Source organism: Bradyrhizobium canariense (assembly GCF_018130465.1).
Taxonomy (GTDB): domain Bacteria; phylum Pseudomonadota; class Alphaproteobacteria; order Rhizobiales; family Xanthobacteraceae; genus Bradyrhizobium; species Bradyrhizobium canariense_C.
In genome coordinates this window covers 1-57671 of sequence record NZ_JAFCKJ010000001.1, presented here as the reverse complement: position 1 = coordinate 57671, position 57671 = coordinate 1, and the positions used below count along the sequence as shown (strand labels likewise).

45 protein-coding genes (1 of these 45 running past the window's edge) are annotated in these 57671 nt (G+C 64.5%); 16 read left to right on the top strand and 29 right to left on the bottom strand.

Features of this window, described 5'->3' with window-relative positions; translation table 11 throughout:
* The 4 genes from JQ591_RS00225 to JQ591_RS00210 form a co-directional block, all read right to left on the bottom strand.
* A protein-coding gene (locus JQ591_RS00225; RefSeq protein ID WP_211394035.1) for an efflux RND transporter permease subunit crosses the window boundary here: on the bottom strand, positions 1 to 1479 show its 5' portion. 888 nt of this gene lie to the left of the window's left edge; only the first 1479 of its 2367 coding nucleotides appear in the window; its start codon is at positions 1477 to 1479; its stop codon lies off the left edge, out of view.
* A 205-nt stretch (positions 1480 to 1684) separates the two neighbouring features.
* Positions 1685 to 2470, bottom strand: a complete 786-nt coding sequence (gene eutC / locus JQ591_RS00220) for an ethanolamine ammonia-lyase subunit EutC (RefSeq protein WP_211394034.1) — start codon at positions 2468 to 2470, stop codon at positions 1685 to 1687.
* 6 nt (positions 2471 to 2476) lie between these two features.
* Positions 2477 to 4063 (bottom strand): B12-binding domain-containing radical SAM protein, encoded by a 1587-nt coding sequence (locus JQ591_RS00215; RefSeq protein ID WP_211394033.1) that lies wholly within the window; start codon positions 4061 to 4063, stop codon positions 2477 to 2479.
* 152 nt (positions 4064 to 4215) lie between these two features.
* Positions 4216 to 5598: an ethanolamine ammonia-lyase subunit EutB gene (locus tag JQ591_RS00210; RefSeq protein WP_211394032.1), complete on the bottom strand. Its 1383-nt coding sequence runs from the start codon at positions 5596 to 5598 to the stop codon at positions 4216 to 4218.
* Between the two features lie 221 nt (positions 5599 to 5819).
* Between JQ591_RS00210 and JQ591_RS00205 the strand changes: the two genes are divergently transcribed.
* Complete coding sequence (locus tag JQ591_RS00205) at positions 5820 to 7553, top strand: methyl-accepting chemotaxis protein (protein WP_211394031.1); 1734 nt, start codon at positions 5820 to 5822, stop codon at positions 7551 to 7553.
* 296 nt (positions 7554 to 7849) lie between these two features.
* On the opposite strand, the gene JQ591_RS00200 is transcribed toward JQ591_RS00205, so the two are convergent.
* Both JQ591_RS00200 and JQ591_RS00195 read right to left on the bottom strand, forming a co-directional pair.
* The gene (locus JQ591_RS00200; protein WP_211394030.1) at positions 7850 to 8608 is read right to left on the bottom strand and encodes a cupin domain-containing protein; all 759 of its coding nucleotides are present in this window, start codon (positions 8606 to 8608) and stop codon (positions 7850 to 7852) included.
* 309 nt (positions 8609 to 8917) lie between these two features.
* A complete protein-coding gene (locus tag JQ591_RS00195) occupies positions 8918 to 10147 on the bottom strand; it encodes an MFS transporter (protein ID WP_211394029.1) in 1230 nt (409 codons plus the stop codon).
* A gap of 128 nt (positions 10148 to 10275) precedes the next feature.
* On the opposite strand from JQ591_RS00195, the gene JQ591_RS00190 reads away from it, so the two are divergent.
* A complete protein-coding gene (locus JQ591_RS00190) occupies positions 10276 to 11184 on the top strand; it encodes a LysR family transcriptional regulator (RefSeq protein WP_211394780.1) in 909 nt (302 codons plus the stop codon).
* A 56-nt stretch (positions 11185 to 11240) separates the two neighbouring features.
* Here the strand turns inward: JQ591_RS00190 and JQ591_RS00185 are convergent, their stop codons facing one another.
* From JQ591_RS00185 to hpaR, 14 genes are all read right to left on the bottom strand, one after another.
* Positions 11241 to 11732, bottom strand: a complete 492-nt coding sequence (locus JQ591_RS00185) for a septal ring lytic transglycosylase RlpA family protein (RefSeq protein ID WP_211394779.1) — start codon at positions 11730 to 11732, stop codon at positions 11241 to 11243.
* 347 nt (positions 11733 to 12079) lie between these two features.
* On the bottom strand, positions 12080 to 13312 hold the full coding sequence (locus JQ591_RS00180) for an acyl-CoA dehydrogenase family protein (protein WP_211394028.1): 1233 nt from the start codon (positions 13310 to 13312) through the stop codon (positions 12080 to 12082).
* Positions 13313 to 13538: 226 nt separating this feature from the next.
* Positions 13539 to 14747, bottom strand: coding sequence for an ABC transporter substrate-binding protein (locus tag JQ591_RS00175; protein WP_211394027.1), 1209 nt, complete (start codon positions 14745 to 14747; stop codon positions 13539 to 13541).
* A gap of 129 nt (positions 14748 to 14876) precedes the next feature.
* Positions 14877 to 15776: an alpha/beta fold hydrolase gene (locus JQ591_RS00170; RefSeq protein WP_211394026.1), complete on the bottom strand. Its 900-nt coding sequence runs from the start codon at positions 15774 to 15776 to the stop codon at positions 14877 to 14879.
* 12 nt (positions 15777 to 15788) lie between these two features.
* Positions 15789 to 16616 (bottom strand): metal-dependent phosphohydrolase, encoded by an 828-nt coding sequence (locus JQ591_RS00165; protein WP_211394025.1) that lies wholly within the window; start codon positions 16614 to 16616, stop codon positions 15789 to 15791.
* A 216-nt stretch (positions 16617 to 16832) separates the two neighbouring features.
* Entirely contained in the window at positions 16833 to 17711 is an 879-nt protein-coding gene (locus JQ591_RS00160) for a transglutaminase family protein (RefSeq protein ID WP_211394024.1), read from the bottom strand.
* Positions 17708 to 20257, bottom strand: a complete 2550-nt coding sequence (locus tag JQ591_RS00155) for a circularly permuted type 2 ATP-grasp protein (RefSeq protein ID WP_211394023.1) — start codon at positions 20255 to 20257, stop codon at positions 17708 to 17710. The genes JQ591_RS00160 and JQ591_RS00155 overlap by 4 nt, the downstream gene beginning before the upstream one ends.
* Positions 20258 to 20284: 27 nt before the next feature.
* Complete coding sequence (locus JQ591_RS00150) at positions 20285 to 23554, bottom strand: DUF2126 domain-containing protein (protein ID WP_211394022.1); 3270 nt, start codon at positions 23552 to 23554, stop codon at positions 20285 to 20287.
* Positions 23555 to 23689: 135 nt separating this feature from the next.
* A complete protein-coding gene (locus JQ591_RS00145) occupies positions 23690 to 24994 on the bottom strand; it encodes a methyl-accepting chemotaxis protein (protein WP_211394021.1) in 1305 nt (434 codons plus the stop codon).
* The gene (locus JQ591_RS00140) at positions 24972 to 25493 is read right to left on the bottom strand and encodes a PAS domain-containing protein (protein ID WP_211394020.1); all 522 of its coding nucleotides are present in this window, start codon (positions 25491 to 25493) and stop codon (positions 24972 to 24974) included. The genes JQ591_RS00145 and JQ591_RS00140 overlap by 23 nt, the downstream gene beginning before the upstream one ends.
* A gap of 182 nt (positions 25494 to 25675) precedes the next feature.
* Positions 25676 to 27199 (bottom strand): UxaA family hydrolase, encoded by a 1524-nt coding sequence (locus JQ591_RS00135; protein WP_211394019.1) that lies wholly within the window; start codon positions 27197 to 27199, stop codon positions 25676 to 25678.
* A gap of 172 nt (positions 27200 to 27371) precedes the next feature.
* Complete coding sequence (locus JQ591_RS00130; protein ID WP_211394018.1) at positions 27372 to 28148, bottom strand: HpcH/HpaI aldolase family protein; 777 nt, start codon at positions 28146 to 28148, stop codon at positions 27372 to 27374.
* Between the two features lie 160 nt (positions 28149 to 28308).
* A complete protein-coding gene (locus JQ591_RS00125; protein ID WP_211394017.1) occupies positions 28309 to 29394 on the bottom strand; it encodes a malate/lactate/ureidoglycolate dehydrogenase in 1086 nt (361 codons plus the stop codon).
* A gap of 118 nt (positions 29395 to 29512) precedes the next feature.
* A complete protein-coding gene (hpaR, locus tag JQ591_RS00120; protein ID WP_211394016.1) occupies positions 29513 to 30031 on the bottom strand; it encodes a homoprotocatechuate degradation operon regulator HpaR in 519 nt (172 codons plus the stop codon).
* A gap of 111 nt (positions 30032 to 30142) precedes the next feature.
* Here hpaR and hpaH point away from each other — a divergent pair, with 111 nt between their 5' ends.
* The 6 genes from hpaH (at position 30143) to JQ591_RS00090 (ending at position 36640) form a co-directional block, all read left to right on the top strand.
* Entirely contained in the window at positions 30143 to 30949 is an 807-nt protein-coding gene (hpaH, locus tag JQ591_RS00115) for a 2-oxo-hept-4-ene-1,7-dioate hydratase (protein ID WP_211394015.1), read from the top strand.
* Between the two features lie 31 nt (positions 30950 to 30980).
* Entirely contained in the window at positions 30981 to 31379 is a 399-nt protein-coding gene (locus JQ591_RS00110) for a 5-carboxymethyl-2-hydroxymuconate Delta-isomerase (RefSeq protein WP_211394014.1), read from the top strand.
* Positions 31372 to 32910 (top strand): 5-carboxymethyl-2-hydroxymuconate semialdehyde dehydrogenase, encoded by a 1539-nt coding sequence (gene hpaE / locus JQ591_RS00105; protein WP_211394013.1) that lies wholly within the window; start codon positions 31372 to 31374, stop codon positions 32908 to 32910. The genes JQ591_RS00110 and hpaE overlap by 8 nt, the downstream gene beginning before the upstream one ends.
* A gap of 66 nt (positions 32911 to 32976) precedes the next feature.
* Entirely contained in the window at positions 32977 to 33960 is a 984-nt protein-coding gene (gene hpaD, locus JQ591_RS00100) for a 3,4-dihydroxyphenylacetate 2,3-dioxygenase (RefSeq protein ID WP_211394012.1), read from the top strand.
* A gap of 156 nt (positions 33961 to 34116) precedes the next feature.
* Positions 34117 to 34986: a fumarylacetoacetate hydrolase family protein gene (locus tag JQ591_RS00095; protein ID WP_211394011.1), complete on the top strand. Its 870-nt coding sequence runs from the start codon at positions 34117 to 34119 to the stop codon at positions 34984 to 34986.
* Positions 34987 to 35011: 25 nt separating this feature from the next.
* Positions 35012 to 36640 (top strand): thiamine pyrophosphate-dependent enzyme, encoded by a 1629-nt coding sequence (locus JQ591_RS00090; RefSeq protein WP_211394010.1) that lies wholly within the window; start codon positions 35012 to 35014, stop codon positions 36638 to 36640.
* Here JQ591_RS00090 and JQ591_RS00085 read toward each other — a convergent pair.
* The 5 genes from JQ591_RS00085 to JQ591_RS00065 form a co-directional block, all read right to left on the bottom strand.
* Positions 36618 to 37859 carry an MFS transporter gene (locus JQ591_RS00085; RefSeq protein WP_211394009.1) on the bottom strand — a complete coding sequence of 414 codons (1242 nt, stop codon included), beginning with the start codon at positions 37857 to 37859 and terminating at the stop codon, positions 36618 to 36620. The genes JQ591_RS00090 and JQ591_RS00085 overlap by 23 nt on opposite strands.
* A 54-nt stretch (positions 37860 to 37913) precedes the next feature.
* On the bottom strand, positions 37914 to 38567 hold the full coding sequence (alkB, locus tag JQ591_RS00080) for a DNA oxidative demethylase AlkB (protein ID WP_211394008.1): 654 nt from the start codon (positions 38565 to 38567) through the stop codon (positions 37914 to 37916).
* Positions 38568 to 38576: 9 nt separating this feature from the next.
* Entirely contained in the window at positions 38577 to 39320 is a 744-nt protein-coding gene (locus JQ591_RS00075; protein ID WP_211394007.1) for a 2OG-Fe(II) oxygenase, read from the bottom strand.
* Positions 39321 to 39503: 183 nt separating this feature from the next.
* Positions 39504 to 40190 carry a DUF2848 domain-containing protein gene (locus JQ591_RS00070; RefSeq protein WP_211394006.1) on the bottom strand — a complete coding sequence of 229 codons (687 nt, stop codon included), beginning with the start codon at positions 40188 to 40190 and terminating at the stop codon, positions 39504 to 39506.
* Positions 40183 to 41532 (bottom strand): amidase, encoded by a 1350-nt coding sequence (locus JQ591_RS00065; RefSeq protein WP_211394005.1) that lies wholly within the window; start codon positions 41530 to 41532, stop codon positions 40183 to 40185. Before JQ591_RS00065 ends, JQ591_RS00070 begins: the two co-directional genes overlap by 8 nt.
* 191 nt (positions 41533 to 41723) lie before the next feature.
* On the opposite strand from JQ591_RS00065, the gene JQ591_RS00060 reads away from it, so the two are divergent.
* From JQ591_RS00060 to JQ591_RS00045, 4 genes are all read left to right on the top strand, one after another.
* A complete protein-coding gene (locus JQ591_RS00060) occupies positions 41724 to 42137 on the top strand; it encodes a Zn-ribbon domain-containing OB-fold protein (RefSeq protein WP_211394004.1) in 414 nt (137 codons plus the stop codon).
* A gap of 3 nt (positions 42138 to 42140) precedes the next feature.
* Positions 42141 to 43280 (top strand): thiolase C-terminal domain-containing protein, encoded by a 1140-nt coding sequence (locus JQ591_RS00055; RefSeq protein WP_211394003.1) that lies wholly within the window; start codon positions 42141 to 42143, stop codon positions 43278 to 43280.
* 106 nt (positions 43281 to 43386) lie between these two features.
* Entirely contained in the window at positions 43387 to 44301 is a 915-nt protein-coding gene (locus tag JQ591_RS00050) for an SDR family oxidoreductase (RefSeq protein WP_211394002.1), read from the top strand.
* A gap of 129 nt (positions 44302 to 44430) precedes the next feature.
* A complete protein-coding gene (locus JQ591_RS00045; protein ID WP_211394001.1) occupies positions 44431 to 45549 on the top strand; it encodes an SMP-30/gluconolactonase/LRE family protein in 1119 nt (372 codons plus the stop codon).
* Between the two features lie 155 nt (positions 45550 to 45704).
* Here the strand turns inward: JQ591_RS00045 and ppc are convergent, their stop codons facing one another.
* Both ppc and JQ591_RS00035 read right to left on the bottom strand, forming a co-directional pair.
* The gene (ppc, locus tag JQ591_RS00040; RefSeq protein WP_211394000.1) at positions 45705 to 48494 is read right to left on the bottom strand and encodes a phosphoenolpyruvate carboxylase; all 2790 of its coding nucleotides are present in this window, start codon (positions 48492 to 48494) and stop codon (positions 45705 to 45707) included.
* A gap of 831 nt (positions 48495 to 49325) precedes the next feature.
* Positions 49326 to 50216, bottom strand: coding sequence for a LysR family transcriptional regulator (locus tag JQ591_RS00035; protein ID WP_211393999.1), 891 nt, complete (start codon positions 50214 to 50216; stop codon positions 49326 to 49328).
* A gap of 221 nt (positions 50217 to 50437) precedes the next feature.
* Here JQ591_RS00035 and dctA point away from each other — a divergent pair, with 221 nt between their 5' ends.
* Positions 50438 to 51727: a C4-dicarboxylate transporter DctA gene (dctA, locus tag JQ591_RS00030; RefSeq protein WP_211393998.1), complete on the top strand. Its 1290-nt coding sequence runs from the start codon at positions 50438 to 50440 to the stop codon at positions 51725 to 51727.
* A 31-nt stretch (positions 51728 to 51758) separates the two neighbouring features.
* The gene (locus tag JQ591_RS00025) at positions 51759 to 52922 is read left to right on the top strand and encodes a mandelate racemase/muconate lactonizing enzyme family protein (RefSeq protein WP_211393997.1); all 1164 of its coding nucleotides are present in this window, start codon (positions 51759 to 51761) and stop codon (positions 52920 to 52922) included.
* 170 nt (positions 52923 to 53092) lie between these two features.
* Here JQ591_RS00025 and JQ591_RS00020 read toward each other — a convergent pair whose 3' ends face one another.
* Positions 53093 to 53971 carry an SDR family oxidoreductase gene (locus JQ591_RS00020; RefSeq protein WP_211393996.1) on the bottom strand — a complete coding sequence of 293 codons (879 nt, stop codon included), beginning with the start codon at positions 53969 to 53971 and terminating at the stop codon, positions 53093 to 53095.
* Positions 53972 to 54095: 124 nt separating this feature from the next.
* Between JQ591_RS00020 and JQ591_RS00015 the strand changes: the two genes are divergently transcribed.
* Positions 54096 to 54719 (top strand): TetR/AcrR family transcriptional regulator, encoded by a 624-nt coding sequence (locus tag JQ591_RS00015; RefSeq protein ID WP_211393995.1) that lies wholly within the window; start codon positions 54096 to 54098, stop codon positions 54717 to 54719.
* Positions 54720 to 55064: 345 nt separating this feature from the next.
* Entirely contained in the window at positions 55065 to 55982 is a 918-nt protein-coding gene (locus JQ591_RS00010) for an NADP-dependent oxidoreductase (RefSeq protein ID WP_211393994.1), read from the top strand.
* Between the two features lie 784 nt (positions 55983 to 56766).
* On the opposite strand, the gene JQ591_RS00005 is transcribed toward JQ591_RS00010, so the two are convergent.
* Entirely contained in the window at positions 56767 to 57591 is an 825-nt protein-coding gene (locus JQ591_RS00005) for an IS5 family transposase (protein WP_211393993.1), read from the bottom strand.
* Positions 57592 to 57671: the final 80 nt, after the last annotated feature.

Sequence of the window (57671 nt, the reverse complement as noted above, 5' to 3'; positions counted from 1 at the left end):
CGATTCACCCTTGGGGAACTGGATCAGCACGTTGACCGGGTTGGCGCCGGTGAGCTTGGCGTCGAGCCGGTCGCTGGCGGCGACCGCCTGACGCTTGTCCGGCACCTGGTCGGCAAGACGGTAACGGGGCTCCAGATTGGCGTAGATGACGCCGAGGCCGGCGACGAACAGCACAGCGATCAGGCTGAACAGGCCGGGGCGGCCCACCATGCGCACCGCGATCCAGTAGCAGAAATTGCGCAGCGCCTGCACGCCGGCATCCGCGCTCTGGAACTTGGTCGCAAAGACTTTCTCGTTGCGCACAAGCAGCACGCCGAACACCGGCACCAGCGACAACACCGCGACCAGCGCGATGATGGTGGCGGCGAGACCCGCCTCGCCGAACTTGCGGATCAGGTCGGAGTCGGAGAACTGGAGCGCGATGAAGGAAATGCCGGCGGTGCCGTGCGTCAGCACGCAGGCCGGTCCTACCACCAGCACCGCGTTCTTGAACGCGGTGAACTTGTCCTGGCCCGCGATCAGCCGGTCGCGCGCGGCGAAGGTGAGCTGCATCGAGTCCGAGAAGCTGATGACCATGATGAGCGGCGTCATCACGTTCAGGAACATGTTGAGATTGAAATTGGCCCAGCCGAGCGCGCCGAGCGCCAGCAGGATCGCGATCATCGGCGGGAATGCCGCCGCCACCATGAACGAGATCTTGCGGAAGAAGATGATGGCGATGACACAGCCGGCGAGAATGCCGAGGATGTTGTAGGTGAGCCCGTCGCGCTCGACCGCGTTGCGGATTTCGAGCTGCATCACCGGCACGCCGGAGAGCTGCACGTTGAGCCCGGTGTCGCTGAGGTCTTCCTTCATCAAGGCGCGAATGTCGCCGACGGTCTTGGTCAGCTTGCTGGAGGCGACCACCTCCGGATCGAGCGAAAGCACGATCAACGCCAGCGTGCCGTCCTCCGACAGCAGCTTGCCGCGGATGATCTCGTTGGCTTTGACGCCCTCGATGAACTTGTCATAGGCCGCGCCCTCGGGCAGCTCGGCCGGGAACAGCGCGGCGGGAAGCTTGCCCGGCGCCGGCGCCTGGCGCGCGGAGAACAGCGAGACCAGCCCGCGCGTACCCTCGACGAGCTGCATGTCGGTGACGAAGTCGCGCAGTTTCTCGAGGTTGTTGCGCGCCAGCAGGGTCTTGCCCTCGACCACGACGAGGACGTCGAATTCCTCGGCCGGGAACTTCTTGGTCACCGCTTCGTACTGGCGGAATTCCGGCGTGTTGGACCGGAACAGCTGCGACAGCGAATCGTCGATCTTGATCCGGTGGATGCCGAACACGGCGCCGACGATCAGGACGAGCAGGACGATGCAGGAGACGATGGGCGCCCGGACTGCGATCAGCCCGATGCGCTCCAGCCCGAAGGCGATCGAGGACGCAGGTCCCTGCTCGACCTTGTCGACATGAACCTCACTCTCGCTGTGCTTTTCGAGCATGCCTTATCCAGTTCCTAAATCGGCTCGGTCTGTGAGCTTGTTGCGCCCCGCGAACGGCTTGAAAATGCCATACCAATGGGAGGCTTGCCCTTTGAAAATGCGCAGAAAATCGCCGCGAGGGGTTTAGCAGGTCAATCACCCTTCTCGCAAGCAGGCGGAGTGTGGCAGAATCGATCAAGATGTGGCGATTTTGCCGCGCTGCCCTTCATTCGGGCAAAGCCGTGCCAATTCGACGCGGCGCGCGGTCCGCGCTCTCGTCCTTCAGCGCCACGCCGGTCACCTCCCGGGCGAGCCCCTCGCGGACCAGCCAAGCGATCTTGAAGGCAGCCTCGTCATAGCTCAACCCGGCCTTGTGGATGTTCGACACGCAATTGCGCTCGGCATCAGTGCGGCCCGGCTTCGGCGCGAAAGTCAGATAGGCGCCGAGACTGTCGGGCGCCGACAGGCCCGGCCGCTCGCCGATCAGCGTCACGACCATGCGCGCGCCGAGAATGGTGCCGATCTCGTCGCCGAGTGCGACGCGCGCGCCTGAGGCGACGACGACATGGCCGATCGCGACACCATCGTCGGCTGCGAGCAACGGCAGCAGGCGCATCGCCAGGGCGACCGCATGGGCGTGGACCGCCGCCGCCGACAGGCCGTCGCCGATCACGACCGCGAGTTGGCACGGCTCCGAGGCGCTCCGCGCCAGAGCCTCGACTGATCCGGCATCGAGTCGCCTGCCCAGATCGGGCCGCCGCAGATACTCCCTGCGGTCGACCGCCTGGCTCTTCGCCTCGGTCACGACGAGGCCAAGCGCGCGGAGATCCGCGACCAGCCGCGGCGCATCGAAGACGGCATGCACGGCATCGCGGGCGCGGGCATGGTCCAGCGTGAAATCGAGCAGCGCGCGCGTCGGCACACTCGCGCCGCTGCGCCCTAGCGCGACGCGCGCAGGCGTGAGCGACCGCAGATCGAGGGTCGGGCGGCGCGGGACGGCCGGGTCAGACATGTTGCGTCATTCGGCGGGAACGGAAGCCTCGCGCAGCCGCAGCGAATAGTTCGAGGCGTTCTGCTCGCCGCTCGATGCTGCCCGCGCAAAGGTGATGAGATGGTGCGCGATCAGGGTGCAGCCGATCAGGCCTTCGAGATCGCCGCGCTTGATGCGACCCAGCGCGAACTTCCAGAACACGCGCTTGTAGTCGCCGAGCACGCCGACCTTCCAGAAGATGTTTCGCAGCATGATCAGGCCGCGCCTGATGTTGGCCCAGGTCTTCATCTCGTCCGGCGTCGGCATCTTGAGGCGGTGCACGTAAACGTGGTCGCATTGATGCTGGAAGCGCTCGAAAACCTTCTCGGGTTCGTAGGCGACGCCCATGGTGTGCTTCCAGGAGGCAACGACGTCGTCATAGGGTAGCAGGAAGTCGACGTTGGAATCGCGGCCGTCGTCCTCGACCAGGCGCCCTTCCCGCTCCAGCCGGTCCCACAGCGGCGTCTTCGGCAGCGCCTGGAGCAGGTTGATAGTCAACAGCGGAATGCGCGATTCCTCGACAAAGGCGAGCAGCGCCTCGGCGGTGTTCGGCTTGTCGGTGTCGAGCCCCATGATGATGCCGGACACCACCTCCATGCCGTAGGAGTTGATGGTGCGCACGCCCTCCAGGATCGGGACCATCATGTTGTGGTCCTTCTGCATCGCCTTCAGCGCGTCGGGATCGGGCGTCTCGATGCCGCAAAAGATCGTGATGAAGTAGGCATCGCGCATCTTCTCGAGGATCTCAGGCCGCTTGGCGATGTTGAGCGTCGCCTCGCAGGCGAGCCGCACCACATAGCCGGTCCGCTTCTGCCATTCGATCAGATGCGGCAGGAGGTCCATCGCCGCCTTGCGGTTGCCGATGAAATTGTCGTCGACGAAATAGACCGTGTCGGTCATGCCGCATTCCCGCAGGCGGTCGAGCTCGGCGATGATCTGCTCCGGCGACTTGATACGCGGATTGCGGCCGTAGAGGCCGGGGATGTCGCAGAACTCGCACTGATAGGGACAGCCGCTGGAATACTGGATGCTGCCGAGCATATATCTCTTCACGTCGGCGAGCTCGTAGGCCGGGATCGGGAATTCCGTCATCGGCACGCGGTCCTTGGTGGTCAGCACCACCTGCTCCTCGGGACGCGAGATGTCGCGCGACAATATCTCGAGCAGCTCGTTGGTGGCATCGCCGAGCTCGCCGACATGGAGATAGTCGAAGGAGGGGTAGTAGTCCGGGCAGGCGCTGACGGAGGGCCCGCCGAGCGCGACCGGGAGATCGAATTCATGGGCACGGCGGCAGATGTCGTTCATCTGCTGGCGCTGGATGTGCATGCCGCTGACGAAGACCGCCTCGGCCCATTCGAACTCTTCCTTTGTCGTGCGGCGCAGGTTCTCGTCGACGAACTTGACCTGCCATTCCCTGGGCAGATAGGCCGCGAGCAGCAAAAGCCCCTGCGGCGGCATGAAGGCACGGACGCCATCGGTCAGGGGGTAGGAATGCTCGAACGTTCCGAACGACGATGTGTATCGCGGAAACACGCATAGAATCCGCCGGGACGTACCGTTGCTTTCAGCTCGCATCAAAGCTCCCCCGCCACGCTCGACATAGCTGCGGAAATTGCCAGCCAGACATATAGCGTAATGCTGTCGCCGGAATTTCTCAATATTGTGGCATGAGCATAATTCCCGGAGGGACCAATAGTTTCCTCAAGCCGACGGATGCTTTCGCCGCGTCACGCGATCAGCCGGGAGGCAAAATCGGGCAGCAGGCCTGCATCGCCGGCAAGACGGAAATCGGCGCCCGCAATGCCGGACCGCACCAGCCAGTCGTCGAACTCCGGCGCGCGGCGCAAGGAGAAGACGTCGCGAACATAGAGCGCGTCGTGAAATGACGTGGACTGATAGTTCAACATGACGTCGTCGGCGCCGGGGACGCCCATGATGAAGGTGACGCCGGCGGCAGCGAGCAGCGTCAGGAGATTGTCCATGTCGTCCTGGTCCGCCTCGGCGTGGTTGGTGTAGCAGATGTCGATCCCAAGCGGCAGCCCAAGCAACTTGCCGCAAAAATGATCCTCCAGCCCGGCCCGGATGATTTCCTTGCCGTCGTAGAGATATTCCGGGCCGATGAAGCCGACCACGCTGTTGACCAGCAGCGGGGCAAAGGCGCGGGCAACCGCATAGGCGCGCGCCTCGCAGGTCTGCTGGTCGACGCCGTGATGGGCATTGGCCGACAGCGCGGAGCCCTGGCCGGTCTCGAAATACATCACGTTCTGGCCGACCGTACCACGCCTCTGCGACAGCCCGGCCTCTTGCGCCTCCTTCAGAAGCGCAAGGTCGATGCCAAAACTGCGGTTGGCGGCCTCGGTGCCGGCGACCGACTGGAAGACGAGGTCGACCGGCGCCCCCTGCCCGATCAGCGACAGCGTCGTGGTGACATGGGTCAGCACGCAGCCCTGGGTCGGGATCTCCAGCCGCGCGATGATCTCGTCGAGCAGCCGCAGCAATTGGCCGATCACGGCCGGATCGTCGCTCGCCGGGTTGATGCCGATGCAGGCATCGCCGGCGCCGAGCAGGATGCCGTCGAGGATGGAGGCGGTGATTCCCCTGGCATCGTCGAAGGGATGGTTGGGCTGGAGCCGGGTGCTCATCCGGCCCTTCAGGCCGATGGTGTTGCGGAAAGCGGTGGTGACCTCGCATTTCCGTGCCGCCAGGATCAAATCCTGGTTGCGCATCAGCTTCGAGACCGCGGCCGCCATCTCCGGCGTGATGCCGCCCGCCAGCTTGCGCAGGATTTCGGGCGTCGCGGCATCCGACAGCAACCAGTCGCGAAAGGCGCCGACCGTCAGCGAGGCCACCGGCGCGAAGGCCTTGGCGTCGTGGCTGTCGATGACGAGACGGGTGACCTCGTCGGTCTCATAGGGGATGACGGCTTCCTGCAAGAACTGCCCGAGCGGGACGTCGGCCAGCGCCATCCGTGCCGCGATCATCTGTTCGGCGCTGGCGGCGGCGATTCCGGCCAGCCGGTCGCCGGAGCGCGGCGGGGTCGCCTTGGCGAGCAGGTCGCGCAAATCCGGGAACGTGTAGGTCGTGGCGTCGATGGTGTGGCGGTAGACCAAGGGTCTCTCCGGGGTTCGTCGGCCAGAGGCCGACTCCAGGGCGATCCTGAAACTGTACCTTCAGATCAAGACGCTGAAATATCTTACCTTTCTTTCGACCAAGGGCGAAGGGGCCCCACCCCGGCGTTAACGCCACATCCATCTTCGTTCTGCATAGTTTTGCATCAATTTGTACGACCGCGCTCTCCGGCCGCTCCCGGCCATTGGGTCCCTTGAAAACCATGACAACCGAACGCTCTGGGAATGCCCGCCTGGCCGGCCGCTTCACGCTTGCGACCAAGCTGTACGCGATCTTCGCGCTATTCGCGCTGCTCACGGCGGCGATCGCGACGCTGTCCGACTACAACAGCCGCCGCGGCGCCGACCTGACGAGCGCGATCGAGACCGCGAACGCCGCCGCGCTGAACGTCGAGCGGGTCAACTCGCTGGTCTATGCGGTCGTGATGGAATCGCGCGGCGTCTACATGTCGACCGAGCCTGCCGTCGTGAAGAAATACGGCGAGGGCCTCCTCAAGTTCAACGCCCAGATCCTCGACGTCGTGAAGCGCTGGGAGACGATCGTCAAGACTGACGATGCCGAGCAGTTCGCCACCTTCAAGAAGCGCATCGAGCAGTTCGTCGAGTTCCGCAAGGAGCTGGTGCGCCGCGGCGTCGAGATCAATGCGGCCGCGGGCCGCGAATGGGGCGACAACGACGCCAACCGCGCCGTGCGCTCGGCGCTGAACAAGGATCTCGAGGCGCTGTCCAAGGTCTATGCCGAGCGCGCCAGGCAGATCGCGCACGAGACCGAGACCAATCGCACCCTCTCCTTCGTCCTGACCTGCCTCGGCGGCGTGGCGCTCGCGCTCGTGGTGATCGGCATCGTCATCATCGCGCGCTCGATCGCACGCCCCCTCTCCGCCATCACCGCGACCATCAAGCGGGTTGCCGACGGCGCCGAGAACGTCGTGGTGCCGCACTCTGACCGCGCCGACGAGATCGGCGCGCTGGCACGCGCGATCCAGATCTTCCAGGACGCGATGGGGCGCAACCGCAACCTCGCCTCGCAGGTCTCGCAGGACTCCGCCGCGCGCGAGGAGCGCGCCCGCCACATCGAACAATCCGTCGACGCGTTTCGCGAGGCGATCGGCGCGATCATGCGCGGCCTCAGCGACAACGCCTCCGTCATGCGCGAGACGGCGCAGACCATCACCCGCGTCACCGCGGACGCGAGCAGCCGCGCCGGCACGGCGGCGAACGCCACCGAGCAGGCCTCCCACAACGTCACGGCGGTGGCAGGCGCGGCCGAGGAGCTGTCGGCGTCGGTGGTCGAGATCGGCCGGCAGGTGCGGCAATCTGCCAGCGCGGTCGAGCAGACCGGCCAGCGCACCGAGAAATCGATCGCCGAGATCGAGAGCCTGGCGGCTGCGACCCAACGCATCGACGGCGTGCTCAGCCTGATCCAGGCGATCGCCGAGCAGACCAATTTGCTCGCGCTCAATGCCACCATCGAGGCCGCGCGCGCGGGCGATGCCGGCCGCGGCTTTGCCGTCGTCGCACATGAAGTCAAGGCCCTCGCAGGCCAGACCGCGAAGGCGACCGCGGACATCAGCGAGAACGTCTCGATGATCCAGTCCTCCACCCGCAACGCGGTCGACGCCGTCCGCGAGATCGGCGGCGCGGTGCGCGAGATCAACGACGTCACCTCGGCGATCGCCGGCGCCATCGGCCAGCAGGACGCCGCCACGCGCGAGATCTCGTCCAACGCGCAATCGGCTGCCCAAGGCAACGAGACCCTGGTCGCCAACATCACCTCGCTCCGCGACGCCATCGGCGAGACGGATACTGCGGCGTCCTCGGTGCTGACGGCGGCGAGCAGCCTGACCGCGACGGCGGAGACGCTGTCACGGGAAGTGGAAAAGTTCTTCCAGAATCTTCGCTCAGGCGCGGAAGGCCGCATCGCAAAGGCCGGATGACGGGACGTCCACCGCCAGCGGTGGCCGTCGGTTGGGGGGCGCTCCAACAAAAAACGCGAAAACAACCCCATGCACAGTAGCCGGGGTCTGCTTTATCAATGGCTTAGCTAACGCCCGACGATATTCTTATTTTACGAAATGGAGTTTGACTTGTCGGGCAAAACACCGGCATGATCCCATCATGGCGATGGCGCGTTGCCCGGGACTTTGGTCGTCCTCCTGCGGAAGCGTAACGCGCGATTTTTTTCAGCCAACGAGGCGGCGCCCACATACAGCCGTCCTCCGACTCCCAAACGTCAGGCGCGCTTCCCGCCGATCGAGACAAACGCCATGAGACAGGGTTCCGGCAATGGGTTGCGCCAGCGATGGCGCGTGCCGTTTTGCACGACGCAATCACCTTGGCGCAAATGGATCTTCTGCCCGTCGTCCAACTCCAGTGTCATCTCGCCGCGAACCACGACTCCGTAGTCAACGGTGTCCGATGTGTGCATCCCCGGAGCGCCGCGCTCAAAATGGTCTCCCATGCCAGGGATCTTTTCCGACATTTCACGAAGCCCACTCTCGAAAGTGACTCCAGGCGGCGGCTTCCAGCCTTCGGGGCGCTTCGGTGGATATGAAATGAGTCGAAAAATGGTACCCGCGGGGCCCGGAAAGGCCATTGTTCCCCTCGACATCAGATCCGGCTCCAGGCCGGTGAGTTCTGGCACTCCCTCGGTCCTATACAGTTCGTAGAAAGTCAGTCCTGGATTGGCATCAATCTCGACCAGCTTTGGCGTCACGTCAAAAGACTTCAACACCGACTTGCCGGCTTCATCGCGGCCGGTCAACGCACGTCTTGGAGGCGGCAAGTCACTCGAGTCTTTTGCTTGGGCGGGGTTTGACATCTCACCCAACGCACTGCTTGCGGCCAGGACGGAGAGCGCCTGCAACATGTGTCGCCGATCCCTGCCTGCAAATGGTTCGGAAGAAGGCTCCGCCTTGTCCGGAGGAGGCTCTGCATGATCCAGAGATTTGTTCTTGTGCCATTGCCACAAGCGCCAGGGGAAGCGGCTCATCTGCGTTCTCCGTGGTTACCTGCAATCGCGCATCGCTCCAGTGCCACTCGCAACTGCATCGATATTGCCGAGCATGCGTGGACGTAGAACGCAGAAAAAAGTCGTCGGAAAAAGCAGGATGATGAAGACCGCTCGAGCAGCGGCACTTGCATCATGCACTTTCCCCCGCCTGCCCGCCCACAACTTGCCTTTCCGCCTTTCAATCTAGGCGCGCAGATTTCACGACGCTATTCGGCTTTGGTCGAGGATGGAGGCACGTCGGCTGCCTTCATTGGTGGTCTCCTGTTCCGGCGCCTGGGCGCGGCTGCGTCACGAGGCCGGGCTGGCCGATACGCAAGCGTCGCATTGCGGGTCGGCTTTCGCCCTGCGGCGAATGGCTCCGACCAAAATGACGCAAGATGACAGAGCGAGGATGACGGCGCTGAACAGAAAGGTGCTCTGATAGCCGCTGTAGTCGAAGAGAACGCCGCCGCCGGCCGCTCCCGTGGTGATGGCCAGTTGCACCACCGCCACCATCAGGCCGCCGCCGGCTTCCGCATCATCGGGCAACGCCTTGCTGACCCACGTCCACCAGCCCACGGGCGCGGCCGTCCCGATGAAGCCCCACAGGAACATCAGTGCCGCCATTGCAACCGGCGAGGAGCCGAATGCCGTCACCGCGACGGCTATCAGAGCCATCGCGAAGGGCATGACAATGAGGGACGCGTAGAGGCGTTCGCGGATGACGAACCCGATGATCGACGTGCCGATGAGACCAGCAACCCCCATGAGCAGAAGAAACGCCGAGATCGTCGTGACATCGACGCGCGTCACCGTTTCGAGGAACGGCCGCAAATACGTGAAGAGTGCGAACTGTCCGAGGAAGAACAGCGCGGCTGCGAGCATACCGTAAGGCACTTGCGGGCGGCGCAAGACCTTGAACGCTGCCGCCGCACTGGCCCGCTCCTGGCTCGGCATCGTGGGCAGCGTGAGGAACTGCCAGACAAAAGTCAGCGCGGCGACGGGAACAACACAGAAGAACGCGCCGCGCCAGCCGATGTACTGACCGAGAAAGCTGCCAAGCGGCGCAGCAATCGTGGTCGCGAGCGCATTGCCGCCATTCAGAACCGCAAGAGCGCGCGGCACATCGACGGTTGGGACCAGGCGGATCATCGTCGCGGCGGACAGCGACCAGAAACCGCCGATCGTGATCCCGACAAGCGCCCGTCCGGCCATGAAGACAGAATAATTGGGAGCGAAGGCTACGATGATTCCGGACACCAGCATCAGGCTGGTCAGCCACAGCAGGAGCGAGCGACGATCGAAACCAGACGTCGCCGCCGAGATGAACAGACTGGCCAGAACGGCGAACAGCCCGGAGATGGAAATTGCCTGTCCTGCCTGCCCTTCCGTCAGTTGAAGACCGCTGGCGATCGGCGTGAGCAGACTGACGGGCATGAATTCGGACGCGACGAGCGTCGAGGCACAAAGCGACAGCGCGAAAACAGCACTCCACGCGGCGTTTGGCTGCGTTGTCTTTTGGTTGGTCGTGACGTCCATGGGGCATCCATATGTCGAGAAGCGCCCAAAGCGGCGCGGTTCCTGGCAACAGATAGAGCTTCAGGCGACATCTATTAGGCGGTATAATTTGCTTGCATTGATCGATGCGGGCCATGAATAGTGAAGGCATGGCAAGCCAGGATTTCAATGATCTGCTGGCTTTCGTAGCCGTCGCTCGTGAGCGCAGCTTTACGAAGGCCGCCGCGAAACTGGGCGTCGTGCAGTCGACGCTCAGCCATACCATCAAGCGTCTGGAAACGCAGATGGGCCTGCGGCTTCTCACGCGCACGACCCGGAGCGTCGGCCTGACCGAAGCGGGCGAGCGGCTTCAGGCGTCGGTTGCACCTCGGATCGAGGAGATCGAGCGCGATATCGCGGTGCTGATGTCCCTGCGCGACAAACCGTCGGGCACCGTCCGGATTACGCTCTCGGACCATGCGCTCGAAACGGTCGTCTGGCCAAAGCTGTCGCCGGTCCTGAAAAAATACCCCGACCTCAAGGTCGAGTTCAGCCTCGACACGGCCTTTCGCAACATCGTCCAAGACGGTTTCGATGCAGGCATCCGCATCGGGGAAAGCGTTGAGAAAGACATGATCGCCGTGCGCATCGGCCCGGATTGGCGGCTCGTTGCGGTCGCCTCGCCCGGATATCTGAAAGAGCACCCGAAACCAAAGCATCCGCAAGATCTCTTGAATCACATCTGCATCAAACGGCGTGAGGCGGCCGGCGGCCATTATGTATGGGAGTTCGCCAGGAACGGTCCCGACTTGCGGGTACGCGTCGAGGGGCAAGTGACCTTCAACGACTCGCGCGCGATGATCGACGCCGCCGTGAAGGGCTTCGGCATCGCCTATGTGCCTGAAGACATGGTGGCACGGCACATCCGGTCCGGCGAGCTCGCCATCGTGCTCGACGACTGGTCACCGAAATTCGACGGCTACTATGTCTATTATCCGACCTCGCGGCAGAACTCGGCGGCCTTCAAGGTGATCGTCGACGCGCTACGCCATCACGAAGCGCGAAGACGACGCGGTTAGTATGAAGCTTTCCGCCATCCCGGAAGGCTGTGCTGAGCCGCTTTCGGGTCCAGCGTTCAGCCAACAGGCCCAGGAATCCAATCGTCGCCGGACAGTGGCTTGACTGTGACGTCAGGAATGACGCCAAGCTCCATGTTCGGATCGAAATGGCGCATCGTCCGCTCATTGAGGTCAATGATGCGGCCGGGCTTGAGCGGTCCCACGTCATTTATCTTGACGATCACCTTCTTGCCGACGGCCTCGACGAGAGCATATTTCGGTCTCGCCCCGAATTGGACCCCACCAAATTTCCGACGCAGGCTCGTCTTGATGGCAGCCGTCCATACCGAGGGATCATAGCGCTCGCCGGAGGCTGTGCTCGGGCCACCCTCCTCCTTACCGGGCTTGAACGGATTATACGTGGATGCTGCGCCAACGATTGCATCACCAGATGCGGCATCGACGACAGCGCTTGGATGAACCCCACTTGTTTCACTTCGAGCAACGGTAACGGAAACGGCAAGCGCAACCAGGGCGCCGCAAACTGCGGCGCACGAGCGGAACACCATCAGATCTCCTTCGATTTTCTGGATCGTGCGGTTCCCGATGCCGCAGAAATTGGTCAAGCGAACGCGAAGGCGTTTCGAACTTGCGCCAATCCTTTGCGGATTCGAGCCAACCCCTGGCTGCGGAACCGTTGTGGGAACCAGATCGGTCCCGCACAGTGTTTCAGTTGTAGCCGTCTAAGACAGGGATTGCGTCAGCAGCATGGCTCCGAGGGCCACGAGTCTTGGCTTCCGGGGTCTTACGTGCTCAGCGGTAGAAGCGGATTGCGCGACTTCCGTGAAAACCGTAATAGCGCGAGACTGCAGGAGATGTTGCGTATCGTTGTTCGCCAACAGGAGACTCTAGCAGCCTACCCCGCCATCACTCCGCCGCGCTTGATCAGCTCCTTGCCGACCGCGGCCAGATGCACCTGATCCGGTCCGTCGCCGATGCGGATGAAGCGGGCGTAGACATAGGCGCGCGCGAGGAAAGTGTCCTGCGAGACGCCGGCGGCGCCGTGGATCTGGATGGCGCGGTCGATGACGCGGGCGGCCATGCTGGGCACCACGATCTTGGCGGCCGCGATCAGGTCGCGCGCGGCCTTGTTGCCTTCGCGGTCCATCCTGTCGGCGGCTTGCAGCGTGAGCAAGCGCGCCTGTGCGATCTCGCAGAAGGAGTGCGCGATGTCCTCGCGCACCGAGCCCTGCTCGGCGAGCGGCTTGCCGAAGGCTGTGCGGGAGACCGCACGCTGGCACATCAATTCGAGCGCGCGCTGGGCGCAGCCGATCAGCCGCATGCAATGATGGATGCGGCCGGGACCAAGCCTGCCTTGCGCGATCTCGAAGCCGCGCCCCTCGCCCAGCAGGATGTTCTCGGCCGGCACGCGAACGTTCTCGTAGACGATCTCGGGATGGCCGACCGGCGCGTCGTCGTAGCCGTAAGTGAGCATGTCGCGGACGATGCGCACGCCGGGCGTCGCCTTCGGCACCAGGACCATGGATTGCTGGCGGTGGCGGTCGGGATCGTCGGGCGCCGTCTTGCCCATCACGATCAGGATTTCGCAATCCTCGTTCATCGCGCCCGAGGTGAACCATTTGCGGCCGTTGATGACGTAGTCGCCGCCGTCGCGCCTGATCTCGCACTGGATGTTGGTGGCATCGCTGGAGGCGACCTGCGGCTCCGTCATCGAGAAGCCGGAGCGGATGCGCCCCTCCAATAGCGGCTTCAGCCAGCGCTCCTGTTGCGCCGGCGTGCCGTAATTCGCCAGCACCTCCATGTTGCCGACGTCGGGCGCCGAGCAATTGAAGATCTCGGGCGCCCAGAGGATGCGGCCCATGATCTCCTTCACCGGCGCATATTCGAGATTGCTCAGGCTTGGATTAGTAAGATCTGGGCCATGCTCGCCGGAGAGGAACAGGTTCCAGAGCCCCTGCTCGCGCGCCAGCCGCTTCAGGTCCTGAAGGACCTGCGGCGTCTTGTAGCGTGTCGCTTCCGGCTTCACCTGCTCGTAATAGAGCTCCTCGACCGGCTCGACATGCGTCCGCATGAACCGGCGGACGCGCTCCTGCAGCTCCAGCGAACGTTCGGAGTGGTGAAAGTCCATTTTGCTTTCCTGTTCGCCGAGGGTGATCGCACTTTGCCTTCCGTGGTAGGTGGAGCGCACGCCTCGCCCTTCGAGACGACCGCTCCGCGGTCTCCTCAGGGTGAGGCTAAGGGGCTTTCGCGCCTGTTGAACCTGCCGCTGCGCATTCCGCCCTCATCCTGAGGAGCCCGCGAAAGCGGGCGTCTCGAAGGATGCGCCATCATCAACCGCGATAGCCGGCTTGCCATCATGTGCCGCGCAACAGCTCGCTCGCGACGATCCAGTCGTTGCCGTCGAACTGGAGCATATAGCCGTCCTTGATCGGGCGGAAATCCTGCGGCGTGGTGTTGAGCGTGATGCCGGGCATCAGCAGCGACAGAGGCACGTTCTTCAAATCGGCCGCCTGCGCCATGATGTTCTCGCGCGTCAGATTGTCCTTGCACTGCTTCAGCAAGACCACCAATGCCTCAGCGACGGTGTAGCCGTAGAGACCCGCGACATTGTTGACGTCGGCATTGGGCAGGCGCTTCTTCATGAAGTCGATATAGGCCGTCATCGCCGGATCGTCCTTCGGCACCTCGACGAACGGCTTGAGCGAGCCGAGCGAGAGCACGCCCTTGCCGGCGTCGAGGCCGGCCGGGACCATCACGGTCGCCTTGTTGGCGCAGCCGGAGGCCAGGAAGCGCGTCGCCTGCCAGCCGACTTCATGCGCTTTCCGGATCGCCTGGGCGCAGGCGCGCGGCGTCACCGAATAGATCATGAACACGTCGGCCTTGGTGTTGGCGAGCGTCAGCACCTGGGAATCGACGGTGGGGTCGGTGACCTCGAAGCTCGACGCCATCGCGATTGCCTTGTCGGCGTCGGCACCAAGCGCTTCCTTGACGCCGCGCAGATATTCCTTGCCGGCGTCGTCGTTCTGATAGAGCACCGCGAAGCGTGCATTCGGGTTCTTGGCGCGGGCATAAGCGACGTCGATGGCGGCCTCGCTGGTGTAGTTCGGTGCCCACGGCAGCGCCATCGACCAGGGCATGTTGGCGGGGTCGTTCCACTTCGAGGCCGAGCTGATCAGAAACAGCTGCGGCACCTTGTTGCTGTTGAGATATTTCGCGATCGCCGAGCTCGGCGCGGTGCCCATGGTCGCGAAGATGAAGGCGACGCCGTCACCCTCGACCAGCCGCCGCGCCGCTTCCATGGTCTTCGGCGGCGAGAAGGCGTCGTCGAGCGACAAGAGATTGAGCTTGCGGCCGTTGATCCCGCCCTTCTCGTTGACCTCGTCGAAATAGGCCGAGATCACCCTGCCGGTGATGCTGAGCGGCGATGCGGGGCCGCTATAGGGCATGGTGTTGCCGATCTTGATCTCGGTGTCGCTGACGCCGGGACCGTAGGATTTTTGCGCGGAGACGGGCGTGGACAGGCAGGCAGCCAATGCTGCAGCCAGGACCAAAGCGGCTTTCATGGTTTCTCCCCGGTGATGATCGCCGCGCGACTCGGAAGGCGCGGCGTGCTGCTTTTTTGTCAGCACGTCAGATCAGCGGAGTTCCGCAAGGCGGTCTTGCGTCGAGTTGCTGATGGCGCTTGCGGCCTCTCAGCGGGAACGCTCCGCCGCCTCGTGCAGGTCCAGGACGGCCTGCGCCCATTCGGCCGGCCGCTCCTGCGGCAGATTGTGACCGGCCCCGGTGAACACGCGTGGCTCGAAAAAGCCCTCGAACTTGCGCGCGTGATGCGCTGTGCCGAAATTGACGCCGTCGCTGTCGCCGTCGATCGCGATGGTCGGGACACGGATCGGCGGCTGCGCGGCGAGCTTCGCCTCGATCGCGGCATAGGCGGGATCGCCCGCGACCAGCGCGTAACGATGTCGATAGGAGTGGATCACGACATCGACGAAATCAGGATTGTCGAACGACATTGCGCTGGTCTCGAATGTCGCGTCGTCGAAGGCCCATTTCGGCGACCACATCGACCAGAGCTGGCGCGCAAAACCGCGCCGGTTGCGCTCCAGCGCGCGGCGGCCGCGCTCGTTGTGGAAGAGATATTGATACCAGAGCGCCGCCTCCTCCGGTGGCGAAGCCGGCTCCATCGAACGCGCGATGTTCTGGATGTTGTAGGAATTGCCGGAGACGAGCCCGATCACGCGCTCCGGATGCAGCACCGAGACCACGCAGGCCGCGCGCCCGCCCCAGTCGTAACCGCCGACGACCGCGCGCGCGATTCCAAGCGCATCCATGAAGGCCAGGAGATCGGCGCCAAGCGCCGCCTGCTCACCGGATCGCAACGTCACAGCGGAGCGGAATCGCGTCGGCCCGTAGCCGCGCAGCCAGGGCACCAGCACCCGCGCGCCCGCTTGCGCAATGATCGGCGCGGTCTCGGCATAGGCGTTCACATCGTAGGGAAAGCCGTGGCCCATGATGCAGGGCCAGCCGTCCGGCGCGCCGTATTCGCGATAGGCGATGTCGAGGATATCGGTGGTGACCGTTTTTTGTTGCATTACAAAGCGAAGTTATTTCTGCGGCCCGGACAGCGAGATGTCGCGCTCGGCGCGGAACACGTTGCTGTAGAGATTGGCGATCCACTGCCGGCCGATCTCGGTCTTGTTGAGATAACCGATCTCGGTCTGGATGTGCGGTGCGACGCTGTTCCAGTAGAATTGCGGATAGCGGTTCACGACGTCGGCCGGCGAGTCGTAGCCGAGCTGCCGGTTGATGCCGACCTCCTCGAACTCGTAGTAGAGTGCATTGGCCTTGCGCAGATAGTTGGGATCTCCGAGCTGCCCGATGAAGTCGGCGGCGCGCAGGATCGAGGCCTCGTCGTCATAGTCCTGGCCTTCCTGGGCCGGAAACCGCGTGCCTTCGATGGCGCGGGCAATGCGTTCCGGATCCAGCCCGGGAATATGCCGCAGCCGCCGCGTCACATAAAGCTTGGAACGATCGACGTGATACATCATCAGGCTCGCGTCCGAAGCACCGCGCGGCAGCGAGATCTTGGTGTCGGCCGCATCGATCACGAAGCCGTCGGCGTCATCCTCCTCGAACAGGCCGCGCACATAGCCGATGTCGTGGGCGAGGCAGGCGATCAGGACGTGGACGTAGTCCGCGGCCGACAGATGCGTATGAAGACTGCGGCCGCTGAGGATGGAATGGCCGGCCAGCGTCACCAGCATCGTATGCTCGATATTGTGATAGAGCGCATCGCTGTTGCCTATGCATTCCATCGCGGTGCGGGTCGCGCTCTCGACGATACTTGCAGACGTCTCGTCGTACCGGCGACGCATGAACGTACCGAGCAACTTCTCGAGGGATTCAGCCGCCAGTCTCGGTAACGTCATCATGGATGCAGCCCCGCTTGTCGGTGGTGTCCCACATCAACTCCCGACGTCTCATTATTGTCCTCGACGCAAGCGCCAGCATAACCCATCTTGGGCCGACTGACCAAATCCCGGAACGAAAATACGGAAATATGTTGCTGTTGTGCCCCGCGATATCGCGGTTGCGGTGCCGGCCAGATGCACCCAGGCTGGGCGTCGCCGGCACGGCAGAACCCGCAATCATTCCACCAGCAGCACGTCGACGGCCACGTCGAGCTTCTGCTTCCGCGAGCCGACGATGATGCCGTCGACCGGCGAAACGTCGGAAAAGTCGCGGCCGACCGCGAGCACGATATGGTCGCTAGCGACCATAAGATCGTTGGTCGGATCGAAATCGACCCAGCCAAGCTCCTCCCCGCACCACAGCGACACCCAGGCATGGGTGGCGTCGGCGCCCTGCAGGCGCGGCTGGCCCGCCGGCGGAATGGTGCGCAGATATCCGCTGACATAGGCCGCGGGCAGGCCCAGTCCGCGCAAGCCCGCGATCATCACATGGGCAAAATCCTGACAGACGCCATGGCGCTTGGCAAAGACCTCGTTGAGCGGTGTCGAGATCACCGTCGCCTTGGGGTCGTAGCGAAATTCGGTGCGGATCCGATGCATCAGATCGACCGCCCCGGCGAGGATGCCCGCGCCGGCCACAAAGCTTTCCGCCGCATAGGCGCTGACCGGTCCCAGCACCGGCACCAGCGGGCTCGCAAAGACGTAGCCGACCGGCGAGGACGGCCCGAGGCTCGTCGCCTCGAAGGCGATGTCGCGAATGCTCTCCCAGCCCGGGCTGACAGCGGCGCGCGCCCGCGGCTGGCGCGTGACCGAGACGCGCGAGCGCGAGTCGATCCGCAAATTGCGGTGCGCGGCCTCGATCACGACGCTCTCGGTCAGGGTACCGAAGAAGTCGCGCCGGACGCTACGCTCCGCGGGGCGCGGACGGATCTCGACATGGTGCGAGATCAGCTCCTGGCCATTGCCGCTCCTCGGCTCCAGCCGCAGCGTGCAGCGGGCGAAGCTGACAGGGCTCTCGTATTCGTAGGTGGTGACGTGACGGATGTCGTAGATCACGCCAGCCCCGTCAGCTTTTCCGGCCGGCTGGCATTGGGGCCGTGCGGGAAGTAGTGCTGCCCGACCGCCTCGGCGAGGCTGAGCAGATCCTGCTCCAGTGCGAACAGCGTCTTGACCTCGAGCTTCTCGGCCTCCGCGGTCGCGAGCATCGCCTGCATCGCGACTGCAAGCCGCTGCGGCTTCTCGATCAGGCCGTGCTCCTTCAGGCTCGGCAGTGCGGCGATGTGCTCGTTCAGCGTCGTCACCTGGAACGCCACCGAACGCGGATTGTAGCTGTCGAGCACGGCGAGGTCGCGCACCGGCGCCAGGATCGGCGCCAGCAGATAACGCGAGCGGTAGGTGATCTGGCAATCCACCAGCGTCAGCAGGATATCGAGATCCTCGTCGCCGGCCTCGTCATAGGCAAACTGCCGGGCAAAACGCGTGGTGTTGATGGCGCGCTCGGTGCGGCGGCCGATATCGAGGAAGCGCCAGCCGGCGGCGCGGTTCATGTTCTCATGCGCAAGGCCGGCAAAGCTCGCGAGCTCCTGCAAGGTCAGCTCGGCCGCGCTCAGCACGCTGTCGTCGCCCTCGACCTCCCAGGCCAGCCGCTCGGCCATCTCGGTGATGACCTGCCAGGCATCGGGCGACAGCCGCTCGCGCAAGGAGGTCGCCGTGCGCTGGGCCGCGCGGACCAGCGACAATGCCGAGCCGAAACGCTCCGGGCTCTGCAGCGCTTCGGCAACGATGCGGCCGGGCGCCGCGCGCGAGGTCTGTGAGATCGCGCCCCAGGTCACCAGCAGGCGCTGGATGCGCTCGGCCGATTGCAGCGAGGCCGCGGTGCCCTTGTTGGGCCCGCTCGGCGAGCCCAGCGCCCGCACCAGCCGCAGCGTCGCCTCGGCGCGTTCGAGATAGCGGCCGAGCCAGAACAGATTGTCGGCGGCGCGGCTCGGCAGCACGCCGGCGATACGGCGGATGCGCACCTTGTCGATCGCAGGCAGCAGCGTCGCGGTCGAAACCTGCTTGTCCGAGACCACCCAGACGTCGGCGGAGCGCGCGCCGTCGCCCATCGACACCGCGCGCGCATCCGCCTGCTCGGCGATCCGGCAGAAGCCGCCGGGCATGATGGCCCAGCCGTCGGTCGTCGCGGCTGCGAACACGCGCAGCACGAAGGGACGGGGTGTGATCTGCCCCTGCTCCCACACCGGCATGGTCGAAAGCCGCACCACCTCCTGGCCTACATAATCCATGCCGCGCGCGGCGATGGCGTCGATCAGGCGCTGGCGCCCGGCGGCGTCGAGCTCGCTCGCGAGCACCGGACCGTTGCTGTCGAAACCGGGAACGCCGCGCCGATAGGCGCCTTCGATCGCGACCTCGTCGAGCCGCGACAGCACCTCGTCGCGCGCCGAGCGCTGGCCGCACCACCAGGTCGCGATGTGCGGCATCTTCAGCTCTTCGCCGAGCAGGCGGCGGCTCAGTGCCGGCAGGAAGCCGAGCAACGCGCGCGCCTCCAGGACGCCCGAGCCCGGCATGTTGGCGACGACGACGCCGTCCTTGCGCAGCACGTCGATCAGGCCGGCCACGCCGAGCCGCGAGGAGGCATCGAGCTCGAGCGGATCGAGCGAATTGGAATCGACACGGCGCAGCAGCACGTCGAGGCGCTTGAGGCCCGCAACCGTGCGGATGTGGATATGGTCGTCGCTGACGGCGAGATCGTCGCCCTCGACCAGCAGGAAGCCGAGATAGCGCGCCAGCGTCGCGTGCTCGAAATAGGTCTCGCTGAAGCTGCCCGGGGTGAGCACGCCGATCCGCGGCTCGTCGCGGTCGGCGCGCGCTCGAAGACTGTCGCGAAACGCCTCGAAGAACGGAGCGACGCGCGGGACGTTCATCGACTTGTAGAGATCCGAGAAGGCGCGCGACAGCACCAGGCGGTTCTCCAGCGCATAGCCCGCGCCCGACGGCGCCTGCGTGCGGTCGCCGAGCACCCACCAGCGGCCGTCGGGCCCGCGGCCGACATCGGCGGCATAGAGCGAGAGATAGCGCCCGCCCGGCGGCGGCACGCCGCAGACGGGACGGAGATATTCGGGGCTCCCGGCGATCGCGGCGGCCGGCAGCGCGCCTTCGGCGACGAGGCGGCCCTCGCCATAGATGTCGCGCAGCACGAGCTCGAGCAGCTCGGCGCGCTGGGTGATGCCGTCGGACAGCTGCTTCCAGTCGGCCTCGTCGATCAGCAGCGGCAGATGGCTGATCGACCAGGGCCGGTCGGCGCTCTCGCCGGGCGCGCGATAGGTGACGCCGGCCTCGCGGAGATGACGGTCGGCCATGCCGAACCGCCGCTCGACCTCGTCGGGCGCGAGCGCGCCGAAGGCATCGAAGAAGCGGCTCCAGACCGCGCGGGGCTTGCCGTCCGGGCCGAGAAACTCGTCGGGGATGCCGGGCAGGCGCCTGTAGTCGCGGACCCATTGCGCGAACCGGCGCTGGCCTTCGCGTTGGCCTTCGCGCTGGCCTTGGCGCTGACCTTGCGCCTTACCCGCCTTGTCGTCCTCTTCGGCTGCGCCCTCGGCCATGCGCCTCTCCCTGCCCCGCCATCATACTCATTGCAGGAGCGGGGTCCGCAAGTCGAGGGTCAGCGGAAACTCATTTGTGCGTTCCTCGGGCGGCGGCTGCATCGGGCCCGGCGTATGGCCGTGGTCCTGGAAGCGCGCCAGCCGCCGCGCCTCGGCCTCGTAGGTGTTGACGGGCTTTGTGTCGTAGCTCCGACCGCCGGGATGGGCGACATGATAGACGCAGCCGCCGAGCGAGCGGCCGTTCCAGGTGTCGATGAGGTCGAAGGTCAGGGGCGCGTGAACGGGAATGGTCGGGTGCAGGCCGGAGGCCGGCTGCCAGGCCTTGAAGCGGACGCCGGCCACCGCCTCCCCCGAGCGACCGGTGGAGGTCATCGGCAGGCGGCGACCGTTGCAGGTGACGATATGGCGGCCCTCGACGAACCCTTCCGCCTTGACCTGGAGCCGCTCGACCGATGAGTCGACATAGCGCACGGTGCCGCCGGCCGAGCCCTCCTCGCCGAGCACGTGCCAGGGCTCCAGCGCCTGCCGCAGCTCCAGCGTCACGCCGCCATGATGGATGCGGCCGAAGGCGGGGAAGCGGAATTCGAGCTGGGCCAGATACCATTCAGGCTCGAACGGATAGCCGAACTGCTTCAACTCGGTGAGCACTTCGAGGAAATCTTCCCAGATGAAGTGCGGCAGCATGAAGCGATCGTGCAGCGCGGTGCCCCAGCGCACGAACTTGCCCTGTTGCGGCTCGCGCCAGAATTTTGCGATCAGCGCACGGATCAGCAACTGCTGCGCCAGCGACATGCGCGGATCCGGCGGCATTTCGAGCGCGCGGAATTCGACGAGGCCGAGGCGGCCGGTCGTGCCGTCCGGTGAATAGAGCTTGTCGATGCAGATCTCGGCGCGATGGGTGTTGCCGGTGATGTCGACGAGGAGATGCCGGAACAAGCGATCCACCAGCCACAGCGGCGCCTGAGTGCCCGACGGCGGCACGTGCGTGAGCGCGACCTCGAGCTCGTAAATGCTGTCGTGGCGGGCTTCGTCGATGCGTGGTGCCTGGCTGGTCGGGCCGATGAACAGGCCGGAGAAGAAATAGGACAGCGCCGGATGCCGCTGCCAGTGCAGCACCAGGCTCTTCAACAGATCAGGCCGGCGCAGGAACGGCGAGTCCTGCGGGCTCGAGCCGCCGACCACGACGTGATTGCCGCCGCCGGTGCCGGTATGGCGACCGTCGACCAGGAAGCGATTGGCGCCGAGGCGTGTCTTGCCGGCATCTTCATAGAGCCCGGCGGTGATCTCGACCGCCTCGCGCCAGTTCTTTGCCGGCTGGACGTTGACCTCGATCACGCCGGGATCCGGCGTCACCTTGATGACGTCGACGCGCGGATCGAATGGCGGCGGATAACCCTCGACATGGACCTGGAGCTGCATCTCCTCCGCCGTGGCTTCGAGCGCCGCGATCATCTCGAGATAATCCTCGATCTGTTCGACCGGCGGCATGAAGGCACAGAGCACGCCGTCGCGGACCTCGACCGACATCGCGGTGCGGACCGGGACGGAGGTGTTGAGCTGCTCGGGCTCGAGCCGCTCCGGCGAGTCCGGACGCGCCGGAAGGCTGAACACCGGCAGCTTGCCGCGGGCCTCCATCGGATCACGCTCGACGATGTAGGGATATTGATCGGGCGGGACATAGCCGAGCGAGTCCAGCGGCAGGCGCAGGCCGAGCGGCGAATCCCCCGGCATCAGGAACAGATGACTGCGCCGAAGCTGCCAGCGCTCGCTGCGCCAGCGTGGCGGCGCATTCCAGCGCTGCACCGGCAGCACGAAGCCGCGAGGGTTGTTGAGCCCCTGCTCGAACACCCGCGCCATCCGCGCGCGGGCCTCCGGATCGGATAATTTGGAATCGGACGGATCGACGTTGACGGGAAGCTCGGATTCTTTCTGCAGCCAGTACGCGGTGTCCTCATAGGCCGGCATGATGTAGCCGGGATCGAGCCCGAGCCGCAGCGCCGCGCCCTCCACGAACGCCTGGACGTCCTTGGCCTGCGCCGGCCGCGGATTTTCGATGCTGGCGATGAGGTCGGCATTCTTCCAGATCGGCACGCCGTCCTTGCGCCAGTAGAGGCCAAACGCCCAGCGCGGCAGGCTTTCGCCGGGATACCATTTGCCCTGTCCGAAGTGCAGCAGGCCCCCGGGTCCGAAACGCGCGCGCAGGCGGCGGATCAGATCGTCGGCGAGCCCGCGCTTGGTCGGACCGACGGCGTCCGTGTTCCACTCGGCGCCTTCGAGATCGTCGACGGAGACGAAGGTCGGCTCGCCGCCCATGGTCAGACGCACGTCCTGCGCCGCAAGATCGCCGTCGACCTGCTCGCCGAGATCGTTGAGCCGTATCCAGGATTCGTCGGAGAACGGCTTTGTGATGCGCGGCGCCTCGCGAATGCGCTTGACGCTCATGTCGAAGGCGAACTCGACCTCGGCAAAGCCGGCGCCGCCGGAGATCGGGGCCGCCGAGCGGTAGTGCGGCGTCGCGGCGACCGGGATATGCCCCTCGCCCGCAAGCATGCCCGAGGTCGCGTCGAAGCCGATCCAGCCTGCGCCCGGCAGGTAGACCTCGGCCCATGCGTGCAGATCGGTGAAATCATTCTCGACCTCCGGCGGCCCCTCGATCGGATCGATGTCCGGACGGACCTGGATCAGATAGCCGGAGACGAAACGGGCGGCGAGACCGAGATGACGGAAGGTCTGGATCAGGAGCCAGGCGGAGTCGCGGCAGGAGCCGGCGCAGGAGGTGAGCGTCTCCTCGGGCGTCTGCACGCCCGCTTCCATGCGGATGACGTAGCTAATCCTCTGTTGCAGCTCCCTGTTGAGATCGACCAGGAAATTGACGGTGTTCGGGGCTTCGTGGGGGATCGTATCGAGATATTTCGCGAACAGCCGATCGGGCTTGACCGTCTCGAGATAAGGCGCGAGCTCCGTCTTGAGATCTTGCGGATATTCGAACGGAAAGCTGTCGGCATAGGGCTCGACGAAGAAGTCGAACGGATTGACCACGGTCATCTGTGCCGTGAAATCGACCTCGATCTTCAGCTCGGTGGTCTTCTCGGGAAAGACGTAGCGCGCGAGCCAGTTGCCTTGCGGATCCTGCTGCCAGTTCACGAAGTGATTGGAGGGGGTGACCTTCAGCGAATAGCTCAGGACCGGCGTGCGCGTATGCGGCGCCGGCCGCAGACGGATGGTCTGCGGGCCGAGATCGATCGGGCGGTCGTATTTGTAGTGCGTGACGTGGTGTAATGCGACGTAGATCGACACGGGGTACGGTACTCCAGCAGCTTTTTTGAGCAGAACACCGCTGGTGACCTCGATCAAGCACTAACAACGGGCAGACCGTGCCTACGCAAGGTGCGGGCGCCCGCTTGCCCGTCGCTATCCCCTAAGCCGAAGGCCTTACGCGGCCGAGGTCAGCCGTTGCAGGAACTGCGTCACCTCGCGCCGGAGGGTCTCGACCTCGCCGTGGACGCGTTCGGAGGCGCTGTTGACGCGGCTCGCCACACGGCCGGTGTCGGCGGCGGCTTCGCTGATGCCGGTGACGTTGGAGGACATTTGCGAGGTGCCGGCGGACGCTTCCTGGACGTTGCGGGCGATCTCACGGGTGGCGAGACCCTGCTGCTCGATCGAGGTCGCGATCGAGGCGGTGATGCCGTTGATCTCGGTGATGGTCTGCGCGATCGCCTCGACGGCGGCGACCGAATTGGTGGTCGATTGCTGCATCTCGCCGACCTTGGCGCTGATCTCCTCGGTCGCCTTCGCGGTCTGGTTGGCGAGGCTCTTGACCTCGGATGCGACCACGGCGAAGCCGCGGCCGGCCTCGCCTGCCCGCGCAGCCTCGATGGTGGCGTTGAGCGCCAAAAGATTGGTCTGCTCGGCGATCTCGCTGATCAGCTTGACCACGTCGCCGATCCGCATCGCCGCATCCGCAAGCATGCGGATCTCGCTGCCGGCACGATTGGCTTCGTTCACCGCCCGGCCCGTGCTCGTGGTCGAGCCCGCCACCTGGCGGCTGATCTCGGCGATCGATGATGCGAGCTGCTCCGCGGCGCTCGCGACGGTGGCGACGTTGCGCGAGGCCTGGTCGGAGGCGCTGAGCACGCCGGAGGTCTGCCGGCTGGTCTTCTCGGCCGCCGCCGCCATCTGGCCGGCGTCGGATTCAAGATCGGTCGCAGCGCCCATGAGGGTGCCCGCGACCTGGTCGAGATGCGTGCCGAACTGCTTTGCGAGGTCCGCGATCTCGACCACGCGATGGCCGAGGCTGTCGGTGCCGGAATTGATGACGGCGGCTGAACGGCGGAACGAGCCGGGCAGCCCACGCGCGAGGATCTTGCGGAAATACTTGCCCCGGCTGGCATAGTCCATCGACGCCGAAGCTTCCCGCAAATAGGCATCGGTGATGTCGAGCATGTCGTTGACCGACTTCTGGATGGCACCGATCCGTCCGGCCTGGCGGTTGCTCAGGATGCGCGCATCGAGGTCGCCGCGTGCCGCCTTGCGGCACACGTCTGCCACCTCGTCGACGGCCACCGCCGTGCGGTGCTGGCACCAGACGGCGTAGCCGAGCAGCACGACCATCGCGCCAGTCAGCGCGGCGCTGGCGAGTCCGGTCACACCGAGAAGCGAGAGCCCGAGCGCAACAATTGCAAGAACACACGCGAGCGCGGTCGCTCCCTGCGCCTTAGAGAGAGAGCACAAATTCATCGTAACCGACACCCTGTTGCTTCAGCAGTCCGACCATCGCCTCGAAACTCGCATGCATGCCGTCCTTGGCATTGGCATGCCGGGCCTCTTCCGCACACAGCGCCTTGTAGATCGGCTTGATACGCTCGATCTGCGCAGGATCGGGTTTGCGACGGTTGGAGTGATAGCCGACGATATTGCCACGCTCGTCGAACGTCGGCGTGACGTGGGCGAACACCCAGTAATGGCTGCCGTCCTTCGCGAGGTTGACGACGTAGGCGAAGATCTCCTGCTTTGACTGGAGCGTGTCCCACAAGAGCTTGAAGACGGAGCGCGGCATGTCGGGATGGCGGATCATGCTGTGGGGCGCGCCCATCAGCTCCTTCCAAGAGTACTTCGCCATGCGGATGAAGACATCGTTGGCGTAGGTGATGCGGCCCTTGAGATCGGTCTTCGACACGATCAATTCCTCCTCGCCGAGGAGATTTTCCACGCCGGTCGGCCGTATCGCACGCGTCATCGTTGACGAATCCTCACGAAGGGCAGCGCCCTCGAAGGAGTCGCCCGCATCGCTATTGGAATACGGCAAGAACCATTAATCATGCGTGACCGCGGGAATCCGCGCGATCACTTGACGCCTCCGTATCATTACTTAGGAGCGTCCCTTGCAGTGTTCCGCTACCGCCGACGCGCAACGACGGATTACATCGTCGCGCCCAGCACCCAGGGCGCGAACTCGGCGCCGCCGAAATCGAAACTCTCGCTCTTGGTCGGCTGTCCGGACGCGGTCTTGAGGATGAGGTCGAAAATGCGCTGGCCGCACTGCTGGACGCTCTCCTCGCCTTCGAGGATGGTGCCGCAATTGACGTCCATGTCCTCTTCCATGCGCTTGTACATGGCCGAGTTGGTGGCGAGCTTGATCGAGGGCGCCGGCTTGCAGCCGAACACGCTGCCGCGGCCCGTGGTGAAGCAGACGAGATTGGCGCCGCCGGCGACCTGCCCGGTCGCCGCGACCGGGTCGTAACCGGGCGTGTCCATGAAGACGAAACCCTTCTTGGTGATGGGTTCGGCGTAGCGCAGCACCTCGACGAGGTTGGTGGTGCCGGCCTTCGCCATCGCGCCGAGCGACTTCTCCAAAATGGTGGTGAGGCCGCCGGCCTTGTTACCGGGGCTCGGATTGGCGTTCATCTCGGCGCCTTCGCGCTCGGTGTACTCATCCCACCAGCGCATGAGATCGACCAGCTTTTCGCCGACTTCGCGACTGACGGCGCGGCGCGTGAGCAAATGTTCGGCGCCATAGGTCTCCGGCGTCTCCGACAGGATCACGGTGCCGCCATGACGCACGATGAGATCGCTGGCCGCACCCAGCGCCGGATTGGCGGACACGCCGGAATAACCATCCGAGCCGCCGCATTGCAGGGCCACGGTCAATTCGCTCACCGGCACGGATTCGCGCTTGACCTTGTTGGAATCCGCGAGCGCCTCGCGCACGAAGGCGATGCCGGCCTCCACCGTCTTGCGGGTGCCGCCGACCTCCTGGATGTCCATCGCGCGCAGGCGGCCGGCCAGCTTCTGCTCCTCCATCAGGCCGCCGATCTGGTTCACCTCGCAGCCGAGACCGAGCACGATGACGTGGGAAAAATTGACGTGGCGCGCGTAACCGCCGAGCGTGCGGCGGAGCAGCGCCAGCGGCTCGTTCTGCGTCATGCCGCAGCCGGTCTTGTGGGTCAGCGCGACCACGCCGTCGACATTGGGGAAATCGGCCAGCGGATTGTCGCCGGTGAAGGGATTCTTCTTGAAGACGTCGGCGACGAGGCCTGCGACATGCGCACTGCAATTCACCGAGGTGAGGATGCCGATGTAATTGCGCGTGGCGACGCGGCCGTCCGGGCGGCGAATGCCTTCGAAGGTCGCGGGCAAATCGAAGTTCGGCGTCGGCTTGACGTCGGCGCAGTACGCATAATCCTTGGCGAAGTCGCCCATGCCGCAATTCTGCACGTGAACGTGCTGGCCCGGCGCGATCGGAATGGTCGCAAAGCCGATGATCTGGCCGTAGCGTATCACCGGTTCGCCCACTGCGATCGGCTTGATCGCGACCTTGTGGCCGGAAGGAATGCGCTCGACCGTCGTCACGCCGTCGGCCACCAATGTTCCCGGCGGCAGGCTCGCGCGCGCGATCAGCACGCCATCATCGGGATGCAGGCGAATGACGGGGCTGATGGTCATGGGAGGTCTCCTTGGGTCTTCAAGTATCGTGCCCCGGCTCAGCAGCGCGAAGCGGTGCGCTGCTGAGCCGGGGCCTAGTTGTTACGTCATGTACGTCACTAGTGACTAGTGACTGGGTCCCGGCTCTGCGATGCACCGCTTCGCGCTGCATCGCGTCCGGGACACAGAGAGCTCAGGCCTTGCCGCCGGAATCCTTGCGGGTCGCGTTGACCTGCATCTTGGCGTAGGTCGTCATCAGGCCGACCTCGTTCGAGAGCGTCACCAGCTTGAAGCCCATGTTGATGGCGCGCGCGGCACCTTCGGCGCCGCTGCAATGGATGCCCGGGTTGAGGCCGCGCTTGCCGCACTCCTTGATGATCTTCTCGTAGATCGCGAGGATCTCGGGCTCGGTGCGATCGAGCTTCGGCTCGAGGCCGTAGGAGAAGCCGAGATCCGACGGGCCGATATAGACGCCGTCGATGCCTTCGACGTCGAAGATCGCTTCCATGTTCTCGACCGCGGTCCTGGTCTCCATCATCGGCAGCAGCACGATGTCGTCATTGGCCGTCTTCTGGTAGGAGCCCGCGGTGCCGTACATGCCGGCGCGGATCGGGCCGTTGGAGCGCACGCCCTTCGGCGGGTACTTGGAATAGGAGACGAGGTTCCTGGCTTCCTGCGGCGTGTTGACCATCGGGCAGATCACCCCATAGGCGCCGCCATCGAGCACCTTGCCGATGATGCCGGGCTCGTTCCAGGGCACGCGAACCATCGGCGTGACCGGATGCTTGTCCATGGCCTGGAAGCACTGCACCATCGACAGATAATCCTGCACGCCGTGCTGCATGTCGACGGTGACGCTGTCGAAGCCGCATTGCGCGATCATCTCGGCCGAGAAGCCGGAGGGAATCGCGAGCCACGCGTTGACCACGGCCTTGCCCGACTTCCAGATTTCCTTGACCTTGTTCGCCACGTTGCCTTCCTTCTTTGTTGTTTGGGTCGTCATTGTCTGAAACGTCGTTATTTGGACCCGTGTGATTTGGACCATCGTCACCATGACGAGCGTCGCGACAGCACAGCCCCGCTGTTACCGCGAACTGGCGCGCCGCGCTACGCTCGCAATGACGCAAGACCTATGCGGTCGCCCTCTGGATGCTGACTTCGCCGACGCCGACCTCGCGGGCCGTATTCACTATTGCCGCCCAGGTGTCATCCGGCAAGGGGATGCCGTTTTGGGTGCGCTCAGCCCGGGTTTTCCGCTCGGGATCGCCGGGAATCAGCACCTGCTCGACCCCGGTCACCGGCTTGGTGGCACGGATGAAGTCGGCATAGCGCGACACCTCTGCGTCGAAGACATGGGAGGTATCGACCACTTTCGGATCGACGTAGAACGCCAGCATGCCATTGGCGAAGCGCCGACCGCCGGAAGTGGCCCCGGTTCCGGTCAACGCGCCGCCGAGCAGCTCGCACATGAAGGCAAGCCCCGAACCCTTGTGCTCGCCGAACGCGCGGATCGCGCCCGTTCCCTTGGTGTGATCGCGCGGCCCGTCCGGCGTGAAGGGGCCGTAGAGCACGGCCGGCTCCTCGCTCAGGCTGCCGTCGGAATCGACCAGCGCGCCGTTCGGCAGCTTCTTGCCGCCGCGGCTCGCGACCAGCACCTTGCCCTCGGCCACGACCGAGGTCGCAAAGTCCAGCACGATCGGGTCCTGCCCTTCGCGCGGAATGCCGACGCAATAGGGTGCGGTGGAGAGCCGCTTCTCGACGCCGCCGAACGGCGCCACCAGCAGCGAGCCCGCGGCATTGACGAAATGCACCGAGATCAGCCCTTCGGCGGCGGCCATCTCGGCCCAATCGCCGACGCGGCCGATATGGCCGGCATTGCGCAGCGCGACGGCGGCAAGTCCCGCCTTCCTGCACTTCTCGATGCCGATCCGGACGGCCTGCGGCGTCACGGTCTGGCCGTAGCCGAACTTGCCGTCGACCACCGCGAGCGAGGGCGTGTCGAGCACGATTTCGGCGTTCTGGTTGGGCACGACCGCGCCGGTCTTCTGCCAACGGATATAGACGGGGACGCGGATCACGCCGTGGCTGTCATGGCCGGTCAGATTCGCCGTGGTCAGGTAGGTGGCGATGCGCTTTGCTTCGTCCGGCGACGACTGCGCATGCGCGAAGACCTCGGTGACGAAGTCGATCAGCTTCTGAACCTGAATGATGACCATGAGGGTCTGTCTGCCTCTGCCTCGGCGCCGATTTTGCAGCGATCGGCTTGAGCGGCACTTGAGCGAAAAAACGCGGCGATGTCCATGATTGTCGCCGCGCGCTTACGCATATCTGCTTTCACTCCTCAGCACTTGCCTCCTCGCCAGCGCCGAGCCCCGCGAGACTCTGTTCGAGCTCGCCAAGCATCTCCTGCAACTCGACGAGCTTGCGTGCGCCAAAGCGTCGCGTGATCTCCGCATAGATCGCTTCGGAGGACGGCGCCACCGAAGCCATCAGCTTCACGCCCTTTTCCGAGATCGAGACCATGCTGCGGCGCTGGTCCGCCTTCGCGGTCTTGCGCTCGATCAGGCTGCGCGCCTCCAGATCGCGCAGGATGCGCGACAGGCTCGGTCCGAGCAGGAACGCCGTGCGCGCGAGTTCCGTGACCTCGACCGTGTCGATCGCCGCGAGCGCGCGCAGGATGCGCCATTGCTGCTCGGTGAGGCCATGCTCGCGCAGCGAGGGACGGAATTGCCGCATCACCGCCTCCCGTGCCCGCAGCAGCGACATCGGCAGCGAACGCGAGAAGTCGCGCATCGGCACCTGCCGCACGGCGGCGGCGCCGTCGTCCGCTGGATCAGCCGGTCTCTTCGCCATGATGCCCCTTCAATCCGCAAAATGTTTGCAGTGCAGCAAGCCCAAATTGTGTTTGACGCATTAACTTAACATGTTAAGTATATTCGGGCACCACGATTTGTAAGATCACAAATGGCGCTTTCCAACGACGATATCCGAGCTTGCGCGAACCGTCTGCACCAGGCGGAGAAGACCCGTACGCAGATCCGGCAGTTCTCGCAGGACTTTCCCGGCATCAGCATCGCTGACGCCTACGCGATTCAGAAGGCCTGGGTCGACGTCAAGATCGCCGAGGGGCGCATCGTCAGGGGACACAAGATCGGCCTGACCTCGAAGGCGATGCAGAGCGCGCTTGACATCAACGAGCCGGATTCCGGCGTGTTGCTCGACGACATGTTCTTCGCCGATGGTGGCCTCGTCCCGACGGAGCGCTTCATCGCGACGCGCGTGGAAGCCGAGCTCGCCTTCGTCATGAGCAAGCGCCTCGCGGGCCCCGACTGCACGCTATTCGACGTGCTCAACGCCACCGACTTCGTGGTGCCGGCGCTGGAGATTCTGGACACGCGCATCGAGCGCGTCGATCCCCAGACCAAGGCGACGCGAAAGATTTTCGACACCATCGCCGACAACGCGGCCAATGCCGGCATCGTGCTGGGCGGACGGCCGATCCGTCCGCTGGATGCTGATCTGCGCTGGATCGGCGCGCTCTGCTTTCGAAACGGCCAGCTCGAAGAGACCGGCCTTGCCGCCGGCGTGCTCAATCATCCCGCCACCGCCGTTGCCTGGCTCGCCAACAAGATCGCACCACTCGGCCTTGCGCTCGAGCCCGGACAGGTCGTGCTCGCCGGCTCCTTCATCCGTCCGATCGAGACCCGCAAGGGCGACACAATTCAAGCCGATTATGGCGCCTACGGCTCGGTGAGCTGCTACTTCGCCTGACGAATAAAAACATACAGGGAGTGAAACCGCGATGCCGCATTTCACGATCGAATATTCGGTCAATCTCGACGACCGCCTCGACATCGGCGCGGTGTGCGAGGTGGTGCGCAAGGCGGCGGTCGAGACCGGCATCTTCCCGCTCGGCGGCATCCGCGTGCGCGCCATCAGGTGCGAGCATTATGCGATCGCCGATTCGCGGCAAGACTACGGCTTTCTCGACATGGTGCTGCGCATCGGCGAAGGCCGCGACCTCGAGACCCGCAAGAAGGCCGGCGAACACGTCTTCCAGGCGCTCTCCCGGCATCTCGATCCCGTCTTCGCAAACTCGAAATTTGCCCTGTCGTTCGACATGCAGATCAACGACAAGGACACGAGCTGGAAGCGCAACAACATCCACGACGCCCTGAAAGTGGAGGCCGCCCATGGATAAGCCCACGCCGAAAGCCGATGTGTTCCAGGCCAATCGCGACCGCATCGCACCGCTGCTGAAGATGCTGCGCGCCGACGGTATCGGCCACATGATCGACGGCAAGATCGTGCCGTCGATCTCAGGCGAGACGTTCGAGACCAAGTCGCCGGTCGACGGCGCGACGCTCGCGAGCGTCGCCCGCGGCAATGCCGAGGATATCGATCGCGCTGCAACGGCTGCCGCCCTCTCCTTCAAGTCCTGGCGCGACATGGGGCCGACGATGCGGAAGAAGCTGCTGCATCGCGTCGCCGACGCCATCGAGGACAATGCCGAAGACATCGCGGTGCTCGAATGCATCGACACCGGCCAGGCCTATCGCTTCATGGCCAAGGCCGCGATCCGCGCCGCCGAAAATTTCCGCTTCTTCGCCGACAGATGCGGCGAGGCGCGCGACGGCCAGAACACGCCGAGCGACGAACACTGGAACGTCTCGACCCGTGTGCCGATCGGCCCGGTCGGCGTGATCACGCCGTGGAATACGCCGTTCATGCTGTCGACCTGGAAGATCGCCCCTGCTCTCGCAGCCGGGTGCACCGTCGTGCACAAGCCGGCGGAGTGGTCGCCGGTCACGGCCGCCATTCTTGCAAAGCTCGTCAAGCAAGCCGGCGTTCCCGACGGCGTGCTCAACACCGTACACGGCTTTGGCGAAGAGGCCGGCAAGGCATTGACCGAGCATCCCGCCATCAAGGCGATCGGCTTCGTCGGCGAGAGCGCAACGGGCTCGGCGATCATGGTTCAGGGCGCGCCCACGCTGAAGCGCGTGCATTTCGAGCTCGGCGGCAAGAACCCGGTGATCGTGTTCGACGACGCCGATCTCGACCGCGCGCTCGATGCCGTCGTGTTCATGATCTACTCGCTCAACGGCGAGCGCTGCACGTCGTCGAGCCGCCTGCTGATCCAGGCGAGCATTGCGGAGAAATTCGTCGAGAAGCTCACCGCGCGGGTGAAGGCGCTGAAGGTCGGCCATCCCCTCGATCCCGCGACCGAGATCGGGCCGCTGATCCATGAGCGGCATCTGGCGAAGGTCTGCTCCTATTTCGACGTCGCACGCCAGGACGGCGCGACGATCGCCGTGGGCGGCAAGACCTATGACGGCCCGGGCGGCGGACATTATGTCGAGCCGACCCTGGTGACCGGCGCAAACGGCAAGATGCGCGTGGCACAGGAAGAGGTGTTCGGCCCCTTCCTCACCGTGCTGCCCTTCCGCGACGAGGCGGAGGCGATCGAGATCGCCAACGACATCCGCTACGGCCTGACCGGCTATGTCTGGACCAACGACGTCGGCCGCGCTTTGCGCGTTGCTGATGCACTCGAAGCCGGCATGATCTGGCTGAACTCGGAAAACGTCCGCCATCTGCCGACGCCGTTCGGCGGCATGAAGGCATCAGGCATCGGCCGCGACGGCGGCGATTACTCGTTCGACTTCTACATGGAAACCAAGCACGTCTCGCTGGCGCGGGGCACGCACAAGATTCAAAAACTGGGGATCTAACGCTCGCGGTTCCTCGGTGCGCGGAGCGCCAACGGGGAATGACGGGGTCTAGAGAGGGGAAACGCAATGCCCGTACCGCAACACGTCTTCGAGCCGCCGTTCAACATCATCCGCTCGAGTCACGTCGTGCTCGACGTGACCGACCTGAAGCTCAGCCGCGCGTTCTACGAGGGTACCGTCGGCCTGCATGTCGAGGACGCCGACGACGAAGTCGTTTACTTGCGCGCTTCTGAAGAGCATCAGCATCACTCGCTGGTGCTGCGGAAAGCCGCCGGTCCCGCCTGCAACCGTCTCGGCTTCAAGGTCGGCAACGAGAAGGATCTCGACAAGGCTGCCGCGTTCCTATCCGAGAACGGCCTTGGCTACGCCTTCGTCGACCAGCCGTTCCAGGGCCGCACGCTGCAGTTCACCGACCCCTTCGGCTTCCAGATCGAGCTGTATGCGTCGATGGACCGGCGGCCACATCTGCTGCGCCGCTACGACCTCTACAGGGGCTGCCACCCGCAGCGGCTCGACCATTTCAACGTCTTCGCCGCCGAGGTGCAGGACACCGTTGAGTTCTATGCCCGCCTCGGCTTCCGTCTCACCGAATACGCCGAGGAGGACGGGCCGAACGGGCGCATCGCTGCTGCCTGGATGCATCGCAAGGGCAATGTCCACGATTTTGCGATTACCAACGGCAAGGGCCCGCGGCTGCACCACTTCGCCTACTGGACGCCGACGGCGATGAACATCATCCACCTCTGCGACGTCATGGCCTCGCAGGGCTTCGTGAAGAACATCGAGCGTGGTCCGGGCCGCCACGGCATCTCGAATGCGTTCTTCCTCTACGTCCGCGATCCCGATGGACACCGGCTCGAACTCTATACCAGCGACTATTTCACCGGCGATCACGACCACGAGCCGTTGCGCTGGTCGCTGCGCGATCCGCGCCGCCAGACATTGTGGGGCGCGCCTGCCCCGCGCTCCTGGTTCGAGCAGGGCTCGCCGTTCTCAGGGCAAGCCGTGCGTGAGCCGAAGTTCGTGGCCGACGTGCTGGTGGCGGATTGATGCTTGTGGTCGGAAACTCTCAAGCTGTCGTCCCGGCGAAGGCCGGGACCCATAACCACAGGCCTTGGTTGTTGAAGAGATCGTCGACCCACCTGCCCCAAGCAACATTCGGGGGTATGGGTCCCGGCCTTCGCCGGGACGACAAGGAATACTGTCATGAGCCTCCCTCGCCTCGCCACCTATTCCGTCAGGGGTGCAACGAAGTACGGCGCCGTCGTCGACGGCGGCCTTGTCGATCTCTCCGCGCGCCACGCCAAGGACTATCCGACGCTGCGCGAGGTGATCGCGGCAGGAAAGCTCGCGAGTCTCGCCGAAGAGGCCGCCGGCCGCACGCCCGATCACGCACTCGGTGACATCATCTGGCTGCCGCCGGTGCCCGCGCCGGAAAAGATCATCTGCATCGGCGTCAACTATCCCGACCGCAATGCCGAGTACAAGGACGGCCAGGACGCGCCGAAATATCCGAGCATGTTCATGCGCTCGCCGCGCTCCTTCGTCGGCCACGACACGCCGCTGGTGCGCCCGCGCGCCTCCGCGCAGCTCGACTATGAGGGCGAGATCGTGCTGGTGATTGGCAAGGCCGGCCGGCACATTGCCGAAAGCACCGCGCTCGATCACATCGCCGCGCTGACGCTCTGCAACGAAGGCTCGGTGCGCGACTGGCTGCGCCATGCCAAGTTCAACGTCACGCAGGGCAAGAACTTCGATTCCAGCGGCAGCCTCGGCCCGTGGCTGGTGCCCTACGCACAGGAGTCGCAGATCGCCGACATCCGCCTCACCACGCATGTCAACGGCGAGCTGCGGCAGGACGACCGCACAAGCCGATTGATGTTCCCGTTCCGCTATCTCATCAGCTATATCTCGACCTTCGCAACGCTGGTCCCCGGTGACATCATTGTGACGGGCACGCCGACCGGTGCCGGTGCGCGGTTCGACCCGCCGCGTTATCTGAAGCCCGGCGATGTCGTCGAGATCGAAGCCGAGGGCATCGGAAGCTTGCGCAACGGCGTCGTCGACGAAGCCTGAACAACGATTGAAATGGAATAGTGCCATGACCACCCTCACCGGCGGCGAAGCGATCGTAAGCGGCCTTGTCGCCCATGGCGTCGACACCGTATTCGGCCTGCCCGGCGCGCAGGTCTACGGCCTGTTCGACGCCTTCCACCAGGCCCAGCTCAAGGTGATCGGCGCGCGGCACGAGCAGGCCTGCGGCTACATGGCGTTCGGCTATGCGCGCTCCAGCGGCAAGCCCGGCGTGTTCAGCGTGGTGCCCGGTCCCGGCGTGCTCAACGCCAGCGCCGCGCTGCTCACCGCCTTCGGCTGCAACGAGCCGGTGCTATGCGTCACCGGCCAGGTGCCGACGCAATTTCTGGGCAAGGGCCGCGGCCATCTGCACGAGATGCCGGACCAGCTCGCGACGCTGCGCACCTATGTGAAATGGGCAGATCGCATCGAATATCCCGGCAACGCGCCGACCACCGTCGCGCGCGCCTTCCAGGAGATGACGTCCGGACGGCGTGGCCCCGCCTCGGTCGAGATGCCCTGGGACGTCTTCACCCAGCGCGCGGATACGGCCGCCGCAAAAGTGCTGGAGCCTTTGCCGGCGCCGCAGCCCGACCCCGATATGATCAAGCAGGCGGCCGCGCTGACCAGGAACAGCAAGGCGCCGATGATCTTCGTCGGCAGCGGCGCGATCGAAGCGCGCGAGGAGATTCTCGAGCTCGCCGAAATGATCGACGCGCCCGTCGTCGCCTTCCGCAGTGGCCGCGGCATCGTCTCCAACGCGCATGAGCTCGGGCTGACGATGGCGGCGGCCTACAAGCTGTGGCCGACGACCGATCTGATGATCGCAATCGGCACGCGCGCCGAACTGCCGGCATCGGGCTTCCGCTGGCCGTATCAGCCGAAGGGGCTGAAATCCATTCGTATCGATATCGATCCGGCCGAGATGCGCCGGCTCGCCTCCGATGTCGCTATCGTCGCTGACGCCAAGGCCGGCACGGCCGATCTCGTCGCGGCCGTGAAGAAGGCCGGCTATGCCAGGACGAGTGGCCGGCGGGGAGACATCCGCGAGGCCACCGGATCGGCGCAAGCCGAGATCCAGCGCATCCAGCCGCAGATGGCGTATCTCAACATCCTGCGCGAGGTGCTGCCGGCGAACGCGATCGTGACAGATGAATTGTCCCAGTTCGGTTTCGCATCCTGGTACGGCTTTCCGATCTACGAGCCCCGCACCTTCATTACCTCCGGCTATCAGGGTACGCTCGGCTCGGGCTTCCCGACCGCGCTCGGGGCCAAGGTCGCCAATCCCGACAAGCCGGTGGTGGCGATCACCGGCGACGGCGGCTTCATGTTCGGCGTGCAGGAACTCTCCACCGCCGTGCAGTTCAACATCGGCGTGGTGACGCTGGTGTTCAACAACAACGCCTACGGCAATGTCCGCCGCGACCAGCGCGAGCGCTTCGACGGCCGCGTGGTGGCGTCCGATCTGGTCAACCCGGATTTCGTCAAGCTCGCGGAGTCCTTTGGTGTCGCATCCGCGCGCGTCACCGCGCCGGACCAGTTCAAGGCGGCGATGGAGAAGGCGCTGGCCCATGGCGGGCCGTATCTGATCTCGGTGGAAGTGACGCGGGACTCGGAAGTCAGCCCCTGGGCGTTCATTCACCCGCCGAAGCCGTGAGGCGGACACGGCCCTGTAGCCGCGCGGCCGCGATCACAAGCAAGCCGGCGCCTGCGACCGACCAGCAGGCGACCGGTGCCCAGTGCAGCAGCGGCGCGTAGTCCGGCATCTTCTGCAGGCCGCCGGCGACCGCCGCCATTCGCGCGAAGGTGCCAAGCGCCAGCGCAGAGAAGACGAGGCCGGTGACCTTTCCTTCCGCACCGGTCGAGCCTATGGCGAGCGCAGCCGAGATCGCGCTCATCAGCATGCAACCCCACGCGGCTCCGGCGAGAAACTGCGCGGCGATCAGCGTGTTGAGGCTGCCGGCGAATTCGGCCACAGCGATCGCGACCGCTCCAAGCAATCCGGCCGCGCCCATCACAATCAGGCCGCCGCGATGCTTGACGACGAGGCTCGCCGGAAACATCGCGATGTTGAAGCCGATCCAGAACACCGGCATCAGCCATGGCAGCTCGTCGGGCTTGGCAAAGCGCAAATAGAACGGCGCGCTGTTCATGGCAAAGTGCAGCTGATAGCCGAGCGCCAGCGCGACCATCGCGACGATGAAAATAATGGACGTCATGCCGAGCGGCTTTGCCGCCTCGTCGGGCGTGGGCGGCGACGTGTCGCGCGCGACATCGTGCTCGATCCGCGACAGCCCCAGCGCCGTGAGCAGAAGCACGACGCTGGAGATCACGAACGGCAGCCGGGCATCGTGCTCGCGCATCACCACACCGAGATAGGGCGAGACCGCGCCGGCGACGCCATAGCCGAGCATCGCGAGCGCCGCAAGAAACGGCACCTGCGGCCTGGCGCGGTATTTTCCCAGTAGGGTCAGCGGCGGCGCGCGCAATGCGGAGGACGTGATCGACCACACCACGATCAGCGCGATGAACCAGCCTTGCGCGGCAGCACCGGCTCCTGCGACGAAGGGCAGCGCGACGAACGCGCCGCAGGAGACCGCGGCCACGAGCCCGACGAACAGGCCAAGCCTGCCGACATAGGGCGCGACCTTGTCGGCTGCTATCCCCATCGCGGTGTCGGCAACGGTGAAGATCGCCTGATCCAGCATCAGGATGAAGATGACGGCTGACGGCGCGATGCCAACCTCGGCGGCGAGCTTCGGCAGATAGACGACGTAGGTCGTCCAGCCCAGCGTGAACACCAGCTGGAGCACCGCGAGATAAACGCCGGTGCGGTTGGCCGACCCGGTGCCGGCCGAGAGCTGTGTTGTCGTCATGTCGCCGTTTCCCCCGCCGAGAGCTTAGACGAGCGAGGGCTGTGAGGAAACGCGTCAGCGGACCTTTCGGAACGTCAAATTGATCCGTTTCCGGCCCAGCAGCGCATGCTCGCCGTCGGCGAGCGGCGCCACACCGTGATAGGCCAGCCTGCTAGTGCCGCCCCAGACCACGACGTCGCCATGAACCAGCCGGAAGCGCCGCGGCTTGTCGCTGCGCGCCATGCCGCCGAACAGGAAGGTCGCGGGCAGGCCGAGCGAGACCGAGACGATCGGCGCCGAATAATCCAGCTCGTCCTTGTCCTGATGCAGCGACAGCCGCGTGCCGGGCTCGTAGCGATTGACGAGGCATGCATCGGGCGCGAAACCTGTAAAGCCGCCCTGCTCCGCTGCGCGGCGGGCGAGATCGCGGAGCACGGGCGGCATTGCGGGCCACGGCGCGCCGGTCCGCGGATCGATGGGATCATAGCGATAGCCAGTGTGATCGGTGATCCAGCCACGCTCGCCGCAATTGGTCATGGCCACCGACATCAAATGACCGCCGGGCGTGGTCATGCGGCGGAACGGCGACTCCGCCACGATGGCGCGCACCGCTTCGATCAGCTCGCTCTCGATCGGCTTGACGAAGCCGCGCAGCAGCACGGCGCCGTCGGCGATCTCCTCGCGCGACGGCTGGGCTTCGGCGACATTGTCGAACAGATCAGCCGTCAATCGCAGCGCTCATTTGGCATCATGAAAGATCACACCCAGCGTGTGGCGCTGGCCGGACCTGATCCGGCTGACACCATGGCGCAGATTAACGCGGTAAGTGCCGCGCGTCCCCTGCACCGGGCGGTGATGCACAGCGAAGGCGACCGCATCGCCCTGCGCGAGCGGCACCACCTCGGCGCGGGACTGCATGCGCGGGCGCTGCTCCGTCAGCACGAACTCGCCGCCGCTGAAATCGCGACCGGGCTCGGACAGGAGGATCGCGACCTGCAGCGGGAATACGTGCTCGCCATAGAGATCCTGATGCAGGCAATTGAAGTCGCCCGCCTCGTATTGCAGCAACAGCGGCGTCGGCCGCGCCTGCCCAGCCTCGTGGCAGCGCTTCAGGAACGCCGCCTGTTCGGCGGGGTAGCGGATGTCGATCCCCATCGCCTCGTTCCAGCGATTGGCGACGGCCTGGAGATGCGCGTAGAGCGCCGGGCGCAACTGTGCGATCAGATCGGGCAGCGGATAGGAGAAATATTTATACTCGCCGCGGCCAAAGCCGTGGCGGCCCATGACGATGCGGCTGCGGAAGTGCGCGTCGTCGGGATAGAGCGCGGCGACGGCGCGGCATTGATCCGGCGTGAGCAGGCCCTTCAGGACGGCGCAGCCCTGGGTGTCGAGTTCGGCGGTGATTTGGGGCCAGTCGAGGGATTCGACGTGGGCGGCGAGGTTGAGGGCGGGTGGGGCTGATTTCCGTGCTGTTGCTGTCATGGCTCTGACTTTCGCAAGACCGCCCCGCTCTCTGCCACCCGATTTCCGCCTCTCTCCCGTCATTGCGAGCGAAGCGAAGCAATCCAGAGTCTTTCCGCGGAACGAGCCTGGATTGCTTCGTCGCAAGGGCTCCTCGCAATGACGGCGGAGAGAGCTTCGCTCGCAATGACGGTGGGGAGGGAGCTAACCCCTCACCGGCAGCGTCACCACATCGTAGCCGTGCTTGATCGTCCGCTTCAGCACGGGGTCTTCCAGCTCGAATTCGAACCGGTCGGCGGGGCGGATGCCGCCCTTGGCGGCAAAGGTGCCGCCGAACATGGCGCAGCCGTCGGGGAATTTTCCACCCTCAAAGCCGCGCGCGATGAGGTCGGCGACCGGCAGCATCGCGTCCAGCGTGCCCTCCTGGTAGAGCACGCGCTCGCCCTTGATGAGGGCGTAGGAGCGCAGGATTATCCTGTCCCAGTGGCCGATGACGTCCTCAAGCTCCCATAGCGTGGATGCGATCGGCTTGTCGCACATCTGCTTGGAGACGGTGACGTTGTAGGCCTCGACCTTGCGGTCGGTGTGGTCGGAGCCGCAGCCGACGAAAATGCGGCCCTGCCAGCCGATCAGCACGAACTCGACCTCGCCGGAGGAGTCGCCGCCGCAGCATTCGATGCGATCTTCCATGGTCAGCCGCCGGGCCGAGGCGCGATAGTAGATCGGCGTCGAGGCCGGCCGGGCGATGCCCATGGCCTCAAGCTCGTCGATGTGCTTGTCGCGCGCGATCGCGTCGCGGCCGGTCCAGCCGGCGATGACCATCTGGTCGATCGCCAGCGTCAGCGGCGTGGTGGTGTCCTGGGCGTCGACGGTGAAAGTCAGGTCAAACACGAATTACGGCCTCCATGCCGGCAGCAAGTTCAAAGATACGGCGGTCCGATCCGCCCGCGCCCGCCAGCATCAGGCCGACGGGAATCTCACCTTCGCGATGCGCAGGCAGCGAGATGGCGCAGCCGTCGATCATGTTGATCAGGGTGCAATTGCGGAGCGCCCGCAGGTTTTCCCTGGTGAACGCCTTGTCGTCGGCAAGATCCGAAATTGTCGGCGGCGTGTTGGCGGTGGTCGGCAGCACCAGCGCGTCATAGGGCGCGATGCGCGCATTGACGCGGGCGATCAGCGAGCGGCGCTCGTGGAGAAGATCGATGTAGTCCGCCGCGCTCTGCGCCTCGCCGCGCATGATGCGCACGGAGACTCTGGGGTCGTAGACGTCGCCCTTGGACGTGAGGAGGTAGCGATGCCAGGCGTAGCTTTCGGAGGCGGCGAAGCCGCCCTTGGCGTTCATCGGTCCGATGTCGTGGAATTCGGCCATCTCGATGCGCTCGATGATCGCACCGTGATCGGCAAGGCTTTTGAGCGCACGCTCGAACGTCCCGGCCACAGCCGCGTCGAGGTCGTCGAGCGCAATCGTGGTCGGCACCGCAAGCCGCATGCCCTTGACCGGGCGAGGCTTCAGCGGGGCGATCGGCTCGTTCGCGAGCACCGCATCGAGTACGGCACAACAACTGACCGATCGTGCCAGCGGCCCTATGCTGTCGAGCGAGAACGACAGCGGCACAGCCCCGTCGAGCGGCACGCGCCGCTGCGTCGGCTTGTAGCCGACGATGCCGTTATAGGCCGCCGGAATCCGGCAGGAGCCGCCGGTGTCGGTGCCGAGCGCGCCATGCGCCATGCCGTCGAGCACGGAGACCGCGGCGCCCGAGGACGAACCGCCGGGCACGTGGCCCTCGGCCCGGTTCCAGGCGCCCTTCGGCGTGCCGTAATGCGGATTGATGCCGATGCCGGAATAGGCGAACTCGGTCATGTTGGTGCGCCCGATCACGACGAAGCCCGCCTTGCGCAGCCGCGCCACCGTGGGGGCATCCTGTTCGGCCGGCGAGGAATCGTCGAGCGCGCGGGAGCCGGCGCGCGTCACCTGGCCCTTGATGTCGAAGAGATCCTTGATCGAGACCGGGATACCGGCGTAGCGCGACGGCGCAGCCTTCACCTTGCGCAAACCGTCCATCGCATCCGCCGCCGCGAGCGCGGCGTCCTTGTCGACATGGATGAAGGCACGCTGCCCCTCGCCGGCCGGATCGGCGATTTTGGCGATGCAGGCCTCGACCAGCTTGCGGGAGGTGGTGCGGCCACTTTCGAGGTCTTCGGCAAGCTTCGTCAGTGTCGGAAAATCGGGCATGTCTGTCTCACGGAATATTTGCGCGCAATGTATAGCGCTGCCTCAGTTCGACACAAGCATTGTGCGCATGATGGCATGCATGCGCATTGCTGGACCGTTGACGCGCCATGGTCGATTGTCGCATCAAGATCGAAACAGACGGGGGTGAAGCCCCGCCTTATCAAGATTTGCCCTTGGGAGGAGCCGCCGACATGGCCGAACCGCAGCGCGCGCGACCAAAACCGACGCCGGAGACCCAGCATTTCTGGGACGGCACCAAGGCGGGCGAATTGCGTCTGCAGCGCTGCGACGCCTGCGCGCATGTCTATTTCCCGCCACGCCCGTTCTGCCCGTCCTGCGCCTCGCGCAAGGTCAGCATCTTCAAGGCGAGCGGCAAGGGCTTCCTCTACAGCTACGTGATCAACCATCGTCCCGCCGCGCCCGGCTTCACGCCGCCTTACGCGATCGCGGTGGTCGAGCTCGACGAGGGCCCGCGGATGATGAGCAACATCATCGACTGCCCGCAGACGCCGAAGGCGCTCGAACTCGATATGAAGCTCGAGGTCGCCTTCGAGGCGCTCGACGACAAGATCACCCTCCCCGTGTTCCGCCCGGCGAAGGGATAGACCATGCGCAGCAACCAGGTTGCCGTCGTCGGCGCCGCCGAGACCACCGAGCTCGGAATCATCCCCAACGTGTCGCAGCTCCAGCTTCACGCCGACGCGGCGCTCAATGCGATCGCCGATGCCGGACTGAAGCTGTCGGACATCGACGGCTTCGCCACCGCGGTCGAAACGCCGCAGCAGGTCTGCCACTATCTCGGCATCAAGCCGACCTGGGTGGACGGCACCTCGGTCGGCGGCTGCTCCTTCATGTTGCATGTCCGCCATGCCGCCGCGGCGCTCGAGGCCGGCCTGTGCAAGACCGTGCTGATTACCCATGCCGAGAGCGGCAAGTCGATGATCGGCAAGGCACCCCGCTCGATCCCCGCCGACAGCCTGCAAGGCCAGTTCGAGGCGCCGTTCGGCGTCTACGGCCCGCCCAGCATGTTCCCGATCCCCGTACTGCGCTTCATGAAGACCTATGGCATCACGCACGAGCAGCTCGCCGCGGTCGCGGTGGTGCAGCGGGAATGGGCGGCGAAGAATCCGCGCGCGATGATGAAGGATCCGATCACGGTCGCAGACGTCCTCAACTCGCGCATGATCGCCTATCCGTTCCGCCTGCTGCAATGCTGCCTCGTCACCGACGGCGGCGGCGCGCTGATCCTGACCTCGGCGGACCGCGCCAGGGATTTTCCGCGCAAGCCGGTCTACATCATGGGGACCGGCGAGAGCGTGGAGACGCCGATGGTCAGCCAGATGGAGACGTTCAACTCCTCGCGTGCGTTCAAGACCGCGGGGCCGCTGGCGTTCAGGGAAGCCGGCATCGCGCACAAGGACGTCGACCATCTCATGATCTACGACGCTTTTGCGCATCTGCCCCTGTTCGGCCTCGGCGATCTCGGCTTCATGCCGCATGAGGAGACCGGCAAGTTCATCGCCGACGGCAACACGCGGCCTGGGGCCAAGCTTCCGCTCAACACCAATGGCGGCGGACTGTCCTACATGCATTCGGGCATGTACGGCATGTACGCGCTCCAGGAGAGCGTCCGACAGATGCGCGGCATTGCGCCGGCGCAGGTGCCGAACGCGAAGATTTCGGTGTGCCACGGCGTCGGCGGCATGTTCGCCGCGTCGGGCACGATCGTGTTTACGAACGAGAGGTAGTGCACCGTCATTCCGGGGCGCGCGCAGCGCGAACCCGGAATCTCTAGATTCCGGGTCTGGTGCTTCGCACCATCCCGGAATGACGGGCAAAACAGGAGACACCCACATGACGAAATCACTGCAAGACAAGGTCATCATCGTCACCGGCGCAGGCCGCGGCATCGGGCGGGAGATCGCGCTGCTTTGCGCTGGCGAAGGCGCCAAGGTCGTCGTCAACGATCCCGGCGGGGCCTCTGACGGCGCCGGTTCAAGCGCATCGCCCGCCGAGGAAGTGGTCGAGGAGATCAAGAAGCGCGGCGGCACCGCGGTCCCCAATTTCGAATCGGTGGCCGAAGCCATCCCCGCGAGCAAGATCGTCAAGACCGCGACCGATCATTTCGGCCGGCTCGACGGCGTCGTCAACAATGCCGGCATCCTGCGCGACATGATCTTTCACAAGATGAGCGTGGAAGCGTTCGAGGCGGTCATCAAGGTGCATTTGATGGGTTCGTTCTACGTCAGCCACGCCGCGGCGCGGCTGTTTCGCGAGCAGGAAAGCGGCTCCTTCGTGCACTTCACCTCGACCTCCGGCCTGATCGGCAACTTTGGACAAGCCAACTACGCTGCCGCCAAGCTCGGCATCGTCGGCCTGTCGAAGTCGATTGCGCTCGACATGGGCCGCTTCAACGTTCGTTCCAACTGCGTCTCGCCGTTCGCCTGGACCCGCATGATCGGCACCATCCCGACCGAGACCGAAGCCGAGAAGGCGCGCGTCGAGAAGATCAAGCAGATGGGACCGGAGAAAATCGCGCCGATCTGCGCCTATCTGCTCTCCGATGCCGCCAAGGACGTCAGCGGACAGATCTTCGGCGCACGCATGAACGAGCTGTTCCTGTTCAGCCAGAACCGTCCGCTGCGCTCGGTGCATCGGAGCGAAGGCTGGACGCCGCAATCGATCGCGGAACACGGCATGCCGGCGCTGAAGGGCTCGTTCTACAAGCTCGACCGTTCCGCGGACATCTTCCCCTGGGATCCCGTGTAAGCATCCCGTCTAGCCGCACTTCCGGCATTCCTGCCCTGCGATCTCCGGTTGTCTAGTCCGGAGATCGCTCCGCTTTACGCCAAATTGCAGGCGGATGGTGGCCTCCCAACACAACTTTGGGAGGAAACCATGACAAGAATACTGACCAACTCCGACGACACGACTTCAAGCGGGCGTGGCGGCCTCGGCCGCCGCACGCTCCTCAAGGGCGCCGCAACGGTGGCTGCATCTGCCCTGCTCGCCTCACGCGCGGACGCCCGCGACTTCGGCGCCAGTGCCGAGCCGCAGCGCTATCCCGACCCGGATATCGTCGCCATCGATCCCAAGCGCTTCAAGGCCAAGGTCGGCAACACCGCAATCAAGCGGCTCTATACCGGCTGCCTGTGGGCGGAAGGGCCGGCGTGGAATGCGCAAGGACAATATCTGGTCTGGAGCGACATCCCCGCCAACCGGCAGCTTCGCTACCTCGACGACGACGGACACATCTCCGAGCAGTTCCACAAGCCGTCGAACGAAGCCAACGGCAACTCTTTCGACACCGAGGGACGCCAGCTCAGCGCCGAGCGCACCCGGCTCGTCCGCTACGAGCACGACGGTTCGGTGACGACGCTGGCCGAGCAGGCGGGTGGCAAGCCGCTCAACGGGCCGAACGACATGGTGGTGCATCCCAACGACAAGGCGATCTGGTTCACCGATCCCGGCTACGGCGCGATCAGCATCTACGAAGGCAAGCTCGCCAATACCGGCTCGCTGCAGCCCTTCCAGAAGGAAGCGGTCTATCGCCTCGACACCCAGACCGGACAAGTCGCGAAGGTCGCCGACGAGCCGTTCAAGCCGAACGGCATCGCTTTCAGTCACGACTACAAGAAGCTCTATGTGTGCGACACCGGCATCACGCATTACCCGCAAGCCGAGAACGTGGTGTGGTCCTACGACATCGACGGCCCAAAACTGTCGAACCCGAAGAAGCTGATCGACATGAAGCTGGACGGCAAGTCAGGCTTCCCGGACGGACTGCGCGTCGACACCGAGGGTAACATCTGGGTCGGCGCCGGCTGGGTCGGCCCCGGCTACGACGGCGTACAGGTGTTCGCGCCCAACGACGGCGCGCGCATCGGGCAGATCCTGCTTCCCGAGACCTGTGCCAATGTCTGCTTCGGCGGCAAGAAGCGCAACCGCCTGTTCATGACCGCGAGCCAGTCGCTCTATGCGGTGTATGTGGAGACGCAAGGCGCGCATTTCTGTTGAGGCGGCTCCGCTCTCTCCGCGTCATGGCCGGGCTTGTCCCGGCCATCCACGAATTGCCGCGTGCGAAGAACGTGGATGCCCGGGACACTTGTGTGAAGACGCGCTTCGCGCTTTTGCCCGGGCATGACGGCTGAGGGGGTGGCGGCCGCGTCGCCCTACCCCGTATTCCTCAACCCTGCCGAGATCCCGTTGATCGTCAGCTGAATCCCGCGCAGCACCTGCTCGTCCGGGTTCTGCGCGCGATGCTCTTTCAGCAGTTCGACCTGCACGTGGTTGAGCGGATCGAGATAGGGGAAGCGGTGGCGCACCGAGCGTTCCAGCAGCGGGTTGCCCTGCAGCAGCCGATCCTGGCCCATGATGTCCAGCAGCGTCTCGATGCAGGAATGCCATTCGCGGCGGATGCGGCCAAAGATTTTTTCGCGGAGCGCCTCGTCCGGCACGAGCTCGGCATAGCGCGAGGCGATCGCGATCGAGCTCTTGGCCAGCACCATGTCCATGTTCGAGAGCAGCATGCGGAAGAACGGCCATTCCTTGTAGAGCTCTTTCAGGAACGGCATGCCCTTGTCGGGATGCTCCGCGATCCACTGCTCGACCGCGCTGCCAAAGCCGTACCAGCCGGGCAGCATCAGGCGGCATTGCGCCCACGAGAACACCCAGGGGATCGCGCGAAGATCCTCGATCGCGCGGGTCTTCTTGCGCGAGGCCGGACGGCTGCCGATGTTGAGTGTCGCGATCTCGTTGATGACGGTAGACGCCCAGAAATAATCGACGAAGCCGTCGGTCTCGTAGACGAGGCCGCGATAGGCCTTGAAGGCGAGATTTGAGAGCTCGTCCATCGCGGTCAGATATTCGCGCCGCGGCGCGCTCTGGCGCGGATGCAGAAGGCTTGCTTCCAGCGTCGCGGCAGCAAGGATCTCCAGATTGTTGCGGCCGACTTCGGCGTTGGAATATTTCGACGAGATGATCTCGCCCTGCTCGGTGATGCGGATCTGGCCGTTCACCGCGCCGCCGGGCTGGGCGATGATGGCATCGTAGCTCGGGCCGCCGCCGCGGCCGACCGAACCGCCGCGGCCGTGGAACAGACGCAGCCGCACGCCATGGCGCTCGAATACGTCGACGAGGCCGATCTCGGCCTTGTAGAGCTCCCAGCCCGAGGTGACGAAGCCGCCATCCTTGTTCGAGTCGGAATAGCCGAGCATGACCTCCTGCACGCCGCGGCGGCTGTCGACCAGGCGGCGGTAATCATGCAGCGAGAGCATGCGGTCCATGATGGCGCTGGAGGCCTGCAAATCCTCGATGGTCTCGAACAGCGGCACGATGTTGATGGCGCTGCGCCCGGAGGGATGGACGAGGCCGACCTCCTTCAAGAGCACCGCGACCTCGAGCATGTCGGACATGCCCTTGCACATCGAGATAATGCATTGGGGGATGGCGTCCGAGCCGAACTTCGCATGCGCCTCCGCGGCGGCATGGAAGACGTTGAGCTCGCCCATCGTCTCGTCGCTGTACTTGACGAACGGCGACACCAGCGAGCGCGTGCTGCGCAACTCGTTGGTGAGCAGCGAAATACGGGCATCTTCGCCGAGTGCGAGATAGGACGTACCGGGGCTAGCGGCGTCCATCAGCTCGGCGATGGTGCGCTCGTGCACGGCGGAGTTCTGGCGGATGTCGAGCCGGGCCAGGTGGAATCCAAAGCAGTCCACAGCGCGCCGCAGCAGCCGCAGCCGGCCGCGGGCGATGACGCGGGCGTTGTTGGAGATCAGCGAGCGGTGCAGCACGTCGAGATCGGCCTGGAGCTCGCTGACGCTCTCGTAAGGCCTGCCCTTGCCCACCGGCCGGCGCGTGATCTCGACCTCGAGCATTTCGGCCGTGGCGGTGAGGCGCGCATAGATGCCGGAGACCGCGAGGCGATAAGGCTCGCCGCTCCGGTGCGGCGAGGTATCGGGCGAGCGCTCCGCCAGCGTGCGCAACTCCTCGGACACGTCGGCGAGATGCGCTGCGATCGAAAGCTCGGAGCCGAGCACGTGCAGCTCTTCGAGATAGAACTGCATGACGCGGCTCGACTGCAGCCGCAGCGTGCCGCGCATCACGTCGGCGGTGACGAAGGGATTGCCGTCGCGGTCGCCGCCGATCCAGCTTCCCATGCGCAGGAACGAAGCGAGTTCGCCCGCCGCCTGCTCGCCGCCCTCCTCCAGCCGGTCCTCCAGCGCATTGACCAGCCGCGGCACCTCGCGGAGAAAAGTGTAATCGTAGAACGACAGGCCGTTGGCGACCTCGTCGAGCACGGTGAGCTTGGTCCGGCGCAGCAGATTGGTCTGCCACAGCGTCAGCACCTCGCGGCGGAGCTGCTCGTCGCTGGCGGCAGCCTCGTCGGCGGTCAGCGCGACGCGCTCGCGGCGATCGAGCAGGGCTGCGACCTCCATCTCGCGGTCCATCGTGCTCTTGCGGCGGACCTCGGTCGGATGCGCGGTCAGGACCGGGCTGACCAGCGCGCTCTTGAAGAAGTTGCGCAAGGCCTCGGGGCCGATGCCCGCCGCCCTGGCATGGGCGAGCGTCTCGGCCAGCACGCCGGTGCCGCCCCCCTTGTTGGCGCGCATCTGGCGGATGTTGTTCTGGTCTTCGGCGATGTTGGCGAGGTGCGAGAAATAGCTGAAGGCGCGGACGATCCGCACCGTCTCCGAGGTCGACATGCTGTCGAGGATCTGCTCGAGCTCGCGGCGGGCGAGCCGGTCCTCGTCGCGGTGGAACCGGATCGAGGTCTGCCTGATGCGCTCGACCAGGTCGAACAATTCGGCGCCCTCCTGGTCGCGCACCGTATCGCCAAGGATGCGCCCGAGCAGGCGGATGTCGTCCCGCAGCCGCGCATCCGCCTCCAGCGCCTGGACATCCTCGGGGCGGTTGGGGCGCTGCTCGGCGGCATCGGATGGTAATGTCTGGAGGGACATGGCTCGCTCCCTGGTTCGAGCTCGCTTGGCTGCCCGGCTCAACCGAGTGTGCAAGTTTTTTGCCGCAGCGCAAGATGAAGTTGGGGGCGGCGCGGCAACATCACCGATCACGGGAGAAAATGCGCCTTGCCGACGGACGCGCACACACCTTCGCGGTCTCGCGGCGCGGGCGCCCGAGGTTTGCTGTCCGGTTTCGCCCTCGTCGAGAAGAAAGGGCGCAGGGAAGGCCGGGCGCCGGCTGGCACCCAGGGTCCGCACGCGAGGAACGCACGCGGGGTGACCACAGGTGACGCCGGGACATCCCGGCCTTCCCTGCGCAATGGTTTTACGGCTTATGGCGCGCTCTCCCCGGGGAGCGATGCACTATTGCCCCCGTCGCCTTGCGGATGATCGATGCGCGCACCCGGTCGGGCAGCTCACATCACCGCAAGCCTTGACGCACAGACCCCGGGCGTCAGGACCACACGCTTTTGCCGTCCGCGGACGTCCCTCCCCGGACATCCGGAAGCTCGCGCGTGCTCGCCCCCGAAGCCGAAAAGAAACGCTGTGACCGCGCCGGGTCGTTCGCGCGGATCGTAATGGCTCACAGGCGTAGCCCGCCCCGCCATCCCGTCACGCGCCGGCGCTACCGCGTCCATCGCATCCCGGCCCACGTATCGTGACGATCGCGAAACGCCCTTTTTAGCGGGCCGAGACGCCTTGCGGTTTACCCGAATCTACGAATTCGGTCAATCAGAAAATTTTTCGGTGCCATTCCTTGACCTGCATCTAGTGTGTTTCGGCGTCGGAAGACCGTGCGCGTGGTAGTCACCATGGCAGCCGACTATTTCTTCAGCCGACCTCTGCAGGTTCGAAGGCCGACCACAGAGCTTCAACTTCGTGACTCTGTCGTGCTGCCGGGCGAAAGAGCCGTATCTCGATCGGTATCACGGACTTGGCATCGCCGGCCCCGACTAGCGAACCCGCCTTGATGTCGTCCTCGGCCAACGTTCGAGGAAGCCAGGCGACACCGTGTCCGGACCTGACCATCGATAGCAGCGTCGCGGCGAGATGCGACGTGAAGATCTTCTTCAGGTCCCTTTTCGCCAACTGACTTGCGACGATGCGGCCCAGCCCTGACTGCGGGCTGTAGGCCAAGTAGGGGATGGTCTCGTCGCTCTGCAGCGACCACCGCGGCTTCCGGCCGCCGCCCGCTGCGCTGAGCGGAAGGAGCGTGTCGGCACCCACGACGATGCTCTTGAATTGCCTGGTATCGAGCCGGCTGCCCATGCTGCGGTGATAGTGGCACAACAAGAACGACACGTCGCCCCGGAGCATCATCCGCTCGCACGCCAGCATGCTATCGGAAACGAGATTGAGATTGCCCAAGGCGAGGATCTTCTCGCTGCTCCGGACCCACTTCGGAAAGAACGTGAACGACAGTACGTGCGTCGCCGCGATCGACAGCGGTCCCGCGCCCCGTCCGGCCACTTCGAGGGTCTCGCGGCGCAATTGATGAAGCGCTCTGGTCAGGATTTCTGCCTGGGTGTGGAAATGCTCGCCGGCGGGCGTGAGCGTCACGCTGTGCGTCGTGCGAAGGAATAGCGGCGCCCCCACCCAGTCCTCCAATGCCCGGATCCGCCGGCTGAAGGCCGGCTGGGTGACGCGACGGGCTTCGGCCGCCTTGGAGAAGCTCAATGTCTCAGAGAGAGCCAGATAGTCCTCGAACCAGATTAGTTCCATCGGTAATGCCGAAACGGCATAACTATTCTCGGCAACAGCATTAGCCTTCTCCCCGCCTGAAGCCTACGGATCACTGCAGGCTACACAACACCGCAGCAGCACGGAAGTCGTTCCAGACACCGGAGCGGCCCTTTCCAAGCAGCTACAGAGGCCGGCCCAAGGCCCAGCACAGCGCAGCCATCAGGGAGAAAACATTGAGAAAAGCGCCATCATTTGGACTCTTGAGTGAACTGTATGTGCAGGTCCTCCTTGCCATCCTGCTCGGCGGTATGGTCGGCTATCTCTGGCCTCAGGTCGGGACGAGCCTTCAGCCGCTCGCCGACGGCTTCATCAAACTGATCAAGATGCTGCTGTCGCCGATCATCTTCGGTACGGTCGTCGTCGGCATAGCCAAGATGAGCGACATCAAGGAAGTCGGCCGGATCGGTGTCAAGTCGCTGATCTACTTCGAGGTCGTCTCGACACTGGCCTTGGTAATCGGCCTGGTCGTCGTCAATGTGATCAAGCCAGGCGTTGGCATGAACATCGACGCCAGCCACATCGATGCGGGATCGATCTCCGCCTACGTAAAGGCCGCTGACGGCAACCACGGTTTCGTGCAGTTCCTACTCGACATCATCCCGACCACGATCGTGGAGGCCTTCGCCAAGGGAATGATGCTGCAGGTCATCCTGGTTTCGGTGCTGATGGGCGTCGCCATGGTTCAACTCGGCGATTACGGCAAGCCGCTGGTGAACGTGATCGACATCCTGCTGCACGCCCTGTTCCGGATCGTGGCCATGGTGATGCGCCTTGCCCCGCTAGGAGCCGGGGCCGGGGTCGCGTTCACGATCGGGAAGTACGGAATCGCGACGCTCTGGTCGCTGGGCTATCTGATGCTCGGTGTCTACGTCACCACCATCCTCTTCGTCGTCGTGGTGCTCGGCGGCATCGCGACGTGGGCCGGTTTTTCGCTGCCGCAGTTCTTCCGTTACTTCAAGGACGAGATCCTCATCGTCCTGGGCACCTGCTCGACCGAAGCGGTGATGCCGCAGATGCTGGTCAAGCTCGAACGGCTCGGTTGCGACAAGACCGTCGTCGGCATGGTGCTGCCCACCGGCTACACGTTCAATGCCGACGGCACGTCGATCTACCTTTCCATGGCCGCCATCTTCGTAGCCCAGGCGACCAACACCGATCTTTCCTTCGGCGACCAGATTGTTCTGCTGGGCGTGCTTCTCCTGACGTCGAAGGGATCCGCTGGCGTCGCTGGCGCGGGATTCGTAACGCTCGCCGCGACTCTCTCTTCGATCCACACCGTTCCCGTAGCCGGGCTTGTTCTACTGCTCGGCGTCGATCGCTTCATGAACGAAGCCCGCGCCGTGACCAACCTGATCGGCAACGGGATCGCGACGATCGCGATCGCCAAATGGGACGGCGCCTTTGACCAGAAGCAGGCCGCGGAGGCCATGCGCCTTCATGGCAAGGAGCCCATCACGGGCGAATACGAACTTCCCGAGGCAACCCATTAATCCGAGTCAGCAACTCAAAACGGAGAATGCCATGCGTATCGTAGATGTCGTCGAGGCGACCAAGCCAATCTCGTCACCGATCCGGAATGCCTACATCGATTTCTCGAAGATGACGTCCAGCCTGGTCGCCGTCGTAACCGACGTCTTCCGCGACGGGCGGCGAGTGATCGGCTACGGCTTCAATTCGAACGGCCGCTACGGTCAGGGTGGACTGATCCGGGAGCGCTTTCGCGACCGCATTCTGGAAGCCGAACCCGTCAGCCTGCTGAACGACGACGGTACCAATCTGGATCCGCATCGCATCTGGGCGAAGATGATGTCGAACGAGAAGCCCGGCGGTCACGGCGAACGTTCCGTCGCCGTCGGAACGCTCGATATGGCGATCTGGGATGCGACCGCAAAAATCGCCGGCAAGCCACTTTTTCGCCTGCTGGCCGAAATGAAGGGCAAGGAGGCCAACCCGCGGGTCTTCGTCTACGCAGCCGGCGGCTACTACTATCCCGGCAAGGACAACTCCGCATTGCAGGCAGAAATGCGCGGCTATCTGGACCGCGGCTACAACGTCGTGAAGATGAAGATCGGTGGCGCGTCGATCGACGAGGACCGCGGCCGCATCGAGGCCGTGCTCAAGGAAATCGGGTCGCAGGCCAGGCTCGCCGTCGATGCCAACGGTCGCTTCGATCTCGAGACCGGCATCGCCTATGCCAAAATGCTGCGCCAGTATCCGCTGTTCTGGTATGAGGAGATTGGCGATCCACTCGACTACGCCCTCCAGGCCGCCGTCGCCGAATTCTATCCCGGTCCGATGGCCACGGGTGAGAACCTGTTTTCGCATCAGGACGCTCGCAACCTGCTCCGCTACGGCGGCATGCGCCCGGACCGCGACTGGCTGCAGTTCGACTGTGCCTTGTCATACGGTCTCGTCGAATATCTCCGGACCCTGGACGTCCTAGCCCAACACGGTTGGTCGCCGTCGCGCTGCATCCCGCACGGTGGTCACCAGATGTCGTTGAACATCGCCGCCGGTCTAGGGCTCGGCGGCAACGAGAGCTACCCGGACCTCTTCCAGCCCTACGGTGGCTTCCCGGATTCGGTCCGGGTTCAGGACGGTCACATCGTCATGCCGGACATTCCTGGCATCGGCTTCGAGGGCAAGTCGGATCTCATCAAGGTCATGCGCGAACTGGCGGAATAGGCCGGCCAGCTCAACGGCAAATACCAAGTTGCGGGTAACGTGGACCACCGCATTTTCGAAGCAGGCGGCATAGCCGCCTGCAAAGAGGACCCCATCCTCGCTACGGATGCTGCCGCTTCGCCCGCCCATCGCGGTAACCCTGGTGCGGTGTGCTCATCGTCGTCTTCCCGTCAAATCATGCTCGCCATGCCGAGCGCGCGAAGGAGGTCGTTCTGAATCGGGGCGACGGCCCCGTTCAGCCGCTCGACACCGAAATCCATGCCTTCGGGCATCACGACCGTCCGCAGCGGCCGCCGTTCCGTGGCCTCGACCAGCTGCGCGATCGCAATCGCGACGCGCTGGGGCTGTGGCGGATTCTGCGGATCGTTTCCATCGTTAGAGTGCTGCTTGATCTGACCCGGGATCGCCGCGACATCGCCATAGGTTTTCAGCACGGCGTGGTCGGAGGGTTCAGGGCTGGTTGGAAGAAGGTTGCTCGGGAACGGACCTGGCTCGACGATGACCGAATCGACGCCGAAGCTCGAAAGCTCGTAGCGGTAGGCTTCCGCGAGGGCTTCGAGCGCGAACTTGCTGGCGGAATAGACACCGAAGAACGGGAAGACCACCCGCCCCATGAGCGATGTGACATGGACGAGGACGCCGCTGCCGGCGGCCCGCATGTGCGGCAGAACGGCGCGATCGGTGCGAACGGCGCCGAAGAAGTTCACGGCGAACTGCGCTTCGATATCCTTGACCGTATAGGCTTCCGTGACGCCGACGGGCATCATTCCCGCGTTGTTGACCAGGGCATCGACCCTGCCGTGCTGTCGAATGACATCTGCGATCGCGGCGTTGACGGATTGTTCGTCGGCGACGTCCATCTCGAGGACCTGGAGCGCGCCCCCTTCAGCTTTTGCCGCTGCGACAAGCTCGTCACGAACACGGCTATTTCTTCCCGCGACATCGCGCATGGTAGCAATCACCGTGTGACCCCGCTTTGCGAGTTCCAAGGCGGTGAGTTTGCCAAAACCACTGCTTGCACCCGTCACAACCACAACTTTTCCGCTCATCTCACGATCTTTCTCTCAAATCCAATGGACGACCGACTTATAGACAGACCTGTATGTCTTTGCAATCCCTAGATTGACAGAATAGTCTGTCCAGTAACGCAAACGGCTCGGTTAAGGACGATCGATGGGCACGCTGCTCGATTTCGTGGACGTGGATATTCAACCGCTCGATGCGCTCGCCCCGCGCGAGCGCATTTTGAAGACGGCGTCAGACCTGTTTTACCGGTTCAGCATCAACTCTGTCGGAATCGACCGGATCATCGCCGAAAGCGGCGTGGCCAAGATGACGTTCTACAAGCACTTTCCCTCGAAGGCCGACCTCATCGCCACCTACCTGCGCTACAAGAGCGCCGTCTGGTTTCAGATGCTTTCGACCTCCACCGAGCGAGCCGGTCTCACGCCAGTGGAGCGCGTTCTCGCTGTTTTCGATGCACTCGAACAACCGCTCCTTGCGCCTTCGTTCCGCGGCTGTCCGTTCGCGAAAGGAATGGCCGAATTCGGCCCGGAGGCAAACTCCCCGGGCGTAGAGGCGACCATCGCAGCGTATTTTACAAAATTGCACGACTTCGTTGCGTCACTCGTTGAGCCCTTGTCATTGAGCAAACCCGAAAGGGCCGTGATCCAGATCCTGTCGCTCTTCGAAGGCTCGCTCGTCGTCGCACAGTCAACGCGTGATCCCGCCATCGTCGAGGCTAATCGCGAAGCAGCCAGAGTGTTGTTGGAACAAGGGATCGCATCGTCGTCTTGATTTTGAGCCCTTGCGAAACCCTTCCTGCTTCATCATCGGCGGACGGATCGATGGGTGCCGCTGGCGCTCTGCCCATCTACGAGCTCAATCTGAGCGCCGCTTGAATGCGCTTGGTACAGCCAGAATTTGCAATCCTGGTACTGGTTTCATGACCCGGCGCGACGCATCTAGCTGCTAGTACCGCGACCGAAGCGCACCCGATCGGTAGTCTCAGGACGAGTTGGTCCATGCAGACAGCGCAGATCGCGGACACTTCCGCACTGCCCCGGCAGTTTGTGGATAGCCGTTGTGCTTACGCTGCCTGCAACGGTTGCATCAAGAGACAATGACCGAGGAGATATTCCCATGAAGGCGATCGTTGTAACGGAACGGGCCGCGGGAACGGCCGGGATGAAGCTGGTGGACCGGCCCGAGCCGCAGGCATCGATAAACGATGTCGTTGTTCGGGTTCATGCGTCGGGATTTGTTCCGACCGAGCTGACGTGGCCCTCGACCTGGACCGATCGCCTCGAGCGCGACCGAACGCCATCGATCCCTGGGCACGAGTTGGCTGGAGTGGTCACCGCTCTCGGATATGGCACTACGGGGTTGTCGGTAGGACAGCGGGTGTTTGGCCTCGCGGACTGGTATCGCGACGGCACGCTCGCCGAGTATGTGGCGATCGAGGCACGCAATCTCGCGCCGCTCCCCGGCGACGTCGACTTCACGGTGGGCGCCAGCCTGCCGGTGTCGGGCCTGACCGCATGGCAAGGGCTGTTCCAGCACGGCCGCCTTCAGGCAGGGCAAAGCGTCCTCGCACACGGCGCGGCCGGCGCAGTCGGGTCGATGGTGACGCAACTCGCACGAGAGGCCGGCGCCTACGTCATCGGCACCGGACGTGCCGCCGACCGGCAGACAGTTGTCGACTTCGGCGCGAAAGAGTTCGTCGACCTCGACAACGATGCCCTGGAAGACATCGGCAAAGTCGACTTGGTGTTCGATGTCATCGGCGGTGACATCCAGAAGCGGTCCGCAGGATTGATTCGAGCCGGAGGAACACTGGTCACCATCGTCGGGCCCGCAGAGGCGCGCCCCTCCGACGGCCTGGCGGTCGACTTTGTCGTCGAGGCCGATCGTGCCCAACTGAGTGAGATCGTCCAGCGGGTGCGGGATGGACGATTGCGGACAAACATCGGCAACGTCTCGATCTTCGACGATGCGGTCACCGCCTTAAACCCGACCAGGCGACGCAAGGGGAATACGATCATTCGCGTTCGTCCCTGACGGAGCATGCCCACTGATGCTCGCAGCGCGTAGGATGGGCTGAGCCGTTGCGAAACCCATCATGCTTCGTCATCGGCGGACGGTTTGATGGGTTTCGCTCACGCTATAGCCATCTTACGAGCTTGGTTGGTCCTCAAGCTCGCGGATGGGCTTCGCGGTCCATATTGACGTCGGTCCCCAACTCCGATCTCGGGACAATAGTGACGCTTACCAGTGGTGATGGTGCCGCCAGCCATAATGATGGCCTCGGCCTCTGCCCCAGCCGTAATGATGACCACGTCCGCCGTGATGACCCCACCCGTGGCCACCGCCATGTCCGTGGCCGCCCTTGACCTCGATGGTGTCAGTCTGAGACGCGCCCAGTGCGTCCGGCTTGGCAACGGGCATCGCCGAAGCAGAAGATGTGGGTGTTAAAGCAACGGCTGCCGCCACAAAGCCGACCAAGCAAAGCCACTTCATGCAATCGCCTCCCGATAAGAATGAGCCAAGGGCAAGCCAGCCGCGGCACATTCCGCGTTCGCTCCCGCTCGTCAACAATGAAGCCGGGAAAAAGTTGCAATGAAATGTGGCGCCTTGCGGAGGGGCATGATTCCTATGCCACGTTTGAAGCAGCCCGGGTAGGATGGGTTGACCCTTGCGAAACCCATCCTGCTTCATCATCGGCGGACGGTTTGATGGGTTTCGCTGACGCTCTACCCATCCTACGGGCTGAGCAAGCGCCTCGTCCTTCGAGACGACCGCTTCGCGGTCTCCTCAGAGCCTGACTCAAAAAGGGTAGACACCCTCAAGGTCTGGCCAGACGGCGAGTTAAGAGCCTCAGATGGGCGGCGAGCAGCCAGGCGAGTTCGGTGGCGGCAGAGCCTTCGAAGTCTTTGGAGAGGCGCCGACATCTTCCGAACCATGCAAAGGTGCGCTCGACGACCCAGCGCCTGGGTAGGAGCTGGAAGCCTTTGACCCCGGCCGGTCGCTCGACGATCTCGATTGTCCATTGGCCGCAGTCCGAGAGTGAGTTGAGGAGTTGTTTGCCGCGATAAATCCGATCGGCGAAGACATGTTCAAGCTTTGGGAAGCGGGCTCGCAAGCCCTCCAACAGGGGTACAGCGCCATGGACGTCCTGAATGTTGGCGGGATGAACATAGGCGGCCAGCAAGAGACCGTTGGTGTCGGTAACGATATGGCGCTTGCGCCCATGGAGGCGCTTGCCGGCGTCGAATCCGCGTGGCCCGCCGGCCTCCGTCGTCGATGCGGTCTGACTATCGATGACGGCAGCTGTCGGTTTGGGCTTTCGTCCGAGTCTTCGCCGCGCCTTCCGAACCAAGGCTTCGACGATCTGCTGCCATCGACCCGTATCGCGCCAGGCGTAAAAGTAGCCCTGCACCGTCGAGTATGGCGGGAACTCCTTTGGCAAGGCTCGCCATTGGCAGCCGCTCGACAGAATATAGAAGATCGCCTGCACAATCTCGCGCAGATCGACCTCCCGCGGCCGGCCCAATCGCCGTCGCGGCGGCATCTTCCGGGCGATCAACGCCCATTCTGTATCGGTCAGATCACTTGTGTAACGCAGCCCACTGCGCTGATATTGGATACGAGCGGCTTTGGTCCACGGCATGGTGTCCTCCCTCGAATCTTTGCAAATCCGAAGGAATCACAGGCCCGCCAATGCCGCTCACCTTTTTTCGGTCAGGCTCT

Coding starts and splice junctions, on each gene's coding strand:
- eutC (WP_211394034.1), bottom strand. CDS start 2,470: ATGTCTGACCCGGCCGTCCCGCGCCGCCCGACCCTCGATCTGCGGTCG.
- JQ591_RS00215 (WP_211394033.1), bottom strand. CDS start 4,063: ATGCGAGCTGAAAGCAACGGTACGTCCCGGCGGATTCTATGCGTGTTT.
- JQ591_RS00205 (WP_211394031.1), top strand. CDS start 5,820: ATGACAACCGAACGCTCTGGGAATGCCCGCCTGGCCGGCCGCTTCACG.
- JQ591_RS00200 (WP_211394030.1), bottom strand. CDS start 8,608: ATGAGCCGCTTCCCCTGGCGCTTGTGGCAATGGCACAAGAACAAATCT.
- JQ591_RS00195 (WP_211394029.1), bottom strand. CDS start 10,147: ATGGACGTCACGACCAACCAAAAGACAACGCAGCCAAACGCCGCGTGG.
- JQ591_RS00190 (WP_211394780.1), top strand. CDS start 10,276: ATGGCAAGCCAGGATTTCAATGATCTGCTGGCTTTCGTAGCCGTCGCT.
- JQ591_RS00185 (WP_211394779.1), bottom strand. CDS start 11,732: ATGGTGTTCCGCTCGTGCGCCGCAGTTTGCGGCGCCCTGGTTGCGCTT.
- JQ591_RS00180 (WP_211394028.1), bottom strand. CDS start 13,312: ATGGACTTTCACCACTCCGAACGTTCGCTGGAGCTGCAGGAGCGCGTC.
- JQ591_RS00175 (WP_211394027.1), bottom strand. CDS start 14,747: ATGAAAGCCGCTTTGGTCCTGGCTGCAGCATTGGCTGCCTGCCTGTCC.
- JQ591_RS00170 (WP_211394026.1), bottom strand. CDS start 15,776: ATGCAACAAAAAACGGTCACCACCGATATCCTCGACATCGCCTATCGC.
- JQ591_RS00165 (WP_211394025.1), bottom strand. CDS start 16,616: ATGATGACGTTACCGAGACTGGCGGCTGAATCCCTCGAGAAGTTGCTC.
- JQ591_RS00155 (WP_211394023.1), bottom strand. CDS start 20,257: ATGGCCGAGGGCGCAGCCGAAGAGGACGACAAGGCGGGTAAGGCGCAA.
- JQ591_RS00145 (WP_211394021.1), bottom strand. CDS start 24,994: ATGAATTTGTGCTCTCTCTCTAAGGCGCAGGGAGCGACCGCGCTCGCG.
- JQ591_RS00140 (WP_211394020.1), bottom strand. CDS start 25,493: ATGACGCGTGCGATACGGCCGACCGGCGTGGAAAATCTCCTCGGCGAG.
- JQ591_RS00135 (WP_211394019.1), bottom strand. CDS start 27,199: ATGACCATCAGCCCCGTCATTCGCCTGCATCCCGATGATGGCGTGCTG.
- JQ591_RS00125 (WP_211394017.1), bottom strand. CDS start 29,394: ATGGTCATCATTCAGGTTCAGAAGCTGATCGACTTCGTCACCGAGGTC.
- hpaR (WP_211394016.1), bottom strand. CDS start 30,031: ATGGCGAAGAGACCGGCTGATCCAGCGGACGACGGCGCCGCCGCCGTG.
- hpaH (WP_211394015.1), top strand. CDS start 30,143: ATGGCGCTTTCCAACGACGATATCCGAGCTTGCGCGAACCGTCTGCAC.
- JQ591_RS00110 (WP_211394014.1), top strand. CDS start 30,981: ATGCCGCATTTCACGATCGAATATTCGGTCAATCTCGACGACCGCCTC.
- hpaE (WP_211394013.1), top strand. CDS start 31,372: ATGGATAAGCCCACGCCGAAAGCCGATGTGTTCCAGGCCAATCGCGAC.
- hpaD (WP_211394012.1), top strand. CDS start 32,977: ATGCCCGTACCGCAACACGTCTTCGAGCCGCCGTTCAACATCATCCGC.
- JQ591_RS00095 (WP_211394011.1), top strand. CDS start 34,117: ATGAGCCTCCCTCGCCTCGCCACCTATTCCGTCAGGGGTGCAACGAAG.
- JQ591_RS00090 (WP_211394010.1), top strand. CDS start 35,012: ATGACCACCCTCACCGGCGGCGAAGCGATCGTAAGCGGCCTTGTCGCC.
- JQ591_RS00085 (WP_211394009.1), bottom strand. CDS start 37,859: ATGACGACAACACAGCTCTCGGCCGGCACCGGGTCGGCCAACCGCACC.
- JQ591_RS00075 (WP_211394007.1), bottom strand. CDS start 39,320: ATGACAGCAACAGCACGGAAATCAGCCCCACCCGCCCTCAACCTCGCC.
- JQ591_RS00065 (WP_211394005.1), bottom strand. CDS start 41,532: ATGCCCGATTTTCCGACACTGACGAAGCTTGCCGAAGACCTCGAAAGT.
- JQ591_RS00060 (WP_211394004.1), top strand. CDS start 41,724: ATGGCCGAACCGCAGCGCGCGCGACCAAAACCGACGCCGGAGACCCAG.
- JQ591_RS00055 (WP_211394003.1), top strand. CDS start 42,141: ATGCGCAGCAACCAGGTTGCCGTCGTCGGCGCCGCCGAGACCACCGAG.
- JQ591_RS00050 (WP_211394002.1), top strand. CDS start 43,387: ATGACGAAATCACTGCAAGACAAGGTCATCATCGTCACCGGCGCAGGC.
- JQ591_RS00045 (WP_211394001.1), top strand. CDS start 44,431: ATGACAAGAATACTGACCAACTCCGACGACACGACTTCAAGCGGGCGT.
- ppc (WP_211394000.1), bottom strand. CDS start 48,494: ATGTCCCTCCAGACATTACCATCCGATGCCGCCGAGCAGCGCCCCAAC.
- JQ591_RS00035 (WP_211393999.1), bottom strand. CDS start 50,216: ATGGAACTAATCTGGTTCGAGGACTATCTGGCTCTCTCTGAGACATTG.
- JQ591_RS00025 (WP_211393997.1), top strand. CDS start 51,759: ATGCGTATCGTAGATGTCGTCGAGGCGACCAAGCCAATCTCGTCACCG.
- JQ591_RS00020 (WP_211393996.1), bottom strand. CDS start 53,971: ATGAGCGGAAAAGTTGTGGTTGTGACGGGTGCAAGCAGTGGTTTTGGC.
- JQ591_RS00015 (WP_211393995.1), top strand. CDS start 54,096: ATGGGCACGCTGCTCGATTTCGTGGACGTGGATATTCAACCGCTCGAT.
- JQ591_RS00010 (WP_211393994.1), top strand. CDS start 55,065: ATGAAGGCGATCGTTGTAACGGAACGGGCCGCGGGAACGGCCGGGATG.
- JQ591_RS00005 (WP_211393993.1), bottom strand. CDS start 57,591: ATGCCGTGGACCAAAGCCGCTCGTATCCAATATCAGCGCAGTGGGCTG.